The 57,671-nt window shown below is 71.4% G+C and carries 52 protein-coding genes and 1 pseudogene (1 of these 53 running past the window's edge); 25 read left to right on the forward strand and 28 right to left on the reverse strand.

The genetic code is table 11. The annotated features are described in order from the left end of the window. Nucleotides 1–83: 83 nt before the first annotated feature. The 13 genes from BXA10_RS32645 to BXA10_RS00060 all read left to right on the forward strand — a co-directional run bounded on the left by BXA10_RS32645 (nt 84) and on the right by BXA10_RS00060 (nt 12,388). Nucleotides 84–329, forward strand: a complete 246-nt coding sequence (locus BXA10_RS32645; protein WP_425436014.1) for a terminase small subunit — start codon at nt 84–86, stop codon at nt 327–329. A gap of 106 nt (nt 330–435) precedes the next feature. After that, entirely contained in the window at nt 436–1,830 is a 1,395-nt protein-coding gene (locus BXA10_RS00005; protein WP_245828066.1) for a terminase large subunit, read from the forward strand. 150 nt (nt 1,831–1,980) lie between these two features. Next, entirely contained in the window at nt 1,981–4,767 is a 2,787-nt protein-coding gene (locus BXA10_RS00010) for a phage portal protein (protein WP_281251408.1), read from the forward strand. Nucleotides 4,768–4,798: 31 nt separating this feature from the next. Then, on the forward strand, nt 4,799–5,398 hold the full coding sequence (locus tag BXA10_RS00015; RefSeq protein ID WP_139337850.1) for a hypothetical protein: 600 nt from the start codon (nt 4,799–4,801) through the stop codon (nt 5,396–5,398). Beyond that, complete coding sequence (locus BXA10_RS00020) at nt 5,398–5,733, forward strand: hypothetical protein (RefSeq protein ID WP_076466481.1); 336 nt, start codon at nt 5,398–5,400, stop codon at nt 5,731–5,733. Before BXA10_RS00015 ends, BXA10_RS00020 begins: the two co-directional genes overlap by 1 nt. A gap of 1 nt (nt 5,734) precedes the next feature. Next, nucleotides 5,735–6,145, forward strand: coding sequence for a hypothetical protein (locus BXA10_RS00025; protein ID WP_076466482.1), 411 nt, complete (start codon nt 5,735–5,737; stop codon nt 6,143–6,145). Nucleotides 6,146–6,161: 16 nt separating this feature from the next. Beyond that, nucleotides 6,162–6,473 (forward strand): hypothetical protein, encoded by a 312-nt coding sequence (locus BXA10_RS00030; RefSeq protein ID WP_076466483.1) that lies wholly within the window; start codon nt 6,162–6,164, stop codon nt 6,471–6,473. 150 nt (nt 6,474–6,623) lie between these two features. Next, a complete protein-coding gene (locus BXA10_RS00035; RefSeq protein ID WP_076466484.1) occupies nt 6,624–7,073 on the forward strand; it encodes a hypothetical protein in 450 nt (149 codons plus the stop codon). Beyond that, the gene (locus tag BXA10_RS00040; protein ID WP_139337851.1) at nt 7,066–8,793 is read left to right on the forward strand and encodes a hypothetical protein; all 1,728 of its coding nucleotides are present in this window, start codon (nt 7,066–7,068) and stop codon (nt 8,791–8,793) included. Before BXA10_RS00035 ends, BXA10_RS00040 begins: the two co-directional genes overlap by 8 nt. Before the next feature lie 47 nt (nt 8,794–8,840). Continuing rightward, nucleotides 8,841–10,037: a hypothetical protein gene (locus tag BXA10_RS00045; protein ID WP_139337852.1), complete on the forward strand. Its 1,197-nt coding sequence runs from the start codon at nt 8,841–8,843 to the stop codon at nt 10,035–10,037. Then, nucleotides 10,034–11,110, forward strand: coding sequence for a DUF5047 domain-containing protein (locus tag BXA10_RS00050; RefSeq protein WP_076466487.1), 1,077 nt, complete (start codon nt 10,034–10,036; stop codon nt 11,108–11,110). The genes BXA10_RS00045 and BXA10_RS00050 overlap by 4 nt, the downstream gene beginning before the upstream one ends. Continuing rightward, a complete protein-coding gene (locus BXA10_RS00055; protein ID WP_139337853.1) occupies nt 11,107–11,832 on the forward strand; it encodes a hypothetical protein in 726 nt (241 codons plus the stop codon). Before BXA10_RS00050 ends, BXA10_RS00055 begins: the two co-directional genes overlap by 4 nt. 1 nt (nt 11,833) lies before the next feature. Next, nucleotides 11,834–12,388, forward strand: a complete 555-nt coding sequence (locus BXA10_RS00060) for a hypothetical protein (protein ID WP_076466489.1) — start codon at nt 11,834–11,836, stop codon at nt 12,386–12,388. A 70-nt stretch (nt 12,389–12,458) separates the two neighbouring features. Here the strand turns inward: BXA10_RS00060 and BXA10_RS00065 are convergent, their stop codons facing one another. Beyond that, nucleotides 12,459–12,710 (reverse strand): hypothetical protein, encoded by a 252-nt coding sequence (locus tag BXA10_RS00065; RefSeq protein ID WP_076466490.1) that lies wholly within the window; start codon nt 12,708–12,710, stop codon nt 12,459–12,461. 602 nt (nt 12,711–13,312) lie between these two features. Here BXA10_RS00065 and BXA10_RS00070 point away from each other — a divergent pair. Then, nucleotides 13,313–14,659, forward strand: coding sequence for an ABC1 kinase family protein (locus tag BXA10_RS00070; RefSeq protein ID WP_076466491.1), 1,347 nt, complete (start codon nt 13,313–13,315; stop codon nt 14,657–14,659). A 363-nt stretch (nt 14,660–15,022) separates the two neighbouring features. On the opposite strand, the gene BXA10_RS00080 is transcribed toward BXA10_RS00070, so the two are convergent. The 3 genes from BXA10_RS00080 to BXA10_RS00090 all read right to left on the reverse strand — a co-directional run bounded on the left by BXA10_RS00080 (nt 15,023) and on the right by BXA10_RS00090 (nt 18,065). Continuing rightward, nucleotides 15,023–15,388 carry a WhiB family transcriptional regulator gene (locus BXA10_RS00080; protein WP_076466493.1) on the reverse strand — a complete coding sequence of 122 codons (366 nt, stop codon included), beginning with the start codon at nt 15,386–15,388 and terminating at the stop codon, nt 15,023–15,025. A 133-nt stretch (nt 15,389–15,521) separates the two neighbouring features. After that, a complete protein-coding gene (locus BXA10_RS00085; protein ID WP_076466494.1) occupies nt 15,522–15,776 on the reverse strand; it encodes a hypothetical protein in 255 nt (84 codons plus the stop codon). Nucleotides 15,777–15,899: 123 nt separating this feature from the next. Next, entirely contained in the window at nt 15,900–18,065 is a 2,166-nt protein-coding gene (locus tag BXA10_RS00090) for an ATP-dependent DNA helicase UvrD2 (RefSeq protein ID WP_076466495.1), read from the reverse strand. 92 nt (nt 18,066–18,157) lie between these two features. On the opposite strand from BXA10_RS00090, the gene BXA10_RS00095 reads away from it, so the two are divergent. Then, the gene (locus BXA10_RS00095; RefSeq protein WP_076467261.1) at nt 18,158–18,403 is read left to right on the forward strand and encodes a mycoredoxin; all 246 of its coding nucleotides are present in this window, start codon (nt 18,158–18,160) and stop codon (nt 18,401–18,403) included. Nucleotides 18,404–18,474: 71 nt separating this feature from the next. On the opposite strand, the gene BXA10_RS00100 is transcribed toward BXA10_RS00095, so the two are convergent. Further along, nucleotides 18,475–19,818, reverse strand: a complete 1,344-nt coding sequence (locus tag BXA10_RS00100; RefSeq protein ID WP_245828070.1) for an MFS transporter — start codon at nt 19,816–19,818, stop codon at nt 18,475–18,477. A gap of 229 nt (nt 19,819–20,047) precedes the next feature. On the opposite strand from BXA10_RS00100, the gene BXA10_RS00105 reads away from it, so the two are divergent. From BXA10_RS00105 to BXA10_RS00115, 3 genes are all read left to right on the forward strand, one after another. Further along, entirely contained in the window at nt 20,048–21,028 is a 981-nt protein-coding gene (locus BXA10_RS00105) for a helix-turn-helix domain-containing protein (protein ID WP_076466496.1), read from the forward strand. Between the two features lie 72 nt (nt 21,029–21,100). Then, nucleotides 21,101–21,340 (forward strand): DUF397 domain-containing protein, encoded by a 240-nt coding sequence (locus tag BXA10_RS00110; RefSeq protein ID WP_076466497.1) that lies wholly within the window; start codon nt 21,101–21,103, stop codon nt 21,338–21,340. A 212-nt stretch (nt 21,341–21,552) separates the two neighbouring features. Continuing rightward, entirely contained in the window at nt 21,553–21,816 is a 264-nt protein-coding gene (locus BXA10_RS00115) for a hypothetical protein (RefSeq protein ID WP_076466498.1), read from the forward strand. A gap of 147 nt (nt 21,817–21,963) precedes the next feature. Here the strand turns inward: BXA10_RS00115 and nudC are convergent, their stop codons facing one another. The 9 genes and pseudogenes from nudC to BXA10_RS00160 form a co-directional block, all read right to left on the reverse strand. Next, nucleotides 21,964–22,926 (reverse strand): NAD(+) diphosphatase, encoded by a 963-nt coding sequence (nudC, locus tag BXA10_RS00120; RefSeq protein WP_076466499.1) that lies wholly within the window; start codon nt 22,924–22,926, stop codon nt 21,964–21,966. 55 nt (nt 22,927–22,981) lie between these two features. After that, nucleotides 22,982–24,313 carry a M16 family metallopeptidase gene (locus BXA10_RS00125; protein ID WP_076466500.1) on the reverse strand — a complete coding sequence of 444 codons (1,332 nt, stop codon included), beginning with the start codon at nt 24,311–24,313 and terminating at the stop codon, nt 22,982–22,984. 83 nt (nt 24,314–24,396) lie between these two features. Next, nucleotides 24,397–25,707 carry a M16 family metallopeptidase gene (locus BXA10_RS00130; RefSeq protein WP_076466501.1) on the reverse strand — a complete coding sequence of 437 codons (1,311 nt, stop codon included), beginning with the start codon at nt 25,705–25,707 and terminating at the stop codon, nt 24,397–24,399. A 118-nt stretch (nt 25,708–25,825) separates the two neighbouring features. Continuing rightward, complete coding sequence (locus BXA10_RS00135) at nt 25,826–27,157, reverse strand: DEAD/DEAH box helicase (protein WP_076466502.1); 1,332 nt, start codon at nt 27,155–27,157, stop codon at nt 25,826–25,828. Between the two features lie 193 nt (nt 27,158–27,350). Next, nucleotides 27,351–27,554, reverse strand: a complete 204-nt coding sequence (gene cspE / locus BXA10_RS00140; RefSeq protein ID WP_076466503.1) for a transcription antiterminator/RNA stability regulator CspE — start codon at nt 27,552–27,554, stop codon at nt 27,351–27,353. Nucleotides 27,555–27,751: 197 nt separating this feature from the next. After that, nucleotides 27,752–31,291 (reverse strand): ATP-dependent helicase, encoded by a 3,540-nt coding sequence (locus BXA10_RS00145; protein ID WP_076467263.1) that lies wholly within the window; start codon nt 31,289–31,291, stop codon nt 27,752–27,754. A gap of 2 nt (nt 31,292–31,293) precedes the next feature. Then, entirely contained in the window at nt 31,294–35,199 is a 3,906-nt protein-coding gene (locus BXA10_RS00150) for an ATP-dependent helicase (protein ID WP_076466504.1), read from the reverse strand. Nucleotides 35,200–35,372: 173 nt separating this feature from the next. Further along, nucleotides 35,373–35,918: an LOG family protein gene (locus BXA10_RS00155; RefSeq protein WP_076466505.1), complete on the reverse strand. Its 546-nt coding sequence runs from the start codon at nt 35,916–35,918 to the stop codon at nt 35,373–35,375. Nucleotides 35,919–36,023: 105 nt separating this feature from the next. Further along, nucleotides 36,024–36,854, reverse strand: a pseudogene (locus BXA10_RS00160) (LOG family protein); the annotation flags it as partial. Nucleotides 36,855–37,009: 155 nt separating this feature from the next. Here BXA10_RS00160 and BXA10_RS31295 point away from each other — a divergent pair. Further along, nucleotides 37,010–37,180, forward strand: a complete 171-nt coding sequence (locus BXA10_RS31295) for a hypothetical protein (protein WP_175649069.1) — start codon at nt 37,010–37,012, stop codon at nt 37,178–37,180. A gap of 73 nt (nt 37,181–37,253) precedes the next feature. Here the strand turns inward: BXA10_RS31295 and dapE are convergent, their stop codons facing one another. After that, nucleotides 37,254–38,327, reverse strand: a complete 1,074-nt coding sequence (gene dapE, locus BXA10_RS00165; RefSeq protein ID WP_076466506.1) for a succinyl-diaminopimelate desuccinylase — start codon at nt 38,325–38,327, stop codon at nt 37,254–37,256. Nucleotides 38,328–38,406: 79 nt separating this feature from the next. Between dapE and dapD the strand changes: the two genes are divergently transcribed. Then, nucleotides 38,407–39,366, forward strand: coding sequence for a 2,3,4,5-tetrahydropyridine-2,6-dicarboxylate N-succinyltransferase (gene dapD, locus BXA10_RS00170; protein WP_076466507.1), 960 nt, complete (start codon nt 38,407–38,409; stop codon nt 39,364–39,366). Between the two features lie 263 nt (nt 39,367–39,629). Beyond that, the gene (locus tag BXA10_RS00175) at nt 39,630–40,187 is read left to right on the forward strand and encodes a sugar O-acetyltransferase (RefSeq protein ID WP_076466508.1); all 558 of its coding nucleotides are present in this window, start codon (nt 39,630–39,632) and stop codon (nt 40,185–40,187) included. A 22-nt stretch (nt 40,188–40,209) separates the two neighbouring features. Here the strand turns inward: BXA10_RS00175 and BXA10_RS00180 are convergent, their stop codons facing one another. The 5 genes from BXA10_RS00180 to fdxA are packed head-to-tail and all read right to left on the reverse strand — an operon-like array spanning nt 40,210 to nt 44,045. After that, nucleotides 40,210–40,857: a nucleoside/nucleotide kinase family protein gene (locus tag BXA10_RS00180; RefSeq protein ID WP_076466509.1), complete on the reverse strand. Its 648-nt coding sequence runs from the start codon at nt 40,855–40,857 to the stop codon at nt 40,210–40,212. Continuing rightward, nucleotides 40,857–41,498 (reverse strand): SIMPL domain-containing protein, encoded by a 642-nt coding sequence (locus BXA10_RS00185; RefSeq protein WP_076466510.1) that lies wholly within the window; start codon nt 41,496–41,498, stop codon nt 40,857–40,859. Before BXA10_RS00185 ends, BXA10_RS00180 begins: the two co-directional genes overlap by 1 nt. A 55-nt stretch (nt 41,499–41,553) precedes the next feature. Further along, nucleotides 41,554–42,564, reverse strand: a complete 1,011-nt coding sequence (locus BXA10_RS00190) for a prephenate dehydrogenase (protein WP_076466511.1) — start codon at nt 42,562–42,564, stop codon at nt 41,554–41,556. A 48-nt stretch (nt 42,565–42,612) separates the two neighbouring features. Continuing rightward, nucleotides 42,613–43,722 (reverse strand): succinyldiaminopimelate transaminase, encoded by a 1,110-nt coding sequence (dapC, locus tag BXA10_RS00195; protein WP_245828100.1) that lies wholly within the window; start codon nt 43,720–43,722, stop codon nt 42,613–42,615. Beyond that, on the reverse strand, nt 43,719–44,045 hold the full coding sequence (gene fdxA / locus BXA10_RS31790) for a ferredoxin (protein WP_076466513.1): 327 nt from the start codon (nt 44,043–44,045) through the stop codon (nt 43,719–43,721). The genes dapC and fdxA overlap by 4 nt, the downstream gene beginning before the upstream one ends. A 79-nt stretch (nt 44,046–44,124) precedes the next feature. Between fdxA and BXA10_RS00205 the strand changes: the two genes are divergently transcribed. Next, a complete protein-coding gene (locus BXA10_RS00205; RefSeq protein ID WP_076466514.1) occupies nt 44,125–45,228 on the forward strand; it encodes a GNAT family N-acetyltransferase in 1,104 nt (367 codons plus the stop codon). A 62-nt stretch (nt 45,229–45,290) separates the two neighbouring features. Here the strand turns inward: BXA10_RS00205 and BXA10_RS00210 are convergent, their stop codons facing one another. The 3 genes from BXA10_RS00210 to mshB form a co-directional block, all read right to left on the reverse strand. After that, nucleotides 45,291–45,755 (reverse strand): hypothetical protein, encoded by a 465-nt coding sequence (locus BXA10_RS00210; protein ID WP_076466515.1) that lies wholly within the window; start codon nt 45,753–45,755, stop codon nt 45,291–45,293. Between the two features lie 78 nt (nt 45,756–45,833). Then, complete coding sequence (locus tag BXA10_RS00215) at nt 45,834–46,268, reverse strand: hypothetical protein (protein ID WP_076466516.1); 435 nt, start codon at nt 46,266–46,268, stop codon at nt 45,834–45,836. 17 nt (nt 46,269–46,285) lie between these two features. Further along, complete coding sequence (mshB, locus tag BXA10_RS00220) at nt 46,286–47,209, reverse strand: N-acetyl-1-D-myo-inositol-2-amino-2-deoxy-alpha-D-glucopyranoside deacetylase (protein ID WP_076466517.1); 924 nt, start codon at nt 47,207–47,209, stop codon at nt 46,286–46,288. 85 nt (nt 47,210–47,294) lie between these two features. On the opposite strand from mshB, the gene BXA10_RS00225 reads away from it, so the two are divergent. After that, nucleotides 47,295–49,442 carry a prolyl oligopeptidase family serine peptidase gene (locus tag BXA10_RS00225; protein ID WP_076466518.1) on the forward strand — a complete coding sequence of 716 codons (2,148 nt, stop codon included), beginning with the start codon at nt 47,295–47,297 and terminating at the stop codon, nt 49,440–49,442. A 247-nt stretch (nt 49,443–49,689) separates the two neighbouring features. On the opposite strand, the gene BXA10_RS00230 is transcribed toward BXA10_RS00225, so the two are convergent. The 5 genes from BXA10_RS00230 to BXA10_RS00250 all read right to left on the reverse strand — a co-directional run bounded on the left by BXA10_RS00230 (nt 49,690) and on the right by BXA10_RS00250 (nt 55,820). After that, nucleotides 49,690–51,432, reverse strand: a complete 1,743-nt coding sequence (locus BXA10_RS00230; RefSeq protein WP_076466519.1) for an ABC transporter substrate-binding protein — start codon at nt 51,430–51,432, stop codon at nt 49,690–49,692. A gap of 167 nt (nt 51,433–51,599) precedes the next feature. Next, a complete protein-coding gene (locus tag BXA10_RS00235; protein WP_076466520.1) occupies nt 51,600–52,586 on the reverse strand; it encodes an ABC transporter permease in 987 nt (328 codons plus the stop codon). Between the two features lie 69 nt (nt 52,587–52,655). Further along, nucleotides 52,656–53,660 carry an ABC transporter permease gene (locus tag BXA10_RS00240; RefSeq protein ID WP_076466521.1) on the reverse strand — a complete coding sequence of 335 codons (1,005 nt, stop codon included), beginning with the start codon at nt 53,658–53,660 and terminating at the stop codon, nt 52,656–52,658. Next, nucleotides 53,657–54,709, reverse strand: coding sequence for an ABC transporter ATP-binding protein (locus tag BXA10_RS00245; protein ID WP_076466522.1), 1,053 nt, complete (start codon nt 54,707–54,709; stop codon nt 53,657–53,659). The genes BXA10_RS00240 and BXA10_RS00245 overlap by 4 nt, the downstream gene beginning before the upstream one ends. 55 nt (nt 54,710–54,764) lie before the next feature. Further along, nucleotides 54,765–55,820, reverse strand: coding sequence for an ABC transporter ATP-binding protein (locus BXA10_RS00250; RefSeq protein WP_425436015.1), 1,056 nt, complete (start codon nt 55,818–55,820; stop codon nt 54,765–54,767). A 289-nt stretch (nt 55,821–56,109) separates the two neighbouring features. Here BXA10_RS00250 and BXA10_RS00255 point away from each other — a divergent pair, with 289 nt between their 5' ends. Next, nucleotides 56,110–56,658 carry a Uma2 family endonuclease gene (locus tag BXA10_RS00255; RefSeq protein WP_076467265.1) on the forward strand — a complete coding sequence of 183 codons (549 nt, stop codon included), beginning with the start codon at nt 56,110–56,112 and terminating at the stop codon, nt 56,656–56,658. Nucleotides 56,659–56,800: 142 nt separating this feature from the next. Continuing rightward, nucleotides 56,801–57,671 carry the 5' portion of a TldD/PmbA family protein gene (locus BXA10_RS00260; protein ID WP_076466524.1) on the forward strand. Its footprint extends 566 nt past the window's final position, so only the first 871 of its 1,437 coding nucleotides appear in the window; it begins with the start codon at nt 56,801–56,803; its stop codon lies beyond the right edge, outside the window.

A 57,671-nucleotide genomic window follows, 5' to 3' on the forward strand; every position in this document is an offset into this window, starting at 1 on the left:
CTAGACAGCTCCACTCCACAACCGGAGGCCTTCGTCATCACGTCTATCTACGTCGTGTCGTCACACAACCTCAACCAACGTCCCTGGGCAGTACAGCTAGGACGTACGCAACCTTCCTAGACACATGTCAGGGCGATGACTTTGACGCCATGAAGGACGTTGGCCCCAAGTACCTCGCTGTGCTGACCGCGCTCGGGATGACCCCGGCGGGACGCCGAGAGCGCAAGGGAGGTGCAAGCAATGACGGCGACAACGGCGCAAGCGGAAACCCGCTCCTCAAGCTGGTCGGCCAGCGGGGAGCCGCTACTCGGAAGCACCCTGCCGCGTAGGTACACGCCACCCCTCGTTGTAGGCCCGCCTGGGCCGTGCTCCTGTGGGTGCGCGCTCGACCGGGACACAAGCTACGGCTTTGCGGTCATCGACTTCGCGCGGTACGTGCTTGAGGAGCCGCTGGACCCCTGGGAAGAATTTGCCGTCATCCACGCCGGGGAGCTGCTGCCCGATGGGCGCCCAAGGTTCCGCCAGGTCTTGATCCTGGTCGCGCGCCAGAACGGCAAGACGCACCTACTCCGGGTGTTGAAGCTGTACTGGCTGTTCGTGGAGCAGTGGCCGGTCATCCTCGGTACCTCGACGGACCGCAACTACGCCAAGAAGGACTGGCGGAAGCTGTGCGACATCGCCATCGCCAACCCGTACCTACGGGAGGCGTTGCCGCGACACAAGAACAAGGGTGTGATCACGCAGATCGGCGAGGAGGCGCTGAACACAGCGGACGGGTGCCAGTACATGTTCGCCGCCACCAACCGCCGGGCGGGCCGCTCGCTCTCGATCGACCGGCTCGTGATCGATGAGCTGCGGGAGCACACCTCCTGGGACGCCTGGAATGCCGCCACCAACGCGATGAACGCCCGGCCGCTCGGCCAGGTCTACTGCATTACGAACCAAGGCGACGACACCGGCATCGTGCTCGACTCGCTCCACGCTCGCGCGCTCCGGGTCATCAAGGAGGGCATCACCGACAGCCGCATCGGGCTGTTTGAGTGGAGCGCTCCGGACGGCTCGGACCTCCTCGACCCCGAGGCGTGGGCCGCCGCCAACCCGAACCTGGGCCGCCGGATCGACCCGGACAGCCTCCGCGAGGAGTTGGAGCGGGCAGCGGAGAAGGGTGGAGACGAAGAGGCACGCGCACGCACTGAGATCCTGTGCCAGCGTGTCCGGTCGCTCGACGCGGCGGTGGACCCGGTCGCATGGGAGGAGTGCCACGTACCCGGCGACATGAGCGGGCTCCGGTCCCGTGTCGCGTTGTGCCTCGACATCTCACCCGACCGGCGACACGCGACCCTCGCGGCTGCTGCGGTCATGGAGGATGGCCGAGCGCGGGTCGAGGTCGTGGCGGCGTGGAACGGGGTGGACGCTACCCGGCAGCTACGGGCCGAGCTGTTGCCGCTCGTGCGGAAGGTCAAGCCGTTTGCGTTCGGGTGGATGCCGAATGGACCGGCCGCAGCCCTCACCGCAGATCTGCAAAAGCGCAAGGGCTCCGCGAACATCTGGCCGCCCAACGTTGCGGTCGAGGAGATCCGGGCGGAGGTGTCGGCTATCTGCATGGGGCTCGCCGATCAGGTCGAGGCCCACCGAGTCGTGCACGCTGGCGATCCGCTGCTGAGTACGCACGTAACCGCTGCTGCGAAATTGCGGAGCGGCGATACGTGGCGCTTCAGCCGGAAGGGTGACGGGCACTGCGACGCTGCATATGCGGCTGCCGGCGCTATTCACTTGGCCAGAACGCTTCCCGCTCCAATTGGAAAGCCTCGCCTAGTAGTGGCGTCATAGTCCAATCTCGATTCATGCCGAATAGGGTACGATTCGGGCATGGGCTTCTGGAGCGCGATGCGCGAATACTTCACCGTGCCCAATATCCCTGCACAATTCATGGCCGACGAAACCGCGCCCCAGCCCGTAGCCCAGCTCATTTACGAAATGATGCACTCGGCCGGATCGGTCACGCGGGTCAGCCGGGATGAGGCGCTATCGGTGCCAGCGGTCCAGCGCGGGCGGAACCTGATCTGCTCGATCTCGACGCTGCCACTCGTGCAATACGGGCCGGACCGTCAGGTCGTGCGGAATCCGTTTCTGGAGCAGATCGACCCGGACGTGGCCAACGTCTGGACCCTCGCGATGACGGTCGAGGATCTGCTGTTTGAGCAGATCGCATGGTGGAAGATCACCGAGTTTGCCGCTGACAACTACCCGATGCACGCACGGCGGCTCGACCCGGCCAAGGTCACCGTGGTCGACGGCAAGGTGTACGTGGAGGGCACGGAGACTCCGGCGCGGGAGCTGATCCGGTTCGACTCCCCCAACCCGGCGCTCTTGAAGGCTGCCGCGCGAGCCATCCGCCGAGCGGTGCTCCTCGACGCGGCTGCCGCGATGTACGCGGATGAGCCTCGACCGCTGGACTACTTCACCCCGGCGGAGGGTGCCGACCCGGTTGATGACGACGACATCAAGGACGTGCTGAACAAGTGGCGGAAGGCGCGCAAGGAGCGCGGCACCGCCTACGTCCCGGCAGCGCTCAAATACAACGAGGTCGACCAGCCGACTCCGGCTGACCTCCAGCTCGTGGAGCTACAGAAGCGGGTCACTCTCGACCTCGCCAACGCGCTCGGGCTCGACCCGGAGGACCTGGGCCTGTCGACCACCTCGCGGACCTACCAGAACGCCACCGACCGGCGGCAGGACCGCATCAACGAGACCTCATCGCCGTACATGAAGGCGATCACCGACCGGCTGTCGATGGGCGACGTCACCAAGCGCGGATACCGGGTGGCGTTCGACCTGGACGACTACATGCGGGCCGACCCGATCACCCGAGTCCAGTACTACGAGGCGATGAAGCGGATGGGCGCCATCACCACCGAGGAGATCCGCGCGGAGGAGAACATGCCGGACCTGCCTGCCGGGGCATCCCCGGCTCCGACCCCCGACCCGACCGAGGAGGCCGCTCCTGCGGCCGTAGGGGCCACCCGCGACATCGGTCTGAACCTGTCGGCCGACGCGGGGATGGTCTTCGCCGACGTGCCCGCTGCGACGTTCAGCGTTGATGAGGAGTCCCGGACGATCACCGGCCTCGTGCTGCCGTACGGGCGGGTTGCCGTTCGCAACGGCCGACGCTGGCGGTTCGACAAGGGCTCGCTCCAGTTCGCCGACCTGGGCCGCGTGAAGCTGCTCCGCGACCACGACCGGTCACAGGCAGTCGGGCGGGCCGTGGAGTTCACCGAGACGCCCCAGGGCGTGGTGATCAAGTTCAAGGTGGCTCGCGGTCCGGAAGGCGACCGGGTGCTGGAGCTTGCGGCCGACGGGGTGCTGGATGGGCTCTCGGTCGGCGTCGAGTTCATGGCCACCGACACGACTCCCGACCCGGAGAACAGGGGCGTGACCCTGGTCCGCCGGGCGGACCTGCGCGAGGTGTCGCTGACTGCGATGCCCGCGTTTGACGACTCTCGCGTCACGTCCGTGGCTGCGAGCCGAGATGAGGGAGAAGCAATGCCCGACAACCCGACGACCGAGCCGCAGGCTCCGACTGCCCCGGCCGGTGCGCCGGGCGAGGCGGGTGCCACCTTCAGCATGGATGACCTGGCGGCGGCTGTCGCCAAGGCGCTCAAGCCGACCCAGACCGACGACCGGCCGGTGGTCAACCCGACCCGGCTGACCGCGAGCGTGTCCGAGCCGGTGCCCTACCGGTTCGACCGGGGCGGGAACTTCCTCCCCACCGAGCACGTGTTCTCCGCCGACCTGCACTCGATGGCCCTGGCCAACGACCAGTACGGCGACCGGACCGACGCGGGCAAGCGGGTCATGGGTCTGCTCCAGGAGGCGTTCGCCACCACGACCGCCAACGTCGGGGACCTCAACCCGACGATCCAGCGTCCGGACATGTACGTCGACCAGCGCGACTACCGCACCCCGCTGTGGGACTTCGTGAACAAGGGTGCTCCGCCGAACGGCGTCCAGCCGTTCCGGTTCCCCAAGTTCGCCAGCGCCGCGAACCTGGTGGACGACCACGAGGAAGGCGTCGAGCCGGACGCCGGCACCTTCACCTCGACCGGCCAGACCGTGACCCCGACCGCGCTGAGCGGTAAGGCGTCGCTGACCCGCGAGGTCTGGGACATGGGCGGCAACCCGGCCGTCTCCACCCTCATCTTCAACCAGATGCGCCGGGGCTACCGGGAGGGTCTGGAGCAGGCGGTTGCCACCTTCCTGAACACCCTGACCGCTGCGGACGACATCAACCTGGGCGTGGCTCCGACCGACTTGGCCCTGGCTGAGGCATGGGACGCGGCGCTGGCCGACCTCCAGTTCATCCGGGGCTACGACTTCTCGGCGTTCGCCATCGAGAAGGCGCTGTACAAGGCGTTCGTGTCCGCGCGGGACGGCAACGACCGTCCGCTGTACGCGATCATCGCGCCGCAGAACGCCAACGGCACCGCCGCCTCGCGGTTCCGCACTCTGGACCTCGGCGGCGTGACCGGCGTGCCGTCCTGGGCGCTCGCCTCGACGGCGGGAGCGGCGAACAACTCCTGGCTGTTCGACCCGAGCACCGTCCACGGCTGGGCCACCGCCCCGCAGCGGCTGGAGTTCCCGGGCACGGACGCGAGCGGCGAGTATGCGCCGGTGGCGATGGTCGACATCGCGATCTGGGGCTACAAGGCGTTCGCCAACTCCGACCTCGGCGGTGTCCGCCAGGTCATCTACGACAACGCTGCCTGATCCGACTGACCGCTGAGAGGAGGTGACCACCATGGGACTCCGGGCTCTGTCCAGCACCGCTGCGCTGCTGCCGATCGGCGGACGCTGGGTGATCGAGGTCGAGACGACCAACGATGACGGCTACCTGGTTGACGGCGCTCCGGCCGTGGTGGTCACCCTCCCCGGCGGTACGGTGTCCAACCCGACCTTCACGAGGCTCGGAGCGGGCACCTACCGGGCGGTGTACACGGTCGGCTCCTCCGGTCGGTACGTCGCTCGGGTCACGACTGCGGATGACGCGGTGGACTTCGCCGCGTACGCCACCGCCACCACCTCCGGTACGGGGATGCCGACCACCGATGACGTGGCCGCGTACCTCCGGGAGGGTGCGGCGTCGTGGGAGACCGAGGATCTACAGGATGCTCTCGACGCGGAGGCTGCCGCTCAGCGTGCCGTTTGCCGCGTCCGGGCGGTCTACCCGGATGACCTCCGGCAGGCGCTCCTGCGCCGCGTAGCGCGGAACCTGGCTCTGCGGCAACTCCCGCTCGCGGTGCTCCAGGGTGACGCCGAGGTCGGATCGAGCATCCTGCCCGGCCGTGACCCTGAGGTCCGGCGGCTGGAGGCTCCGCACCGACGTCTGGTGGTGGGCTGATGAACGTCACCCGGTCCGACATCAAGAGCGCACTGTCCACTGTGGACGGTGTGACCGGCTTTGAGTACAAGCCGACCACTCCGCGTCCCGGTGATGCCTGGCCGCTGCTCGGCGCGTTGGAGCGGGCGGACGGCTTTGCCTTCTACGTCACGTGGCGGGTGCTCGTGTTCCTGCCGCAGGACGAGCGGGCCGCGTCTGACTGGGTCGATGCCCACTACGGGGACCTGGTGGACGCCTTGGAGCCGGTTGGCTTCGTGGACCGCATCGAGCCGGTGGCTCTGGGCGCCAGCGGCACCGACCAGTACGCACTACAGATCACGATGAGGAGTGAGTGAGATGCCGGCTCCCACTGGCGCTTATGTCCTGCGGAACGCCGTAGTCACCATCGACAGCGTCGAGTACGCCAACCAGCTCAACAAGGCTCGGCTGGTGCCCGACACCCCGATCCAGACCTTCCGCACCCTCGTGCCGGACGGCGTGGTCCAGGACGTGGACTCGACCGTCTGGACCTTCGAGATCAGCGGACTCCAGATCAACGAGGCCAACGGACTGGCCGCCGCGCTCCGCGAGGCAGCGGGGACGGAGCTGGAGGTCACCCTCCAGCCCAAGGCCGGTACCGGCCAGGCCACCGCGACCTTCACCATCCTGGCGCTGGACACGGAGTTCGGCGGCGACCAGGGCGCGTTCATGACCACGGAGCTGAGCCTGCCGGTCGTCGGCGGGGTCACCTTCGGCACTTCGGCCTGAGAGAGGTAACCCGACCATGCCCTCCCTGCTGTTTGAACTCCGCGTCGAGATGGAGGACGGGACCACGTATGACGTGGTTGCCGACCAGCGCGACGCGGCCAAGTTCGAGGTCCAGGACTTCGGCTGCTCCATCAGCGCCATCGACTCCCGGCTGGCGACGGCGTTCCGCTACATGGCCTGGTCTGCGATGACCCGGCGAGGCGAGACCAAGCTGAGCTGGAAGGACTTCGACGCCCAGTGCATCGAGGTCATCGACATGCCGGAGCCGGAGGAGGCGGGCGAGCCGGGTGATGCCCTGGACCCTGGCCAGACGGCTCCGTCCGCTTGAGCCTTGTCCGGCTCGCGCACGCGACCGGTAGGCCGCTGATGGGGCCGGACGGGCTGGAGAACTGGCACCCCAGGGACCTGGCCACGTTGGTCGACATCTTGGAAGAAGAGGCGGCTGACCGCCGCAGAGCAGCGGATAGGGGGTGACGGGATGGGTTCGCTGGATGGGCTGATTCGGGACCTGCGCGGCTTTGAAGGCCGCAAGGAGGTCCTGAAGCACCTCCGCAAGGAGATCCGCCAACCCCTCCCGTCCGTCCGCGCCGCAATCAAGCGGCGGGCGCTCGACACGCTCCCGAGACGGGGCGGGCTGAACGTCTGGGTCAGCAGGACCAAGATCACCGTCCAGACCAAGTTGGCGGGCCGCGCGGCGGGAGTCCGGATGAAGGGCTCCCGCAAGTCAGCCAAGGACAAGAGCGACTTGAAGCGGCTCGACGCGGGCAAGGTCCGGGCTCCCTCGTGGGGCCGGAGGGGTGCCGGAGCGTGGCACACGCAGCAGGTAGAGCCGGGCTACTTCACGAAGCCAGCGACGGAGATTGACCAGTGGCGAGCGGCGGCCAACAAGGCCGTAGATGAGGCGTTGGAGGTGATCCGTCGTGGCTAGGGACGTTGAGGTTGATGTCCTCCTCCGGGACAAGACCGGAACGGGCGTCAACTCCGTCGAGCGCAACCTCAAGCGCGCCAACACCGTTCAGGGCAGGGTCCTGTCCCAGATGGGCAAGGGCTTCCGACAGTGGGAGAACGGCTTCAAGCGCGTAGGCGGTGCGGCGAACCGGTGGGCCAACTCCGGCGACAGCGCGGGCAAGAAGTTCGTTCGCGGGATCTCCAAAGGCATCGGCAAGCTGGCCGACCTCGGCGGGACGATTGGCGGCGCGCTCTCCAAGGGAATTAGCGGAGCCGGTCCGCAGGTCGCTCTGGCCGCTGCCGGGCTTGCGGTTGTGGCCGCTACGGCTGCCGCTCCGGCCATCGCGGGCGCGATCGTCGGCGGTGCCGGCATCGGCGGAGTCGTGGGCGGGGTGCTGCTAGCGAGCAAGGACGCTCGCGTTGCCTCCGCTATGACCGGCCTGAAGGAGGAGATCGGGACCGGGCTCCAGGACGCGGCCAAGCGGTTTGTCCCGGCGACGCTCGACGCGGTGAAGCGGGCGCGGGCTGCGTTCCGTGGTCTGGTGCCGGACCTCCGCCAGATCTTTGACGTCTCGGCTACCTGGCTTGGCCCGCTGACGACCTCGCTCGGGCGGGCGGCGCAGCTTGCCCTCGACGGCATCACCAAGGCGGTCACCAAGGCTGGCCCGATCATCGCCGTGATCGGTCGGGGTGCCGAGAAGATCGGCCAGCGCGTCGGCGAGCTGTTCTCCGGGCTCAGCGACAACGGGGCGTCGATGGCGGCGGCTCTCGATGTGGCGCTTTCCCTCGTTGCCGGGGCCATCCAGGAGGCCGGTATTGCGCTCAACTTCCTGGTCGAGGCGTTTGAGTTCTTCGTCAACAAGATCCCGTTCGGCAAGAAGTGGCTCGACGGGTACAAGAACAGCAGCGACGGGGCCAAGTCCTCCTCGCTCAACCTGGCGGGCGGATTCCGGGCGCTGGCCACCGACGCCAACGCGGCAGCAGCGGGTCTGACCAACGCCAAGCAGAAGTCGGACGATTTCGTTAACGCCAATATCTCCCTGGCCCGTGCGCAGATCGCCTCCCGCGATGCGGTCAAGAACACCACCGCCGCGATCAAGGAGAACGCCAACGCCAAGCTGACCAACAAGCAGCGCGCCGACGCGAACATGACCGCGCTGCTCAACCTCGCGGACGCCTTCAATACGGAGGCGGACGCGGGCGACCGATCCGGGGTCAGCGCGGGCAAGGCGGCTGCGGCCTACTCGACCAACCGGGCCAAGCTCATCGCGATGGCGGAGAAGGCGGGCTACTCCCGCCAGAAGGCCGAGGAGTTGGCGGCGCAGCTGCTCAAGGTGCCGAAGAACGTGAACACCGACGTCAACGTGAACACCAGCACCGCGATGGGTCGGCTTGAAACCCTTCAGAAGAAGATCAAGAACACCAAGGGCAAGACGGTCACGCTGACCGTGCAGGTCCTGAGCAACGGCAACCACCGTATGCCCGGCGGCGGACAGCTCACCTTCTCGGACTACACGTCTTGGGCGGGCGCGGGCGGTAGCGGGGTCTCGCGGACCGGCGGACCGACGCGGGTCGAGAGCACCGTCAACCAGACGCTCAACGTGCTGCTCGACGGGCAGCCGTTCCGCTCCTACACCGACCGAGCCATTGCGGAGTCCGAGCGGCGGCAGAACTGGCGGCAGAAGGTAGGGAGGCGGTAATGGCTGTCGCGATCACGGCCGACGAGCAGGACTCCTGGCCGCCCCGGGTGCTGATCAGCGTCACGGGTCTGACCGTCGGCGACTCGGTGGAGCTGTACCGGGTGGCCTCCGGTGAGCGGTCCGCGCTGCGGGCGGGAGCCGACGCCGACGTGTCGGATACCTCGTTCTTGCGGGTGGACGCAGAGATGCCCTTCGGGGTGCCGGTGAGCTACCTAGCCGTCGTTAACGGGTCGGACGAGTACACGACGGCACCCGCCTCGTACACGCTCCCGGGCGGGAAGGTGGCAGTCACCGACGCCATCAGCGGGGCGAGCGCCGAGGTGGTCATCCTCGCCTGGGACGAGAAGGCGAGCAGCCGCCAATCGTCCGTGTTCAAGGTCGGCGGACGGAACGTGGTCGTGTCCGGCGACATGGGCATGTTCGAATCCGACCTGGAGTTGTTCACCGAGACCACGAGCACCCGCGACAACCTCCGGGCGCTGCTGGCTGGTGCGACCGAGGGTGTCGTGCAGATTCGGCAGCCGGGCGGGTATGACGGCGTCGACAGCTATCTGGCGGTGCTCGGGACCACCGAGCGGCGGTTCAGCCAGGACGGCAGCGACCAGCGCCGCATCTTCGCGTTGAGCGTGGCCGAGGTCGAGGGTTGGGCGCCCATGCTGGAGGCGCGCGGCACGACGCTCCAGGACATCGCGGATGCGTACGCGAGCACCGAGACGGCAACGCTCGTTGGCGACTACCTGTTCAATGCCACTACGGAGAGCTGGTTCGCATCCGGCGGCACTCTCGCCCGTGTCGCTACCCCGTCGGACGACGGCGACGGCTCGCTGCGCTGGACCATGGACACGGGTGACGACGCCGATGGCGTCCAGTCGCCCACGGGGTCGAGCGCTCTGCCTGTCCCGGCTCCTGGCTCCTACCGCATCACCTACAAGATCATGACCCCGCACATGATCAACCCCGTCACCTGCGACGGATTCTGGTATGACGCCTTTGGCGACTTCATCGAGGGCCTCAACGGGAAAACCTTGACGCTGACGCCGAACGTCTGGACCGAGTTGGTGCTGGAGGCGGTCGCCCCGGCGGGCGCAGCGTTCCTCCGAACCGACATCGGCTTGATCGGCACTACGGCGGGCAACCTGCTCTACGTCGACAGCGTGACCGTAGAACTCCTCGGGGGCGGGCTGTCGAATCTGGCCGACGACTACGCCACCTTGCTCGACATCGCGCAGGGAGAGTTCGCATGATCCCGCTGAGCGAGGAGGCGCTGTCTGTCCTCACCCGCAGCTACCGGCTGCGGTGCGCGGTGGAGTCCTGGCTCGGTGACGAACTGCTGGCCGCTGAGGTGCCGGTGGAGACCGCCTCCGAGGAAACCGACCGGAGCTTGCGGGTGCCGGAGCGGGTCACCTTCACCGTTCCCCGGTACGACCGGGGCGTGGACTGGTCGCCGGTTACGGATGACCACCCGCTAGCCGCCAACGGTCAGCGCCTCCGGGTGCAGCTCGGAATCGAGATCGGCAACGGGGTCACCGAGTGGTTCCAGCGGGGATGGTTCGTCATCGAGGATTCCATCGCCGATGGCGACTCCGTCAGCGTCGCGGCGGTGGGCCTGCTCTCCCTGGTCGAGGAGGCTCGATTGGTGAGCCCGTACCAGCCGAGCGGGACACTCTTCAACACCCTGCGCGGGCTGGTGGAGCCAGCCCTCACGGTGACGTCGGACGGGCTGATCGACCGTGCCGTGCCGTCCGGGATCAACTACGACGAAGACCGGCTCGGCGCGGTTTTGGAGCTGCTGGACGCCTGGGAGGCGGACGCCCGAGTCACCGAGGATGGATACCTGTACGTGTCTCCGGCGGAGCCGTCCCGGACGCCGGTCCTGAGCCTCACCGACGGCCAGGGCGGCACGGTTATCCAGGCCACCGGATCGAGCGCCCGCGAGGGTGCTTTCAACGTGGTTGTCGCCCGAGGTACCGCACCCGACGGCGGCCAGATCCAGGGCGTGGCCTACGACTACTCCGGCCCCAAGCGGCACGGCGGACCGTTCAACCCGCTGCCGGTGCCGTACTTCTACTCCAGCCCGCTCCTGACCACTGTGGCGCAGGCGAACTCGGCGGCGCGGACGGTGCTGGCCCGGCTCAAGCGCTCGACGGCCAAGGAGTTTCAGATTGAGATGGTGCCGCACCCCGGGCTACAGGCGGGCGACACGGTCGCCATCACCACCGAGGAATACACCGACCTGCTGTGCGTGGTCGAGGCCCTGAACCTGCCGTACACGGCGGGCGGCGGGTCGCAGCGGCTGACGTTGAGGAGCCTGTCATGAGCGCGCTATTGGCTACCGCCAGCGCCAACAAGTCCGGTAGCACCGTCACCGCCACGGTCAACGGCGTCACGACGGTCGTGCAGGTGGCCCGTGATCTCGCGGTCGCCTCCGGGGACGTGCTGCTCGTGGAGAAGATCGGCCCGCAGTGGTTCGCCTACGCCCGGGTGTTCTCGGCAGCACCCGCCTCGACCGGGCGAGACAACGAGGAGCCGCCCCCGCCCAAGCCCGCTACGGTCAGCGGAACGCTGGTCGTGAGTCCGGTGGAGACCCGGAGCTACCGGCCGAACTACGGCTGGCGGACGGACAACACGGACGTCTACCAGGGCCAGTACGGCGGCTGGGGCAACCACACCGGAGCGGCGTTCTACGGCAGTAAGCCGCGCAGCCTCGCGGGTGCCACGGTGACCAAGGCGACGATCAAGGTCAAGCGGCTCAGCGCCGGTACGTACGCCGCTCAGTCGACCACGATGCGCCTCGTTACGCAGGCCACCCGGCCGGGTGGCGCACCGACGCTCGGTAGCTCGACCTCCGGACCGAGCCTCGCGGTGGGCGGCTCGACCACCTTCACCATTCCCGCCTCCTGGGCGCAGGCGATGGTCGACGGGTCGGCGGGCGGGCTCGCCTTCTTCGAGTCGGACGGCAGCCCCTATGTGCGCTTCGCAGGCCGGGGCTCCTGGTCGCCGGCATTCACCTTGACGATCAACTGGACAAGGAGCACCTGACATGCCCACCACTAGCAACGGCATCACCTACCCGACCTCCTCCGGCCACACCCGGATCTGGGAGCACTTTCAGACCCTGGCCGAGGACGTGGACGGCCTGATCGACACCATCCTCAACCCGCCGGTTGCGCACCTGCGGCAGACCACGGCGCAGACCCTGTCGAGCGGATCCTGGACCGCCCTGATCTTCCAGAGCGAGGACATCGACACCCACAACGGCCACCTGACCGGGGTCAGCGACAACCAGCGCCGCTACACCGCGCAGGTCGCGGGCATCTACGAGTTCAGCGGGGCGGCCACCTTCACGACCGCCATCGGCGGGAACCGCTGGTGCCGATGGGCGAAGAACGGCACGGAGATCGGCGGTTCGGGCGCGAACACGCCTCCGATCTCGGGCGGGCAGACGCTGCTGACGGCACGCACGGTCAACGTCTTCCTCAACGTCGGCGACTACGTGGAGCTGTTCGCCTACCAGGACAGCGGCAACCCCGTCGACACGTACGTAGGCGTTACCTACGCCCAGTCGAGCATGAGCGTGAAGTGGATCGGGGCGTAGACGCCCCTTATGACGCAGCAACCCCGGACGCGGCTGAGGGCACCGCTCCGGGGTTGCTGTCTATGCGGGACTAGCGGGCGCGGCGAGCCTGGGAGGCGAGAGCGTGGGAGACGGCTCGGGCCTGCGGGATGGTGAGGAGGAGCGAGCCAACCCCACCCTTGAGGGTGATGAGCGGGAGAGCCTGGGGCTCGTGTCCCCGGAGGAGTTGGAGCGAGACGGGCGGGTACCCGTCGAGGGAGTTGATGACGATGATGCGGCCCGCGTGCGAGAGCGGGGAGCACAGGTTGCTGAGGCACCAGGACGGGTGAGGGAGGTCGGACATCGCGGCACACTCCTGACGAACATGGCAAAACGGACAGCCCTATCGTCCCGCTCGATACGTGAGCCGTCTACACGTTCGGGTGCGTGTCTTCCAGCGGATCCCGCCTAAGTCCTGAACTGCGTCGACCTGCACCGCACCGACCGGGATCCGGACTGGCCGCGGCTCGCCGCCCAGCTCGCCGGCGAGGAGTCGCTCCCCGCGGGCGCCACCGCGACCCTGCTCGTCGCGGCCGGGTTCGCCACCGCGGAGGCGCTGGCCCAGCTCGACGGGGGCACGCCGGAGACGGTGGGCGCGGCGGTGGAGGTAACCACCGCCGGCAGGTTCCGGCGTCGCGGCTGGCCACCCCACCCCTCCTGCCGATGCTCGCGTGGCGGCCGTTGAGAGACCGTCGGCAAGTCCGGGCGAGCGACGCGGCACCAGGTGACGATCCGGCGAGGCGGTCGTCCGCTGGCCCGCCGCAACCGCCGGGGGCTCTCGCGGCGCTCTCTCAGGCCCGCCGACATGCCCACTGATGCCCTTTGTCCGACCTGACGTCCGGAACGAACGACGGGTGACGAGGCGCTCAGCAGCCGCGCGCCCGCCGAGTCGGTAACAATGACCGGGTGACCGACATCCCGCGCCGGGCCGTGTCCCGGACCGCCAAGCTCGCCGCACTGCCGCTCGGCTTCGCCGGCCGGACCGTCCTCGGCATGGGAAAGCGCGTCACCGGCCTCGCCTCCGACGTGATCTCCGCGGAGATCCAGCAGCGCACCGCCGAGCAGCTCTTCAGCGTCCTTGGCCAGCTCAAGGGCGGGGCGATGAAGTTCGGGCAGGCGTTGTCCGTCTTCGAGGCGGCGCTGCCGGAGGAGATCGCCGCCCCGTACCGGCAGGCGCTGACCAAGCTCCAGGAGGCAGCGCCTCCGCTGCCCGTCGCCAGCGTGCACAAGGTGCTGACCGAGCAGCTCGGCCCGGACTGGCGGGACCGCTTCGTCGAATTCAACGACACCCCGGCTGCGGCCGCCAGCATCGGCCAGGTGCACCGCGCGGTCTGGCGGGACCCGGGGTACGACCCGGCCGGCGCCCCGAAGCACCGCGACGTGGCCGTCAAGATCCAGTATCCGGGCGCCGGTGACGCGCTGCTCGCCGATCTCAAACAGCTATCCCGCCTCGGCGGGATGTTCCGGGCGATCCAGCCCGGGCTCGACGTCAAGCCGCTACTTGTCGAGCTACGGGAGCGGATCACCGAGGAGCTCGACTACGAGCTCGAGGCCGAGTCGCAGCGTGCCTTCGCCGCCGCGTACGCCGACGACCCGGACATCTACATCCCCGCCGTGGTCTCGTCCGCGCCGCGGGTGCTCATCACCGAGTGGGTCGAGGGCACGCCGCTCGCCCAGATCATCCGGGACGGCACCGAGGAGCAGCGGAACGAGGCGGGCCGGCTGATGGCCGAACTGCACCTCTCCGCGCCGATGCGGGCCGGACTACTGCACGCCGACCCGCACCCGGGTAACTTCCGGCTGCTGCCCGACGGCCGCCTCGGTGTGATCGACTTCGGCGCGGTGGCCCGGATGCCCGACGGCACCCCGGAGCCGATCGGCCGCCTCGCCAGTCTGGCGCTGCGGGGCGAGGCGGACGCCGTCGTGGCCGGCCTGCGGTCGGAGGGCTTCGTCAGCGAGACCGAGGAGATCGACGCGCAGGCGGTGCTGGAGTATCTGCGGCCCATGCTGGAGCCGGTGGCCGCCGACGAGTTCCGGTTCACCCGTGCCTGGCTGCGGGGCGAGGCTGCTCGGCTGGCCAGCCCGCGCTCGCCCGCGTACCAGCTGGGGCGTCAGCTCAACCTGCCCCCGTCGTACCTGCTCATCCACCGGGTCACCCTCGGGTCCATCGGCGTGCTCTGCCAGTTGGAGGCCAAGGCGCCGTACCGCCTCATCCTCGAACGCTGGTTGCCCGGCTTCGCGCCGGTCGGCTGACGGCCCCGCCGCGAGGGACGCGGCCCGGGCCGCCCCGTCGACCCTGGGCACGCACCGCCCGAGGCGCCCAGCGGTTACGCCGAGGGGCGGGTGGCCGGAATCCGGCCGCCCGCCCCTCGTATCGGTGGGTGTCAGCGAAGGCCCAGGTCGCGCGCCGCCTGCTGGCGGCCCTTCATCGCGACGGTGAGGGCGGAACGGGTTGCCTCAGTGCTCGTGGTGGTGCCGGCCTGAGGCCGTCGCATTCGAGCCCTGGACAACGCTTCATGAAGTAGTTGCATCTCAACTCCGTTGGGTACGTGCAGCATGCTGTTTCCAGTCACCGCCGGCGTCAGGCCGGCGTAGTTGGTTCGGATCGGGTTCATGTCAGGCCGCCAGCCGGACCGCGTTGCGCTCCTGGGACAGCCCACTGGCCGCCAGGCGCGCCTCGGCCTCGACCCGGAGCGCGGCGTCGCGGGCGACGTCCTCCTTGCGCGGACGGCCACGGGGCCGCTTGCGCGGGACGACCGCGCCACGCTCGAAGATCTCGCCGCCCCAGACGCCCCAGGGCTCGGCTCGCTCGACCGCGCCGGCGAGGCACTCGACGCGCAGCGGGCAGTCCCCGCAGAGCGACTTGGCCAGCTCAAGCTCGGTGGGCGAGTCGGAGAACCACAGGTCGGGGTCGAACTTCCGGCAGGGGAGGTTCGCCTCCAGCTCGACGTCCAGGTCGAGCGGGGCCAACGCCAGACTCATCACCCGGTCACCTCTCTCTCACTTCGATCTCGTGGATCGCTACTTCCGACTACATGGGCGGAGCAAAAAACTGAGGCCGCGGATCCCGGTTTACGGGTTCCGCGGCCTCGAGGTGAGCCGGTCGGTCTGGTGATCAGACCGGTCTACCTCGAGGTGGAACGCCGCGGACATCGGTGCGCTTCTCGACGCCGTCGATACCCATGCCCGTGAAGCCACTGGTCCCCCGGAATCCGTTCGGCGCGGCGGCGAGGATCAGCTCGGCCTGAGCCTCGACCTGGTGCACCTGGGGAACCGACGGTCGCGTGACCGCGAGGGCCACCCGGACAGCCGACAGCGGAGCGCAGGCAGCTGGCATCGCCGCCAGACGCTCATAGGTGAAGATCTTCACGGGTGCCACCTCCCTCACGTTCCTCGAATCGACTAGGTCAACCCCTCGTGAGCAGCTCGAACAGCGCCGCTCGCGAGGTGTGCACTGAGGCTATTCCTCGCCCGAGGGCGAGGGCAAACGAATTTACGGCTCGATTTCGAAAGTTTTCTCGGGGCAGATCTCGTCGACCGCCGCGCCGCCCACCAACGCCAGTACCGATTCGCCGTAGAGGCCCAGTTTGCGTGGGCCGATCCCGGCGATGGCGATCAGGTCCTCGGGGCGGCTCGGCCGCCGCTCGGCCAGCGCCGTCAGGGTGGCGTCCGTGAAGACCACATAGGCGGGTACCCGCTGGTCACCGGCGACCCGCCGCCGCCACTCACGCAGCCGCTCGTGCAGCTCCTCGTCGATGTCCGACGGGCAGGTCGCGCAGCGCCCCAGCTTCCGTTCCGGGCCGGCGAGCAGTGTCGCGCCGCAGATCCGGCAGGAGACGATCTGCGTCCGGCGCCGCTCCGGCCGGGGCGGCGCACCGGTGCCGCGGGCCCGCTCACCGCTGCCGCCCGAACGGTCGAGCTGCGGCAGGAAACGCGAGGGCCGACGCGCCCGCCCACCCGGCGAGCGGGCCACCGCGTACGACAGCCACAGCCACTCGCGGGCGCGGGTGACCCCCACGTAGAGCAGCCGGCGCTCCTCCTCCACCTGCTCGGCGGTTTTCGCGTACGTGGTGGGGAGGGTGCCTTCGGAGAGCCCGACGAGGAAGACCGCGTCCCACTCCAGCCCCTTCGCCGAGTGCAGCGAGGCCAGGGTCACCCCGTCCAGGGTCGGCGCGTGCTGCTGGCTGGCCCGACGATGCAGCTCGTCGGTGAACTCGGCCAGGGTCACCGGCCGCTCGACGGTCGCCGCCTCGCCGATCGGCAGGACGGCCGGCGTGGCCGCGTACTCCTCGGCGAGCTGGACCAGCGCGGCGAGCGCCTCCCAACGCTCCCGGGCGGCGCCACCGGCCGGGGGCGTGTCCGGCGACCAGCCCACGGCGGCGAGCGCCTCGACCACGGCCGCCGGCAGCGGGGTCTCCCCCGGGATGGAGCGGGTGGCGGCGCGCAGCGCGACCATGGCCTGCCGCACCTCGGCCCGCTCGAAGAACCGCTCCGCCCCCTGCACCACGTACGGCACCTCGGCCTCGGTGAGCGCCTTCTCGTACGCCTCGGACTGCGCGTTGGTGCGGAACAGCACGGCGATCTCCCGGGCCGGGGTGCCGGCGTCGATGAGCGCCCGGGCACGCGCCGCCACCGCGTTCGCCTCGGCCGGCTCGTCGGTGAAGATCCGCAGTTCCGGTTCGGGGCCGGGCGGACGCTGTCCACGCAGCTCCAGCCGCAGCCGGGCCTCGGTGCCGCGAGCCTGGGAGATCACGGCGTTGGCCAACCCCACGACCTGCGGTGTGGAGCGGTAGTCCCGCACCAGCCGGACCACCACGGCGTTGCGGTGCCGGCGCGGGAAGTCGACCAGATACGACGAGGTCGCCCCGGTGAAGGAGTAGATCGTCTGGCTGGCGTCGCCGACCACGGTCAGGTCGTCGCGCCCGCCGAGCCAGGCGTCCAGCAGGCGCTGCTGGAGCGGGTTGACGTCCTGGTACTCATCGACCACGAAGTGCCGGTACTGCGCGCGCACCTGCTCGGCGACGTCCGCGTGCTCCTCGATCCCCCAGACCGCCGCGCGCAGCATGTCCTCGAAGTCGATCACTCCGTTGCCACGCTTGATCTTCTCGTACGCCGCGAAGACCTCGGCGACCTTCGCCGGCTCGTGCGGGGTGTCCCGCAGGGCCTTGGCCGCCGCCACCACGTACTCGGCCGGCTCGACGAGCGACGACTTGGCCCACTCGATCTCACCGGCCAGGTCGCGGGCAGCGGCCCGGTCGGTACGCAGACCGACCCGGGCTGCGGCGAGCGTGACCAGCCGGACCTTGCTGTCCAGCAGCTCGGGCATGGCCCGCCCGTCGAGCAGCCTGGGCGCGAAGTAGCGCACCTGGCGCAGGGCCGCCGCGTGGAACGTGCGTGCCTGCACACCTGGCACCCCGAGCGCGGTGAGCCGGCTTCGCATCTCGGCGGCGGCCCGGGCGGTGAAGGTGACGGCGAGCACGTGCCGGGCGGAGATCTCACCGCTGAGCGCCCGGTGCGCGATCCGCGAGGTGATCGCCCTGGTCTTCCCGGTGCCGGCACCGGCCAGGATGCAGACCGGTCCGGCCGGTGCGGTGACCGCGCCGCGCTGCTCTGGATCCAGCCCGGCGAGCACCCGATCCGCCCCAGAGTGATCCGCCACAGCAAGGAATTCTCTCAGCTACCTCGAGTGTTGCAGCAGACAGCCTCGGCTTGATCGGCAAGCCGCCGGCGGAGCAGTGGGAGGAACTGACCATGCTGACCATGTACTCCACCTCGTGGTGCGGCTACTGCCACCGGCTGAAGTCGCAGCTGGACCGGGAGGGCATCGGGTACGAGGTGGTCGACATCGAGCGGGAGCCGAAGGCCGCGGAGTTCGTGATGAGCGTCAACGGCGGCAACCAGACCGTGCCGACGCTGCGCTTCGCCGACGGCAGCGCGCTCACCAACCCGTCCATCACCCAGGTCAAGAAGCACCTCGCCACCATCGCGAACGCCTGACCCCCACCCCGACCGCCCCGACCCCCCACCCCGACCAGCTCGCCCCTCGCCTCGCCCCGGTGATCACGAAATCATCGATTCCGGCGTCGGCGTGTCGCGGCGATAACTTCATGATCGGCGGGACGGGATGAGCCGGGGCGGGGCGAGTCGGGGCGGGGCTGTGTCGGGCGGCGCGGGGACGGGATCCGGGGGATTCGGCGCGGGGGCGCCCCGGGGCCGGGCCGGCGGGTCGGGGCAGGCGGGGTCAGGTGCCGGGCGTGCCAGAGGTAGCCGCCGGCGAGCACCGTGACCACGCCCGTCAGCAGGAAGAGCAACCGATAGTCGAGCGCGCCGACCAGTAACGCGCCGCCGCCGATCGAGACGGCCTGCGGCCCGCTGACCACCGCCTCCGAGGCGGCCGTGACCCGGCCGAGCAGCCGCGGCGGCGTACGGCGCTGGATGAGCGTGTTCAAGCCGACCATGGTCAGCGGAAGCGACACACCGGCCAGCAGTACCGCCGCCACACCGAGCCGGAGATCCGGGTACGCCAGCGCCAGCGCGGCCGGCCCGAAGAACGCCACCCCGGTCGCGAGGGTGCCCACCTCGCCGAGGCGGCGTACCACGCCGGGCGAGCAGAGCCCGCCGACCAGCCCGCCGATGCCCTGTACGGTGACCAGCACCCCGACGAACGCGGCATCCCGGCGCAGCCCCTGGTCGACGTACGCGAAGATCAGCGACTCGGTGAAGCCCATCACCAGCGAACCGAGCCCGTAGCCGAGCAGCGCTCGACGCAACGCGGGCTCGCCGGCCAGGTGCCGCAGGCCGGCGCTCACCCCGGCCGGCCAGCGCGGCCCCGGGCCGGCGGGCCTCTCCTCCCGGGTACGCAGCATGCCCACCACCGCGGCCGCCGTCACGAACCCGAGCACACCGACTCCGGCCAGTGCCGGGCCGCCGATCGTGGCGTAGAGGCCGGCGCCGGCGAGCGGGCCGATCAACCGCAGTCCCTGACGCACCGTCTGGAGCGCGCCGTTCGCCTCGGCCAGCAGGCCGACCGGGACCAGTTGCCGGATCAAGCCGCTGAGCGCGGCGCTCAGTGTCAGGTAGGAGAGCCCGTACAGGGCGGCCACCGCGTACACGATCCACACGTCGTCCCGGTCCCGCACGAGGAAGAGCGGGCTCAGCAGCACCGCGGTAACCAGGTTCGCCACCACGAAGAACGGTCGTCGCGGGTAGCGGTCGACGAACCATCCGACCAGCGGCGCCAGCACCATCGGCGCGATGACCGCGAAGATCGTGGCACCGGCCAGACCATCCGACCCGGTGAGGTCCTTGACCCAGATGGCGAGCGCGAGCAGCAGGATGGACTCCGCACTCATGCTGGCCAGCAGCCCGCAGAAGAGCAGGCGGAACTCGGGTCGGCGCAGGACGTGGCGCATGGATCCTCCGGCTGGCGGTGGCGTGCCAGTGGTGGGCACGACCTCGGGGGTGGGGTGACCGGTTCGGACGCCGTCATCAGGCGGTCGCACGTTCCACGGTCCTCTTTTCTGCGAGACACGCCCCCGCCGGAACCTCCGACGCCGGTCGCGACGTCCATACTGACCGTGGGGGGCGAACTTCATACAGTTACCGTCGCGTCTGCGGCGGTCGATGGGAAAGAGGACACCGTTGCCTCCTGCCTCACCCAGCCCGATCCTGCGTCGCCGCAGGTTGGGCACCGAGCTGCGCCGGCTGCGCGAGGCCGCGGGTCTCACCGGAGACCAGGTCATCGAGCGGATCGGCTGGGCATCCGCGTCCAAACTGTCCCGTCTGGAGAACGGCCGCAGCCGGCCGGACCCGGAGGACGTCCGGACCCTGCTCGACCTCTACGGGGCCGACGAGTCGCTGCACGACGAGCTGCTCGGCATCACCCTGGAGGCCGGCGACATGCGCGGCTGGCTGAAGAACTTCCCGGTCATGACCCAGCAGCAGCGGAGCTTCGCCGAGCTGGAGGCGGGCTGCGCCGAGATCTCGGAGTACAACCCGGTGCTCGTTCCCGGGCTGCTCCAGACGGCCGGCTACGCGGGCGTCCGGATCGTCTCGGCCCGGCAGGTCGGCAACCAAGCCGGCGATCCCGAGCCCACAGAGGATCCGGAGACCGAGGTGCAGGCCCGGCTCGCCCGGCAGTCGCTGCTCGTGCGGGAGTACGACGCCCCCCGCTACACGGCGGTCATCGAGGAGGCGGCGCTCGGGCACCGGGCCGGACCGCCCGAGGTGCTCCACGAGCAACTGGTCCAACTCTGCGAGCTGGCCATGCTGCCGAACGTCACCCTGCACGTGCTGCTCCGCGAGGCCCGGGTCGGCGACTGGTACCTCCCGCCGACCGCGTTCTCCCTCTACCGGTTCGCCGATCCGCTCGATCCGGAGACGGTCGCCATCGAAGGCGGCTTCACCGACGTCATGTCGACCGACGCAAAAACCCTGAATCGCTATAAAGTGGTGTTCGAGTGGCTATGCACGGCGGCGCTTCCCGCCTCGGACACCCTCTCCTGGCTGATCGAGGCGACGGGACGGCTGACCGGGACGGCATCCCCGTCCACCGTGGCGTACGGGTCGGCAACGGCGCCGGTCCAACGCCGCCGGCAACCGGGGCGGCTGACGGACAGGTGATCCACGGGGGACCCTCCGTCGGTGCGTGCGGCACCACTCGTCCCATCGGAGCGGTTCGAATGGAGCAGAACCATGAACGAGATCCGCAACAACCTGTCCGTCCCCGCCCGACAGCTGGCGGACGCCCCGTGGCGCAAGAGCACCCGTAGCCAGACCTCCAACTGCGTGGAGGTCGCCCCGGTGGGCAGCGGCCCGGCTGCCATCGCCCTGCGGGACAGCAAGGACCCGCACGGTCCCGTGCTGCTGTTCAACCGCGCCGGCTGGCTCGGCTTCATCGCGGGCGCGAAGGAGGGCCAGTTCGATCTGAACTGATCTGGCGCACGAAGCGGGGCCGCCGGCAGGACGCCGGCGGCCCCGTCGCGTCAATGCCCGACCCGGCGCTGACCAGGGCTCCCCTGATCGGACGACACTCCGAACCAATCGTCGAGTTTCACTTGCTGAGACGAACACGGGGCGTAACATGACGACTGAGTGACGTGGAACTTCCACACCGGCTCACCAGTCGCGGTTCATCGGAGACCCCCATGCGGTTCCTGATCGTTCGCACCGACATCCGTACCGTCGCCGACGGCGACATCGCCGCCGCCTGGGCCGGCGGCCACCGGTTGCGGGACGAGACGACCGCGCCCGAGCCACGCCGGCAGGTCGTGCACGCCGAGGACCGCGAGGCCGCCCTGCACCTGGCCCGCGCCCTGGCCTCGGTAGGGGCGGTCCGCGCCGGCAGGCAACGAATCAAGGTGCTGCCGCTCGCCGACTACCGACCCGCCTACCGAGCCCGGCAAACCTGAAGCGTCCGTCGTGGCCGGACCGGCTCCCCCGCCGCGTTCATCGCCCACCGACCACGACGGCCCGTGTTCCCGGCCCGTGACCGCCGCGGCAACGACGGTCACGGGCCGGGGCCGCATCCGGCGCCACCAGAACGACAGCTCCGACGCTCAACGCGGCCCGGCCTCCACCCAGCCGTCCAGCCAACGGTGGATCAGGAACAGCGCGATCGACGCGGGAGGCGGCAGCACCAGCCGCGCTCCCCCGCCCACGTCCACCGCCCGGCCGGCCAACGCCGCGCCGATCTCCGCCCGGGTGAACCAGCGGGCATACGCGATCTCAGTGGGGTCGACCCGCACCGGGTGCTCCGGGTCGGCGGTGGCCAGGAAACCGAGCATCAACGAGCCCGGGAACGGCCATGACTGGCTCCCGACGTACGTGATGTCGTCGACCCCGACGGCGACCTCCTCGCGAACCTCGCGCAGCACGGCGGCCTCGGCCGACTCCCCCGGCTCGATGTAGCCAGCGAGGCAGGAGAAGCGCCGCTGCCCGGGGGTGCTCGGCCAGGCGGCGTTGTTGCCCAGCAGACACCGCCCCTCCAGGCCTGGCACCCCGTCGTGCACCAGCACGATCATCGCCGGGTCGGTACGCGGCCAGACCCGATCGCCGTCCCGGTCGATCCGGGACCAACCCGCCTCGTCCATCTCGGTCGGCGCGCCGCTGACCGACGAGTAGACGTGCCGGATGTGCCAGTTGAGCAACGCCAACGCGGTGGTGTACAACCCGGCGTCCCGGTCGTCGAGCAGATGGCCGACGTCGCGCAGACCGACCACCCGGGTGCCGGCCAGTTCCGGCAGCGGGACGTCGACCGCGAAGATCGGCACTCCGTCCTCCTCGACCCCGAGGAACATCGCACCCGCCTCGCTGCCCGCCGGAAGCTCGTCGGCGCCGAACAGGACGAGCGCCGGCGGGTTGGCGTCCGTACGCACCAGCGTCCGGCCCTCCGCCGTGGAGTCCAGCACCAGCACCCGGCCGCGCAGCCACGCCTCGGCCAGCCAGACCCGGTCGGTACGGCGGTGCGCCGCCCGGTCCAGCGTGGAGCGGGCGAGTGGTGGCGCGACCTCCCCACTCATGCCGTCGGCTCCCCTCGGTCGGTACCTACCCGAGGCTGCACCGCGCTGCGCTCGTTCATGCCGTCTCGACCGAGGTCAGCGCGGCCAGCGACGGGGCGATCCGCTCGGCGTCGCCGAGCACCACGGTCACCGCGTTCGCCGGGGCGAGGTAGCGGGCCGCCGCCTCGGCCACGTCCCCCACAGTGGCCTTCGCCAGCCGGGCGGCGTGCTCGGCCAGGAAATCCAGCCGCAGGTCGCTGCCGGCGTACGCGCTCACGAGGGCGGCCAGGCCGGCCTGGGTGGACATGCCGAGCTGGAGCGTGCCGAGAGCGTACTGGCGGGCCTGCTCCAGCTCCTCCTCCTTCGGCGGCAGCGAGGCGAGCCGGCCCAACTCGTACATCGTCTCGAGCAGCGCCGGGCCGGTCACCTCGGTGGCCACCTCGGCGGCGGCGACCAGCACCGACCCGGCCACCGAATGTTCGACAAGCGAGTGCGGGCCGTAGGTGTAACCCTTGTCCTCGCGGATGTTCTCGACCCAACGCGAGGAGAAGTAGCCGCCGAAGATCAGGTTGGCGAGCTGCAGAGCCGCGTGGTCCGGGTGGGTGCGGGGCACCGCCGGCAGGGCGACCCGCAGCGACGACTGCACCGACCCCGGCCGGTCGACCAGCAGCAGCGGGCCCGGCTCGAGTGCCGGAGCGGGCGGCAGCTCGACCGCCTGTCCGTCACCCTTCCAGCCGGACAGCGCCTGCTCTGCGGCGTCCAGCGCACGGTCGGGGTGGACGTCGCCGACCAGCACCAGCACCGCGCCGGCCGGGTGCACCCGCTCGGCGTGCAGCCGGCGCAGGACGGGCGGGCGAACGGCACGGACCTGGTCCGGCTCCGGCGTCTGCACCGCGTACGGGTGCCGGCCGTAGATCCGCTTGAGCAACGCGGTCCGAGCCAGGTGGCCGGGCTGGCTCTGAGCCACCTGGATCCGGTCGACCAGACGGTCCCGCTCGGTCTCCACCCAGTCACCCGGGTAGGTGGCTCCGGTGAGCACGTCGGCGAGCAACTCCAGCATCCGGCCCAGGCCGGAGACCAGACTCGCCCCGGACAACATGAGCCGGTCCGGATCGACTCCGGCGGCGAGGCCGCCACCCACCTTCTGCAACTCCGCGGCGATCTGGGTCGCGGTGTGGGTCTCCGTGCCGGAGAGGATGGTCTGCGCGAGCATCGCCCCACGGGCCAGGTGCGTACGCCCGAAGGGCACCCAGAGCCGCAGCTCGACCAGGGGCACCGCCGGGCGGCGTACGGCGATCACGGTGAGGCCGTTGGCCAGCGTGCGCTCCGCCTGCTTCGGCAGCTTGAGCTTGCGCGTCGGACCGAGCGGCGGCAGGGTCCGCTGCGCGGGCTCGACAGTTGCCGTCACCGCGTTCTCCTCACTCCTCGCGCTCACCGGACTCTTCTTCGTTCGCGACTGCGGGGCTCGCGAACCCGGCTCACTCCTCGCGCTCACCGGGCGCCGCCGGCGATTACCTCGATCGAGGCGCGGCGCTGCGGCCGCAGGGTGGCGGCGGCGGCGCGTACCTGCTCGTCGGTGACCTCGCCGACCAGCCGGGGCAGGTCGTTCAGCAGGCCGGGCTCACCGCGCTGCTGCTCCAGCACCGCCATCCGCAGGGCGCGGCCGAGCACCGCGTCGGTGTCCCGCAACAGGTGGGTGGCCATGCGGGCCTGGGTACGGGCCAACTCCCCCTCGGTCAACCCGTCGGTGGCCAGCCGGTCCAGTTCCTCGTCCACCGTGCGCAGCACCTTCTCCACGTCGCCGCCCGGAGGCAGGTGGGCCTGGAGCAGCAGCGCCGTCGGGTCGCGGACGTCGAAGGGGTCGCCCATGAAGCCGAGGTAGCCGCCGACGCTGGTGACCGCCCGGTCCCGCTGCACCAGCCGCTCGACCAGCCGGGAGGCGTCACCGTCGGTGAGCACCTCGGCCAGCACCACGTACGGCAGGTAGCCGAGGAAATCGGTGATCGGGTCGGGTACCCGCCAGGCGCTGGCGACCGCCGGCAGCGGGGCGAGCTTGTCGGTGTACGAGGTGCGCCGCTCGGCGGTCAGGTCGGGCTCGGTGAAGTCGGGGCGCTGCGGCGCGGGACGCGCCGGCACGTCCCCGAAGTGCCGCTCGATGAGTCTGGTCGCCTCGGCCACGTCGATGTCGCCGCTGACGGCCAGCACCGCGTTGCCGCTGGCGTAGTAGCGCCGGAAGAAATCCGCCGCGTCGGCGACGGTGGCCGACTCCAGGTCGTCGAAGGAGCCGTAGCCGTCGTGCGCGTTCGGGAACGTGTCGAACATGACCGGCGGCAGGGTCAGCCAGGGGAACCCGCCGTACGGTCGGTTGAGCACATTGACCCGAATCTCCTCCTTGACCACGTCCACCTGGTTGCGGAGGTTCTCCTCGGTCAGCCGGGGGCCACGCATCCGGTCGGCTTCCAGGAAGAGCGCGCGCTCGAGCGCGTTGCTCGGCAGCGTCTCGAAGTAGTCGGTGTAGTCGAGGTGTGTGGAGCCGTTGAAGGTGCCACCCGCGCCTTGGACGTGCCGGAAGTGAGCCAGCTTCTCCAGGTTCTCCGAGCCCTGGAACATGAGGTGCTCGAAGAGATGGGCGAAGCCGGTGCGCCCCTCCGGTTCGGAGCGGATGCCGACGTCGTAGACGACGGCGACCCCGATGACCGGGGCGCTCCGGTCCGGGGTGAGGACCACCCGCAGGCCGTTGTCGAGGTTGAACCGCTCGACTGGATATCTGGTCGCTGGAATTCTCGATCTCCGCGCCGTCACGTGACCGACCCTAGCGCGTCGGCACCTCCGCCACCTGTGACCTTCGACAGCCGCCGCGACCGGGGTATCTCACCGTGCGGGCGGGCCGGCGGACCCGAACGCGAGGGCCGGCACGGTGTCAGGCCCCGCGTGGACGGTGCGGGCGACGCGACCGCCCCGACGCGCGGTGCGCGGAACGGCTCGGCCGCCCACCTTCCTCGGTCGCCCCGGCCGTCGCCCGGCCGGCGGAGCGGTTGGCCGGCGCGGGTGCCGGCGGCGGGGCGATCGTCACCGGCACGCCGGACGGTTCCCGCGCCCCGGTCAGCCGGTCCAGCGCGTCGTCGCCGGGGCGTACCTGGACGGACTCGGGACGGATACCGGCCGTGGCCATGAGACGGGAGACGTCCCGGCGCTGTTCCGGCACGACCAGAGTCACCACCCGTCCGGACTGCCCGGCGCGGGCGGTACGACCACCCCGGTGCAGGTAGTCCTTCGCCTCGGTGGGCGGGTCCACGTTGACCACCAGGTCCAGCCCGTCGACGTGGATGCCGCGGGCTGCCACGTCCGTGGCGACCAGGGCGCTCACCTGCCCGGTGCGGAACTGCTCCAGGATCCGGGTGCGTTGGGGCTGCGACTTGCCGCCGTGCAGCGCCGCCGCGCGTACGCCCCGGGACAGCAGCTGACGGGCGAGCCGGTCGGCCCGGTGCTTGGTGCCGAGGAACAGGATGGTGCGCCCTTCACGGGCGGCGATCCGGGTGACCGCGGCCGCCTTCTCCGCCGCGTCGACGTGCAACACGTGGTGGGTCATCGCGGTGACGGTGGCGGTCCCCGGGTCGACCGAGTGCGACACCGGGTCGCTCAGGAAACGGCGGACCAGCCGGTCCACGCCACCGTCCAGCGTGGCGGAGAAGAGCATCCGTTGCCCGTCCGGAGCGACCTGCTCCAGCAGCTTCGTGACCTGCGGCAGGAAGCCCATGTCGGCCATCTGGTCGGCCTCGTCGAGCACGGTCACCTGGACCTGGTCCAGGCGGGCGTCACCGCGGTTGATCAGGTCGTGCAGCCGGCCGGGCGTGGCCACCAGCACCTCCGCCCCGGCACGCAGCGTGTCCGCCTGCCGCTGCAACGACAGGCCCCCGACCACCGTCGCGCAACGCAGACCGACCGCGCGGGCGTACGGGACGAGCGCCGTGGTGACCTGCTGGGCGAGCTCGCGGGTCGGCACCAGCACCAGCGCCAGCGGACGGCCCGGACGGGCCCGGTGGCCGGCGGTCCGGTGCAGCAGCGCAAGCCCGAAGGCGAGGGTCTTGCCAGAGCCGGTACGGCCCCGGCCGAGCACGTCCCGGCCGGCGAGCGAGTCGGGCAGGGTGGCCGACTGGATGGGGAACGGCTCGGTGATGCCCTGTGCCGACAGGGCGGCGAGCAGGGCCGGAGCCAGGCCGGTACCGGCGAACGACGGAATGACGGCAGTCAAAGGAAGCCTTCCTCGAGGCGGCACGTGTCGAGGAAGGCGCCTGGACGGCGCTGTCGCCGGTGCGGCGGAGCCGCCGGCGGTCGCAAGCACGAACCGAATGGAGTACGGAGCCGGCCCGCCGCGCACGGCGGCGGGCCGGTCACCGTCACCGCGCCCCGATGGGCGCGGTGGATGGTGCGGTGTTACCCGACGATCAGAGCGGGCGGATGTTGGCCGCCTGCGGGCCCTTCTGGCCCTGCGTCACCTCGAACTCGACCCGCTGGTTCTCGTCCAGGCTCCGGTAGCCGGAGGACTGGATCGCCGAGAAGTGCGCGAAGACGTCGGCGCCGCCGTCGTCCGGGGTGATGAACCCGAAGCCCTTGTCAGCGTTGAACCACTTGACCGTGCCAATTGCCATGTTTCGTCTCCTTGACGGAACGTCGGACCCACACCTGCTGCGGGCCCGGAGGAGCGCCCCACGCCGAATCGCGTCGAGCGCCTGTCGCTGCTGGTCGCCCCGCCCGGAGAACTCCGGACACAACAAAGTGCGCCTGGGGCCACAATCCACCAGGCGCACACAGAGTCTCTGGTAACCAAAACTGCAACAGCTCCAACCTACCACGAACGGGCGTGCGGTGTACCACCTTCCACAACTTCCGGCACGGCGACGATCAGCGCCGCCAACCCGGCCACGTCGAGCAGGTCCGCGGGCCGGGCCGTCACCCCGTCCCGTACGTAGTGGAATGCAGCGCCCACCCGGTCGACCGGCACCCCGGCCAGCTCCGCCCAGGCCATCCGGTAGACGGCCAGTTGCACGGCTGCCGCCTCCGCCGCCGCACCCGTGGGCTGCGCGCCGGTCTTCCAGTCCACCACGTCGTACCGCCCGCCCGGGCGGCTGAATACCGCGTCCATCCGCCCCCGGACCACCACCCCGGCGATCACCGTGGCGAACGGAACCTCCACCTCGACCGGCACCCGATCGGCCCACTCACTCGCCAGGAAGCGCTCCTGCAGCTCGGTGAGGGCCTCGTCCGGGGCGGCGTCCGCGTCGGCCGCGCCCGGCAGCTCATCCAGGTCGAGCAGCCGGTCCGCGCCGAACCGCTGCTCCAGCCAGGTGTGGAAGGCGGTGCCCCGGCGGGCGTACGGGTTCGGTGGGCTGGGTGTCGGGCGGCGCAGCGTACGGGCCAGCCCGGCCGGGTCACGGCGCAGCGCCACCAGTTGGGTGACGGTCAGCTGACCGGGCAGCGCCACGTCGACCACCCCCGTGGCCCGAGTCAGCTCGGCCCGCTCGGCCAGCAGCAGATCGACCTCGCGCCGCCAGCGTGCCACCTCCGGATCGTCCGCCATCGGATCCGGCGCGGCGTCGCCCCCGGCCGCGCCCTCCCGCGCCTCGGCCGGCGCACCGTCGTGCGCGTCAATCGGCGCACCGTCGTGCGCGTCGTCGAGGCGGGTCGACGAGGCGTCGGCCGCCTCACGCGGGCGGTCCGCTCCCGCGTCGTCCTGCGGCCCGTCGGTCAGGAACCGCCGGACCATCGCGGCTGCCTCGGCCAGCGCCGGCCGGCGCGTGCCCAACGGGTCGGCCGGCCACTCCGCCCGAAGCACCACTTCGGTGGTGGGGTTCACCGCATCCGGCGCCGGCTCGGAGGCCCAGACGTCGATCAGGTGGCCCGGCCCGCCGTCCAAACAGGCATCGTGCACCTCGCGCAGGAAGACCGACGGGCCGCGGGCCCGTTTGGTCCCCTCCCCCCACCAGTAGCCGGAGCAGAGCAGCAGACGCCGGGGACGGGTCACCGCGACGTACGCCAGCCGCCGTTCCTCACGCTCGTCGTGCGCCCGCCAGTCGTCGGTGAAGTCGGTCAACGCCCGGGCCACGCCACGTTGGTCGGTCACCTCGGTGAGGTCCAACCGGGGCAGGCCGCCGGCGTCACCGCGCAGCGGGAAAGGGAGTACGCCCAGCCCACCGAGCCAGTGGTCGGAGTTGCGGACCAGACCCGGCCAGACGCCACGCGTGAGGCCGGCGACCGCCACCACGTCCCACTCCAGACCCTTGGCCGCGTGCGCGGTGAGCACCTGCACCGCGCCCTCGACGACCTCGACCTCGCCCGGGCTGAGGCCACGCTCCTCGTCCTCCGCGGCGGCCAGGTACGCCAGGAACGCCGAGAGCGTCGCCCCCGGCGTCTCGCCGCTGAACCGCGCGGCCACGTCGCCGAGCGCGTCCAGGTGACCGCGGGCCAGACCGGCGTCGCCCGTGCCGTCGCGACCGGCCCGGACCGCCACCTCCACGTCCAGGCCGATGGTCCGCTCGACATCCGCGATCAGATCCGGTAGCGACTGGTCGAGCCGGTAGCGGAGCAGCGCCAACTCCCGGCCGTACGCGCGCAGCCGTGCGTAGCCCTCCGCCGAGTACGCCTGCGCCGGTCCGAGGTCGGCCAGCGCCTCGACGAGCGTCGCCTCGTCCAACTGGTCCGGCGTGATCTCGGGCGTACCGTCCGTGGCGAGTTGACGCCGGGCCCCCGCGATGGCGCGGGCCCGGCGGTGCAGCGCCACCAGGTCACGCGGCCCGATCCGCCAGCGCGCGCCGGTGAGCAGTCGCAGCAGCGCCGCACCGTCGGTCGGGTCGGCCAGCACCCGCAGAGTGCAGACCACGTCCCGCACCTCCGGGGTGTCCAGCAGACCACCCAGGCCCACCACCTCGACGGGCAGGCCCCGTTCACGCAGCGCCGACTCGATCGCCGGGATCTGGCTGCGCACCCGGACCAGCACGGCGGTCGTCGGCCGCTGGGCCACCGGAATGTGCTCGGGCAGCGCTTCGGGCATCCGGGCCGCACCCCGCCAGGCCGCCAGCACGCTGTCGGCGATCCACGCCGCCTCGTCGGCGTACGTCTCGAGCAGCGCGCAGTGCACGGTGCCGCCTGCTGCGCCGCGGGGGCTGCGGTGCGGAATCGGGTCACGTACGGTGTGCGCGGCGTGCAGCTCCGGCACCCGTGCACCCGCGGCCCGCAGCGGCGTGGCCAGCGCGTTCGCCACCCCGAGGATCTCCGGGCGGTTGCGCCAACTGGTGGTGAGGCTGAGCGCGGGAGCGGGCGTACCGTCACGGCGCGCGAACTCGGCGGGGAACCGGTCCAGCGTGCCCGCCGACGCTCCCCGCCAGCCGTAGATCGATTGACACGGGTCACCGACCGCCGTCACCGGGTGCCCGCCGCCGAACAGGGCGGTGAGCAACACCACCTGGGCGTGGCTCGTGTCCTGGTACTCGTCGAGCAGCACCACCCGGTAACGGTCCCGCTCGATCACCCCGACCGCCGGGTGGTCCCGCGCCACCCGGGCGGCCCGGGCCAACTGGTCGGCGAAGTCCATCGCCTCGAAGTCGTCCTTGCGCCGGGCGTACGCGCGGACCAGCGGAAGCAGCTTGAGACGGGTCTGCTGGAGTTGGAGCGCCTTGCGCACGTCGGCGTAGACCCGGCCCGGGCGGGTCTGTATCTCCGCGAAGAACCGGCCGGTCCAGGCGGCCAGTTCGTCCGGATCGACCAGGTGCTCGTCCAGCTCACCGGCGAGCGCCAGCACCGCGTCGGTGATGGTGCTCGGCATCCTGTCCACCGCGGACATGTCGCCGTCGAAGTTACGCACCAGCAGGTCCACCAACTGCCAGCGGGACGCCTCGGTGAGCAGCCGGGTGGACGGCTCGTAACCGGCGCGAAGCCCGTGCTCGGTGACGATCCGCCCGGCGTACGAGTGGTAGGTGGCGATCGTCGGCTCACCGGCGAGCGGATCGTCCAGCGGATCCCGCTGCCGCCGCCCGAGACGCCGGATCAGCTGGTCGAGCCGGGTACGGACGCGGTGTGCCAGCTCCCCGGCGGCCTTTCGGGTGAACGTCAGCCCGAGCACCTGCTCCGGGCGGACGTACGAGTTGGCCACCAGCCAGACCACCCGGGCGGCCATCGTCTCCGTCTTGCCGGACCCGGCGCCCGCGACCACCAGCAGCGGCTCCACCGGTGCGGAGATGATCGCCGCCTGTTCCCGGGTGGGTGCCGGTAGCCGCAGTAGCCGGGCCAGCTCGACCGGGGTGTACCGGGGGCCGGCGTCGGCCACCCGGGGTGCCGGGGTGGCGGTGCCGAACAGGGCGGTCTGGCCCTCGTTCGCGGCTGCGGGGCTCAAGCTCACTCCCCACGTTCCGGTTTCCCCTGACGACGGACGGCCGGCGGTTCGACGACCTGGCGTCCCTGCCCGGAGACCGGGCAGCTGGTACGCACCGGACAGACCCGGCACTTCGAGTTCGCCACCGCGGCGAAGGTGGCGGCAGCCATCGTATCGGCGGTACGTCGCACCAGCGCGGTCGCCCAGCCGGCCTCCGGTCCCTGCGCGGCCGGCGGCTGGCTCTGCTCCTTGGCGTCCTTCGCCGTCGTGCCCAGCTGCACCAGGGCGGCACCGCCGGACTCGTCACCGAAGTCGGCGAACGCCCCGGCCTCGACCGCCGCCTGGTACGCGCCCAGCTGCGGATGCTCGGCCAGGTCGCTGCCGGTCACCGCCGTGGACTTGCCGGTCTTCAGATCGACCACCACGAGGCGCCCGTCGGCGTCGACCTCCAGCCGGTCCACCCGGCCGACCAGGTCGACCGGGCGGTGCGGGTCGTCCAGGCGAACGGCGAACTCGTGCTCGATGGCGAGCAGCCGGCGCGGGTTGCCGGCCAGCCAGCGGAGGAGCTTGTCGACCATCGCCTCGGCACGCGACCGCTCCGGCCCGGCCATCCAGCGCGCGGCCAGCTCGATCGCGTCGAACCTGGCGGCCACGTAGTCGAGCAGCGCGCCCCGGTCGGCGCTGGCGTCCTCGGCGAGCATCGCGGCGGCGTGCACCAGGTTGCCCACTCCCTGCGCGGTACTGGCCGGCGCGCTGCCGCCGTGCCGCTCCAGCAGCCAGCGCAGGCTGCACCGCAGCGCGCTCTCCATCGCCGACGGGGTCACCCGGACCGGCTCGCCCTCGTCCACCAGCGGCCGGTCGTCGGAGAGCCCGCGAAGCCCCCACCAGTCGTCCGGGTGCGCGCCGGACACCCCGGCGGCCGCCAGCCGGGCCAGCTCGGCCGCCGCGGCGCGCCGCCGGGCGTACGGGGCCGCCGGGTCGACCACCACCGTACGCAGTTCGGCGACGACGGCCGGCAACGTGAGCGCCCGGGGAGGCCGGGTGACGGGCAACTCGGCGGGTCGGCCGGCCACGGCGCGGACGCGGTCGTCCTGGTCCTCGCCCGACGCACGATCGTCCCGGTTCTCGCCGGACGCGGCCCGATCCTTCGGGCCGTCCTCGGGCCGGGGCCGCGGGCCGGGCGGAGCCGGCTCCACGCCGGGCGGGGTCGGGTCCTCGCCCGACGGAATCGGATCGACGCCGGACAGGGCCGGGTCTTCGCTCAACAGGGTCGGGTCCTCGCCCGACGGGTTCGGATCGACACCCAGCGAGGTCGGGCCGACGCCCGGCGGGTTCGGGTCGACGCCCGGCGGGTTCGGGCCGTCGCCGGGCGGGTTCGGGCCGTCGCCGGGCGGGTTCGGGCCGTCGCCGGGCGGGTTCGGGCCGTCGCCGGGCGGGTCGACCGGCCCGAGCTCGTACAGGAACCGGCTCGGCTGTTCCTCGTGGTCGTCCCCGCCCACCGCCGCCGAGGCGACCGCGCTGACCAGCAGCCGGCGCCGGGCGCGGCTCACCGCGACATGGAACAGCCGCCGCTCCTCGTCGAGCAGGGCCGAGGTCTGCCCGACCACCGTCGCCACGTTGCCCCCGTCGACGGCGCGGCCGGCGAGCACGTCGACCAGCCGCTCGGAGCCGAGCAGGCTGCCCCGCAACCGCAGGTCGGGCCAGACCCCCTCCTGCACACCGGCGACCGCGACCACATCCCACTCCAGGCCCTTGGCCGCGTGCGCGGTGAGCAGCCGGACGGCGTCGCCCCGATCGGCGGTCGGGGCAAGGGTGTCGGCCGGCAACTCCTGGCCGAGCACGTGGTCGAGGAACACCTCCGTACGCGCGCCGGGCAACCGGTCGGTGAACCGGGCCGCCGCGTCGAAGAGCACCATCACCGCGTCGAGGTCCCGGTCGGCGGCCTCGGCGCGGCGCCGCCGGGCGACGTCTCCCTCGCCGGGCACCGGTCGCCCCCGGGTGATCGCGCCGGCCCACCGCTCGGCCAGCCCGCTGGCCTGCCAGACCGCCCAGAGCACGTCCTCGACCGTCGCGCCGGGGCGTTCGGCCGCCTCCCGTGCGCCGGCCAGCAACCCCGCCACGGTCTGCGCCGGTTCGGCCCAGCGCCGGTCGATACCGGCCAGCGCCGCCGGGTCCCGCAGCGCATCGACGAGCAGCTCGCCGGAGGGCCGCCGATCACCGGCGGCCAGCGCCAGGGCGCGCAGGCCCTGCCGCAGCCGACGCTCGGCCAGCGGATCGGCCCCGCCGAGCGGCGAGTGCAGCAACGCGACCGCCGCCTCCTCGTCGAGCCGTTCCGGCTCGAGCGCGCAACGCAGCAGCAGGAGCAGCGGCGCGACCGCCGGTTGCAGGTGCAGCGGCAGGTCCTCGCCGTGCACGACCGTCGGCACCCCGGCGGCGTGCAGGGCCCGTCGCAGGGTGGGCAACTGGAGCGCGGTCGACCGGAGCAGCACCGCCATCTCCGACCAGGGAACCCCGTCGAGCAGGTGCGCCGCACGCAACGTATACGCGAGCCAGGCCGCCTCGCTGGTCGCCGAGCGGAACGTGTGCACCTCCACCGCCCCGGGCGCCGCCTCGGGCAGCGGCCTCAGCCTGCGGTGCGCGGCCGGGCCACGCAGCCGGCGGGCGACCCGACCGGCCGCGGCCAGCAGCCGTGAGCCGGCCCGGTAGGAGGTGGCGAGCAGCACCTGCGCCGCCGGCGCGCCGGACGCCGTCCGGAACCGGTGCGGGAACGTGGTCACCCCGGCCGGGTCGGCGCCGCGGAAGGCGTACGTGGACGAATCCGGATCGGCGAAGGCGATCAGGGACTTGCCACCGCCGGCGACCACGGCGAGCAGGTCCAGCTGGGCGGGGTCGGTGTCGGCCAGCTCGTCGACGTAGACGTACGCCAGTCGGCGCCGCTCGGCCGCGAGCAGCTCCTCGTCGTCGCGCAGCATCCCGGTGGCGGCCCGGACCAGCTCGGCCGGGTCGTACGCGATCGAGCCGCGGTTGCTCACGTCGCGCAGCGCCAGAACGGCAACGTACTCCCGCAGGAACCGCGCGGCGGCCGGCCAGTCGGCGCGCCCGAGCTTCTCGCCGAGGCGGGCCAGCTCGACCGGGCCGACCCCGCGTTCCGCGGCGCGCATCAGCAGGTCCCGCAACTGGGCGGCGAAGGCCCGCGTGCGCAGCGCCGGTCGTAGGTCCTCCGGCCAACCGACGGGGTCGTCCTCCGGCTCCTCGCCGACCACGTCGAGCAGTTCGCGGATGATGAGATCCTGCTCTGGACCGGTGAGCAGCCGGGGTGACGGCTCGCCCCGCTCGGCGGCGGCCCGGCGGAGCAAGCCGAACGCGTACGCCGGGAACGTGCGGACCAGCGGCTCACGGAGCACCCGGTGGCCGTCGCGGGCCACCCGGGCCTCGATCCGGTGGCGCAGCGCGGTGGCCCCCCTGCGGCTGAAGGTGAGCACCAGGATGCGCTCGGGGTCGACCCCCTCCGCCACCCGCGCGGCTACCGCTTCGACGAGCGTGCTGGTCTTGCCGGTGCCCGGTCCACCCAGCACCAGCATCGGCCCGTCGGTGTGCCCGATCACCTCCGCCTGCACCGGGTCGGCCCGCCACGTCGACCCGTCGCCCGGGTGCCACGGCCGGCCATCCGAGCGCTCATCCGCGGCCGACCCCGGATCGGCGCCATCGCGCCGAGCTCGGCCCGGCCGATCACCTGCCGGCCGCGCCGACGTGCCATTCCCGGCGGCCACACCGGACGCAGTCAGCAAGCCCCCGTCACCCGACTCACCGGGCAGGGCGGCACCGTCACCCGACCCCTTGGGCAGGGCTGCCCCGCCAGCCGACCCACCGGGCCGGCTGAGCCCGTCGGTCGGCCCTGCGGGCCGACGCACCAACCGGTACGCCTGCATCAGCTCATCCCACCACGCCCCTACGACACCCCCACCCCCGCCACCCCACCACCCACCCGAATGCCGGGTGATCATGAAGTTGTTGCGCCGACACGCCGATGCCACGAGCAATAACTTCATGATCAACGGGGGCCGGGCGGGGCGTCGGCGGAGGCCGGGAGGGGAGGTGGGAGTCAGGCCAGGTGGGACTCCAGGACGTCCAGGGCGGCGGGGACGGAGTCGACGACGGTGAGCAGGTCGAGACCGGCCGGCTTGAGGAAGTGCTGATCGGTGAGGTCGGCGAGCCACGCCAGCAGTGGCTGGTAGAAGTGGTCGGCGTCCACGAGCACCATCGGCTTGGCGTGCATGGTGAGGGTGGCGGTCGTCCAGACCTCGAAGAGCTCGTCCAACGTGCCGAGCCCACCGGGCAGCGCCAGGAAAGCGTCCGACTTGTCGATCATCAGGGTCTTGCGGCTGGCCATCGAGTCCGTGACCAACAGCTCGTCCGATCGCAGGTCGGCGACCTCCAGGTCGACCAGCGCCTGCGGTATTACCCCGACGGTCGGCCCGCCGGCCGCCCGCGCGCCGTCGGCGACCGCGCCCATCATCCCGACGCAGCCACCACCGCTGACCAGGGTGTGCCCGCGCCGGGCGATCTCCGCGCCGGTGTCGGTGGCGAGGTCGAGCCAGCGCTGGTCGAGCGTTCGTGAGGAGGCGCAGAAGACACAGATGGCAGCCACTGCTCAGCTCTCCCCCGCCCCGCGGGTCTCGTCGAGCCGGTCGGCGGCCGGCGCCGCGTCCCGCTGGTCAGCGGACACCGCCGCGTCGCGCTGGTCGGCGGCCGAGGCCGCGTCCAGCTGGTCGGCGGCGACGCGGGCCACCGCCTCCTCCCGGACCGCCTCCTGCTCGGCGGAGAGCGCCGCCTCGGCCTCCACGATGTGCCGGACCGCCGCGTCGACGGAGTCGGTGAGGCAGATCAGCTCCAGGTCGACCGGTCCGATCTTGCCGTCGGCCGCCATCGTGTCGCGGAGCCAGTCGATCAGTCCGCGCCAGTACTCCGTGCCCATCAGCACCACCGGGAACCGGGTGACCTTGCCGGTCTGCACCAGGGTGAGCGCCTCGAACAGCTCGTCCATGGTGCCGAACCCGCCGGGGAGCACGACGAACCCGTGGGCGTACTTGACGAACATGGTCTTGCGGGCGAAGAAGTAGCGGAAGTCGATGGCGAGGTCGACCCAGTCGTTGATGCCCTGCTCGAAGGGGAGCTCGATGCCGAGCCCGACCGAGAGGCCACCGGCCCTGCTGGCGCCCCGGTTGGCGGCCTCCATCACGCCCGGGCCACCACCGGTGATCACCGCGTAGCCGGCGCGGGCGAGCGCCTCGCCCAGCTCCTCGGCCAGCCGGCACTCAGGGCTGTCCGGGCCGCTGCGGGCGGAGCCGAAGACGCTGACCGCCGGGGGAAGGTCGGCGAGGGTGTCGAAGCCCTCCACGAACTCCGAGAGGATGCGCAACGCCCGCCAGGCGTCCCTGGTCTTCCAGTCGCTCCGCCCCCGGGAATCGAGCAACCGCTGATCGGCGGTGCTACTCGGGATTGCCTGCCGTCGCAGGGTGACCGCGCCCCGGTGTCGTTCCCGCCCGGGTTGCCGGCCCGCCTCCCGGCCGTTGCTCTGACTCATGCAAGCAACCGTAGTGGAGCGGCTTCGGCCGGGTGCGCGGGGCGAGAACGCTGAGAAATAGTCCGCGATCTTGGGCAACTAAAACCGTCGCCCGTACGTCTTACTATTCACATACCGGGTATGCCCCGGCGCGCGCCTTCGGGGGAGGAGCCAGCGTGATCAGCAACAGCGAGATGATCCGGATCCGTCGTCAGATGCAGCGGCGGATCCGCGACGTGGTGGCCGAGCGCCGCCGCGCCCGCCAGATGGAGCCGGCCGGCGGCGAGCCGACCGGCGACGCCGACGTCCGGCAGACCACCGACCCGTCCCTCACCGCCCAACTCTGACCACCCGCCCAGGCCGGAACCGATCAGGAGGCTCGCGCCATCGACCGCGAGCCTCCTGATCCCGTGTACGGGCTCAGACCGAGGCGAGCCAGCGGTGCAGGGTGGCCGCTCCGTCGCGGATCTTGCTGATCTCGACGTGCTCGTCCTTGTGATGGGCCAGGTTCGGGTCGCCGGGGCCGAAGTTCAACGCCGGAATGCCCAGCGCCGCGAAGCGGGCCACGTCCGTCCAGCCCAGCTTGCCGATCGGTGCCGCGCCGACCGCCGCCAGGAACTCCCGCGCCGGGGGCGCCTCCAGCCCGGGCAGGGCGCCGGCCGCCGCGTCGGTCACCGCCAGGTCGAAGCCGGCGAAGACCTCCCGCAGGTGCGCCTCGGCGGCCGCCGGGTCACGGTCCGGGGCGTACCGATAGTTGATCTCGATCTCGCAGCGGTCGGGAATGACGTTGCCGGCCACCCCGCCGGTGATGCCTACCGCGTTGAGCCCTTCGCGGTAGTCGCAGCCGTCGATGGTCACCCGTCGCGCCTCGTACGTCGTGAGGCGGCGCAACACCTCACCGGCAGCGTGGATGGCGTTCACGCCGTGCCAGGACCGGGCCGCGTGCGCCCGCTCGCCGTGCGTGGTGACGATCGCCCGCATGGTCCCCTGGCAGCCGGCCTCGACGATGCCGTACGTCGGCTCCAGCAGCACCGCGAAGTCCGCCTGGAGCCATTCGGGGTGCGCCTCGCCGACCAGGCGCAGGCCGTTGTACTGCGACTCGATCTCCTCCGCCTCGTAGAAGAAGTACGTGACGTCGTAGCGCGGGTCGGGCAGGGTCACCGCCAGGTGCAGGGCGTACGCCACACCCGACTTCATGTCCGAGGTGCCGCAGCCGTACATCAGATCGCCACGCATGGTGGAGGGGAAGTTGTTGTTCAGCGGCACCGTGTCCAGGTGCCCGGCCAGCACCACCCGCTGGGCACGGTTCAGCTCGGTCCGCGCCATCACCGTGTTGCCGTACCGGTAAGTGGTCAGGTGCGGCACACCCCGGAGCACCTCCTCGACGCAGTCCGCGATCGCCTTCTCGTTGAGGGAGACGGACTCGATGTCGACGAGGGCGCGGGTCAGCGCCACCGGATCGGCGAGGACCTCGGGGGTCAACGGGTTCTCCATGGTTCGCACGGTACCGTCAGAGCCGGTGGGGGTGCCGAGCGAGCTTGCGTCCCCGCGACCGCGAACGAGAGGTGAATCAGTGACGTCCGCGCAATCCGCCTGGGGCATCGGCCTGGCCACGGTCACCGCCGACGAGCAGGTGCTCGACACCTGGTACCCGACCGGCAAGCTGGGGCTCGGCGAGCTTCCGCTGGTGGCCGGCGAGGAGAAGGCGGACGTGCTCGACCTGCCGCCGTCGTCGGTCGGCGAGCGGACCCTGCCCGGCCTGCGTACCGTCCAGGTGATCACCGTCATCGGCTCGCTGGACGATCCGATCAAGGACGCGCCGGACGCGTACCTCCGGTTGCACCTGCTCTCCCACCGCCTGGTGCGGCCGAACGGACTCAACCTCGACGGCATCTTCGGCAAGTTGGCGAACGTGGCCTGGACCTCGGCCGGGCCGTGCCCGCCGGAGCGGGTCGACGAACTGCGGGTGATCGAGCGGGCCGCCGGCCGTTACCTGGCCGTGTACGGGGTGGACAAGTTCCCCCGGATGACCGACTACGTGGTGCCCTCCGGAGTGCGGATCGCCGACGCCGACCGGGTCCGCCTCGGCGCGCACCTGGCCTCCGGCACCACCGTGATGCACGAGGGCTTCGTGAACTTCAACGCCGGCACGCTCGGCACCTCGATGGTCGAGGGACGGATCGTGCAGGGTGTGGCGGTCGGCGACGGCTCCGACATCGGTGGCGGCGCCTCGATCATGGGCACTCTCTCCGGTGGCGGCACCGAGAAGATCCGCATCGGTGAGCGGAGCCTGATCGGGGCGAACGCCGGCGTCGGCATCTCCCTCGGCGACGACTGCGTGGTCGAGGCCGGCTGCTACATCACCGCCGCCTCGAAGATCACCCTGCCGGACGGCCGGGTGGTCAAGGCCCGTGACCTCTCCGGCGTGGACGGCCTGCTCTTCTGGCGCAACTCGGTCACCGGCGCGCTGGAGGCCAAGCCGCGCACCGGCCGGGGTATCGAGCTGAACGCCGCGCTGCACGCCAACGACTGACGCGGTGACTCCTCCGGGCCCGCGGTCGCCCGCCGGCCCGGAGGAGCCCACCCCTCACCTCAAGCGGTACGCCTGGATGATGTGCTGGGTCAGAGCTGCTCCGGTCAACTTCCGTGTTCGGTGCAACGGATCCTCCCTGCTGGGGCGTCGCACCAGATGGAGACATCGACGCCGACCAGCGTTGTATACCCCGTATGCAGCAAAGAGTCAGGAATTTGACTGACTTACCGGCAGTAGGTGTGAAAGATCGGGATGATCTGCCGGTGACCTCCATGAAGCGGCGCATGCTCGCCGGCGAGCTGTACCAGGCCGGCGACCCGGAGATCGCCGCCGACCTGGCCCGCGCCGCGCGGCTTATGGAACGCTTCAACACCAGCCCGGCCGACGACCCCCGGACCCGGCTCGCGGCCCTGCGGGACCTGCTCGGCGCGGTGGGCGACGACACCTGGATCCGGCCACCGTTCTACTGCGACTACGGCTCACGGATCCGGATCGGGCCGCGCTGCTTCGTCAACTTCAACGCGGTCTTCCTCGACGTCGCGCCGATCTCCATCGGCGCCGACGTCCAGATCGGACCGAACGTCCAACTGCTCACCCCGACACACCCCGTCGAGCCGGAGCCACGCCGGGCGAAGTGGGAGTCGGCCACGCCGATCACACTCGGCGACAACGTCTGGCTCGGCGGGGGCGTCATCGTGCTCGCCGGGGTGAACGTCGGGGCGAACACGGTAGTCGGCGCCGGTGCCGTGGTGACCCGCGACCTACCACCGAACGTCGTCGCGCTCGGCAACCCCGCTCGCCCCGTACGCCCCGTCGAATGACCCGATCAGCCCTGGGGTGCGGTCACCCCGGAGGCGCCTCGGTCAACCGAACCACCAGGTCCGCCCGGTCGGCGGTGCCGGTCACCAGCGCCGCGTTCCGCTCGTCACTGCCCATCGCCCACGCCCGCGCCTCCGCCTCGGACCGTCCGTACGCGACGTGCCGGGCGGTGAGCCGGCGCAGCCGCAGCCCGGCGTCCAGGTCGAGGAACCAGGCCTCATGCAGCAGAGAACGCACCTCGTCCCAGGGGCTCTGCCGCAGCAACAGGTAGTTGCCCTCGGTCACCACCAGGCGCACCGCCGGCGGCACCTCGATGGCTCCGGCGATCGGCTCCTCCAGGTCACGGCGGAACGCGGGCGCGTAGACGGAGGTCGGTTCGAGCCGGTGCAGCCGACGCAGCAGGGAGACGTACCCGTTGGCGTCGAAGGTGTCGGCCGCGCCCTTGCGGTCGGCACGGCCGAGCCGCACCAGTTCCGACTGGGCGAGGTGGAAACCGTCCATCGGCACCAGCCGGGCAGCCGGCCCGACCCCGGCGACGATCCGTTCGGCGAGGGTGGACTTGCCCGCCCCCGGGGCGCCCGCGATGCCGAGCAGCTGGCGGGGACCGTCCTCGGCCAGCGAGCGCGCCCGCTCGATCAACTCCTCGACCGGGAGCACGCGTGCCTGCGCCATCAGCTCAGGACCGCCTCGGTGATCGCGAACCGCGCCTGCACGGCGGCCTGCACGCTCTGCGGCTGCGGATCGAGGTCGAGCTCCGGCCGCCCGCCCGCCTCGGCGCCGCCGGCGTACGCCATCCGGGCCATCATCGGCCGCTCGACGCCGGTGTCCGCGAGCTCGATCAGCGCGGTGACGCGTGCACCCAGCGCCTCGGCGTACTCCCGGCCCCGGGCCAGCGCGTCGGCGATCGCGGCGCGCCGCACCTGCCGGTACGCCGGGCTGTCCGGGCGCAGCGACCACCAGGGCCCGGCGACCTCCACCTGATCCTGCTCGGCAAGGCGGAGCATGAGCTCACCGAGGGCGGTGAAGTCGCTGACCGTGACGGTGGTGGTGACCGCGCCGTGCCAGGCGACCACCCGCTCGGTGGTGCGCCGGGTCTCCGGGCGCACCCGCAGGTCACCGGTGTCCCTGCGGTCGATCGCCGTGTCCTCGCCGTCCAGCAGCACCCGGACGGCGGCGGCCCGCTCGGCCAGCCTGGTCAGGGTGGTCTCACGATCCCGGTCGCGGGCCGTCACGGTGACCGTGAAGGCGGCCAGCTCCGGCGCCACCTCCCGGTACGCCTCCCCGCGTACCGTCACCACCGGCCCGTCCACCATGCCCTCACCCTAGTCGTGGCCGCGTCCGAGCGTCGGGTCAGTGCTCAGCCCACGCTCACGCCGGCGGCCGGCGCCCGAGGTACGTCACCACGTCCGCACCGGTCTCGCAGCCGGTCAGGTAACCGCCGGCGGAACCCAGCTCCAGCAGGTACGCCAGCTCGGTGGCGTGGTCCCCGCCGGCCGGGAACTCACTCCGGCACTCGTCCAGCGTCCGGGCGAACAGCGCGTGGCGCAGCTCCTGTGCCTGCCGGTAGCGCTCGACCAGCGCGTCCTGGTCGTCCCGGCGGATCGCGTCGACCAGCCCGTCGAGCACCGCGCGGACCTGGTCCAGCTGGCGGAGCACCTGGTCCCGGTTCTGGAAGAGCATGTCCGCGATGCGCTCCGCGGGCGTACCCACCACCCGGGTGCCGTCCCGGAAACTCCCGGCGGCCAGGCCGAGCACGGCGTCCCGGACGTCCACGTCGGCCGCCGCTGCGGCGAGGCTGCCCGCCAGCAGGTGGGGGACGTGGGACGAGAGGGCGACCACCGAGTCGTGCACCGTCGGCGCCATCGGCACCACGCGGGCCGAGAACACCGTGACGAGGAGGCCGGTCAGCAGCCGGAAGGGCCCGATCCCCTCGGGTGCCGGGCAGAGGACCCAGGCCGCACCGTCGAACAGTTCGGGCGCGGCCGCCGTCAGCCCGGAGCGCTCGGTGCCCGCCATGGGATGGCCGGGCACGAACCGGCCGGCCAGACCGTGCTCGACGGCGAAGCGGGCCACCGCACCCTTGGTACTGCCGACATCGGTGATCACACAGTGGTCACCGGTCCGCCGAGCCACGGTGAGCAGGGTCTCCGGCAGGCTCGAGAGCGGCCCGGCGAGGAACACGACGTCCCGGTCCCGGACCGCGTCCGCCAACTCGTCGGGGAAACGAACGCCCTGGTCGCGGCCCAGCGCACGGGTCGCCGGATCCGGGTCCCAACCGGTGACGTCCGGGTACGTCTCCCGCAGCCGGAGCAGGATGGAACCGCCGATGAGGCCGGTGCCCACCACCGCGATCCTCGGCCCGACTGATCTGTCCACCATCACGTCCCTCGGCGTTCCGGCCGTGCCGCCACGGACGGCGGCACGACCTCAGCGCTCGGCGAGCCGGCCGGCCACCGCTGCGACGCGCTCGTCGGACTCGGTCAGCGCGATCCGGACGTGCTGCTCACCGGCCGGGCCGTAGAAGGCGCCCGGAGCGACGAGAATGCCCCGGCGGGCCAGCCAGTCGACGGTCTCCCAGCAGTCCTCACCGCGGGTCGCCCAGAGGTAGAGGCCCGCCTCCGAGTGCTCGATGGTGAAGCCCGCCGCGTCGAACGCCTGGCGCAGCGTCTCGCGCCGCGCCCGGTAGCGCTCCCGCTGCTCCTCGGCGTGCTGCTCGTCCTGCAGGGCCGCCACCATCGCCGCCTGCACGGGTGCGGGCACGATCATGCCGGCGTGCTTGCGCACCGCGAGCAGCTCGGCCACCAGCGCCGGATCCCCGGCCACGAAACCGGCCCGGTAGCCGGCCAGGTTCGAGCGCTTGGAGAGCGAGTGCACCGCCAGCACGCCGTCGTACGAGCCGCCACAGACCTCGGGCGACAGCACCGAGACCGGCTCGGCCGACCAGCCCAGCGGCAGGTAGCACTCGTCACTGGCGACGACCGCGCCCCGCTCACGTGCCCAGTCGACCACCTTGCGCAGGTGGCGGGCGGGCAGCACCTTGCCGGTCGGGTTTCCCGGGGAGTTGACCCAGACCAGCCGGACCCGCGAGTTCGGGCCGACCGACGTCAGCGAGTCGCTGCGTACCGCCGTGGCGCCAGCGAGCCGGACACCCACCTCGTACGTCGGGTAGCTCACCGACGGCACCACGACCACGTCACCGGGCCCGATCCCGAGCAGGGTCGGCAGCCAGGCGACGAGCTCCTTGGAGCCGATGCTCGGCAGCACGCCCAGACCGTCCACCCCGGCGCCGCAGGCGCGGGCCACCCAGGCGCTGATCGCCGCCCGCAGTGCGGGGGTGCCGGCGGTCAGCGGGTAGCCGGGGGCGTCGGACGCGTCAGCCAGCGCCTGCCGGATCACCTGGGGCACCGGGTCGACAGGCGTGCCGACGGAGAGGTTGATCAGACCGTCGGGGTGCGCTGCGGCCACGGTGGCCGACGCGTCCAGGGTGTCCCAGGGGAACTCCGGCAGGCGCGCCGAGACCGGCGCGGGGCGGTTCAGTGTCCCTCGCCGCGGGGCGGCTGCGCGGCGACGAACGCCGCGTCCTTCTCCACCTTGCCGATCTTCGAGGCGCCACCGGGCGAGCCGAGGTCCTCGAAGAACTCGTAGTTGGCGCCGGTGTAGTCCTTCCACTGCTCCGGGACGTCGTCCTCGTAGAAGATCGCCTCGACGGGGCACACGGGCTCACAGGCACCACAGTCGACGCACTCGTCGGGGTGGATGTAGAGCATCCGGTTGCCCTCGTAAATGCAGTCGACCGGGCACTCCTCGATGCATGCCTTGTCGAGCACATCCACGCACGGCTCGGCGATGATGTAGGTCACCGGTCTTCTCCTCCGCAAGACGCGCCGCGATCTCCCGCGACGGTAAGAGCCTAGTATCTCGCCGGGGAGGGGGTCGATCGTGCTGGGTCAGCAGGATGTGGGACACCGGATCGTGATTCGACGGATTGTAGGCATTCGCGAAGGCCGACCGCTCTTCTCCGACGCCCTCGGCGAGCTGGTCGAGCTGGACGAGACCCATCTCACGTTGGCCACCGCCCAGGGCCCGCTGCGGGTGCCCCGGGCCCAGGTGCACCGCGCCAAACGGGTGCCGCCGGCCCGCCGTCCCACCGCGGCGGCCGTGGTCGACCTGGAACTGGCCGCCGACGAGGCCTGGCCGGCCCCGACACACGAACCGCTGGGCGGCTGGCTGCTGCGTGCCGCAGACGGCTGGACCGGCCGGGCCAACTCGGCGCTGCCGGTCGGCGACCCGGACCGGCCGCTGCCGGCCGCCCTGGACGCGGTCGAGCGGTGGTACGCCGAACGCGGGCTTCCCTCGATGGTGAACACCCCGTTGCCGCTCGCCGCGCCGGTCGGCGCCGAACTGGACGCCCGGGGTTGGAGCAGCCGCCCACCGGTGCTGGTGCAGACCGCACCGCTGCCGCTGCCGCACGCCGCCCCGCCGGCCACCGGCGCTGTTCGGCGGGAACCGCCCGCGCCCGACGGCGCCGCCACGCGGCTGCCCGCCACGCCGGCTCAGGCCGCGCCACCGCACGGCGAGCGGGTGCCCGAGCCGGATGGTGGCCCGGCGGACCCGGCGGCGCGGAAGGGACCCGGCGAGCTGGCGGTGGTCCGGCTGATGCCCGCCCCCACGCCGGAGTGGCTGGCTGTCGTGGGCGACCGCAAGGCCGGCCTGCCGGAGGCCGCCCGCCACGTGCTGACCGCCGTGGACCAGGTCCGCTTCGCACACGCGTACGCCGACGGCACCCTGGTCGGAATCGGCCGGGGCACGGTGACCGGGCGGGGACGCTGGCTGGGGCTGACCCTCATCGAGGTGCTGCCGGCGGCCCGCCGGCAAGGGCTGGCCGGCCGGATCGTCCGCGCACTCGCCCAGTGGGGTGCGGAGGCCGGTGCCACGCACGCCTTCCTCCAGGTCGAACAGCGCAACACCGCGGCGGTGGCCCTCTACCAGCGGCTCGGCTTCACCACCCATCACACGTACCTGACCCGCGTCGCACCGCACTGACCCGTCCGGGGAGCGCGACCCGACCCCGACCGGGCCGGGTCAGCTCGACCGACCGGACCCGGTCAGCGCCGGACGACCTTCGGGGGCTTGGCGGCCTTCAGCTCGGTGTACCGCTTGAGGCTCTGCGACCGGTGATCGAGGCCGAGCGCGGTGGCGACCAGGTAGCCGACCAGCGTCCCCGCCAGCGTGGCCCCGAGGTAGAGCCAGATCTGGGCGAAGAACGTGCCCGCGCCGCCGGCGAACGGGCTGTCGCCGACCAGCAGCGGGCCGACCAGCACGGTCAGCACCATCGCGACCAGCACCGCGCCCGCCGCGTCGGCCGCCCACTCGCCCAGCGGTCGACGCCGCGCCCAGAGGAAGGCGACCACGGCGAGGATCACCCCGATCAGCACGAACATGCCGAGCGACACCCGGTCGGCGACGGCGTCCTCGCCGTCGAACCCGAAGTGGATGATCAGCCGGGCGACCACGTTGATCGCGAAGAGCACCCCGGCGAGCACCCCGATGTCGCGCCAACGCTTGTCCATCGCACGGCCTCCCGCCACACCGTTCCCTCGAACGGTTTCCTGGCAGGAATATCTACCACTCGAACCTGTGTCTCGTCATCACCCGCGTGGCGACGGAGGCGGTGCGAGGATCTGGCGGAAACCCATCACGGCGAACGTCATCGCGCCGGCCACGATCATGACGAGGCCGACCCAGTTGTCACCGGCGAGGAGCAGGTCCCCCTCGGACGTCCGGACCGCCGCGACGACCATCAGCAGGAACCACGGCACCGCCGGCAGCGCCACCGACCAACGGCGCCCGACGGCCTGGTGGGCGAACCAGCCGAGCACGATGTTCGCGCCGACCGCCACCAGCACCGACAGGCCGACGAGCTGGCCGGCCACCCGGAGCGTGGCGAGCAGCAGCTCCACCACCCCGGTCACCGCTCCGGCCACCACCGCAACGAGACCACCGGCCACCTTGAGACCGAGATCGAGCAGGCGCGGCGGCGGCCCCGCCGGCGGCGGGCTGGTCTCTTCCGGGGCGACCGACATCGGGGCGGCGGGGAGTGTCACCGCAGACCGGCCGCCGCTGCCGGGGCCCGGTCCGGGCGGTCGTCGGCGAGGCCGGCGAAGAGGTCGTCCTCCCAGCCGTACGGGCCGCTGCCCGGCCCCTTCTCCCCCTTCGCGAGGGTGTAGTACTCGACGCCCATGAACTCGCCGCCGATGCTGCCGGCGATCGTGTAGAGCCACGAGGTGGCCGGGATCTGGGTGGCGTGGGCGCGCATCGCGGCCTGCTTCGCGGCATGCCGCTCGGTGGCGTCGATCCGGGCCGCGATCTGCTCGTCGGGAGTGCCGAACGGCAGCTCCGAGACGTCGTCGATACCGGCGAACGGGTTGTCGGACGACTCGACGAACTGGTTCATGCCGGCCTTGAGCACGCTGAGCGGCATGGCCGTCCAGTAGACCTTGGCCGGGGCGACACCCTCGGCCTCGGCCAACTCGACCGCGCGCATCGCCACCCGGTTCGCCTGGATGTGGTCCGGGTGCCCGTAGAAGCCGTTCTCGTCGTACGTGATCATGACCTGGGGCCGGATCTCGCGCATGACCTCGACCAGGTGTCCGGCGGCCTCGTCCAGGTCGGCCTGCCAGAAGGCCCGGCGGTGCTCGTTGGTGGCCAGCCCCATCATCCCGGAGTCGCGGTAGCGGCCCGCGCCGCCGAGGAAGCGGTGGTCGGTGACACCCAGCGCCGCGCAGGCGGCGTTCAACTCGGCGATCCGGTAGCCGCCGAGCTGGTCGGCCTGGTCGGCGGCGAGCTGCGCCAGCGCCGGCACGTGGATCTCGCCCTCCTCGCCGAGCGTGCAGGTCACCAGCGTCACGTGCGCGCCGGTGGCGGCGTAGTGGGCCATCGTCGAGCCGGTGCCGATGGTCTCGTCGTCGGGGTGCGCGTGGACCAGCAGCAGGCGGCGGTCGGGCAGGGTCGTCACGCCCGTCACTCTAACCGGCGGTTCCGTCCGGCCGGCGCCAACGCGTCCGCGCAGGTCGGCCACATCACCCCGGGAGCCGACTTACGATCTGGCCGTGGACTATCCGGAGCTGGCCGCCCGTACCCGCCGGTTCAGCCACGGCGCGCCGCGCGCCGTCTCCGTGGCCGACGACGGATCCCGGGTGATCTTCCTGCGCTCGGCCGGCCCCGAGGACCCGGCCGACGCGCTCTGGCTCCTGGACGTCGCCACGGGCGAGGAACGGCTGGTCGCCGATCCGGCGGTGCTGCTCGGCGCGGACACCGGTCCCACCGAACTCTCCCCCGGCGAGCGCGCGCTGCGCGAACGACTCCGGCTCAGTGCCGACGGCATCGGCTCGTATGCCCTCGACGCCGCCGGCCGGGTGGCGGTCTTCGCGATCGCCGGCCGGCTGTTCCGCGCCGACCTGGTGCACGGCGACGTCGTCGAGGTGGCCGCCGTCGGACCGGTGCTCGATCCCCGTCCGGATCCGACCGGCGAGCGGCTCGCCTACGTCACCGACGCGACGGACGGGGTTCGCCGGGGCGAGCTGCGGGTCGTCGACGCCGACGGCACCGACACGATGCTCGCCGGCGAGGACTCCGGCGTCACCTGGGGCCTGGCCGAGCACATCGCGGCCGAGGAGTTCGACCGCTTCCGCGGCTACTGGTGGGCGCCGGACGGCCGTTCGGTGCTTGCGGCCCGGGTCGACGAGTCCCGGCTCGACCGGTGGCACCTGCACGATCCGGCCGACCCGGCCACCCCGCCGACGACCGTCGCGTACCCCCGGGCCGGGGGACCGAACGCCGAGGTCAGCCTGCACCTGCTCGACCTCGACGGCGGCTGGGTCGACGTGCACTGGGACCGGGAGACCTATCCCTACCTGACCGCGGTGAGCTGGAACGACGGCGGCCCGCTGATCACCGTGCTGCGTCGTTCGCAGCAGCACGGCCTCGTGCTCGCGGTGGATCCACGCACGGGTGAGACCCAGGTGCACGCCGAGCTGGCCGATCCGCGCTGGGTCGAGCCGATCGCCGGCACCCCCGCCCACCTGCCCGACGGCCGGGTGCTGGTCGGCGGCGAACTGGCGCACGACGGGTACGACGCGCGCTGTCTGTTCGCCGACGGCACGCTGCTCACCCCGCCCTCGCTGTACGTGCGGCGGGTGGTGGGACGGCTGCCCACCGTCGGCGCGGGCGCACCCGATCTGCTGGTCGAGGCGAGTGACGGTGAGCCGAGCGAACGGCACCTGTTCCGGGTACGCACGACGATCGGCGGCGGGGTCGACGCCCGGCGGTTGACCTCCGACTCGGGCTGGCACACCGCCGCCGTCGGCGGGGACGTGCTCGTGGTGGGCGTCGCCTCGCTCGACCATGCGGGAACGCGATGGACGGTCTGGCGCGGGGCCGAGGAGGTGGCGGTGCTGGAGTCGCGCGCCGCCGTCGCGCCGTACTCGCCGCTGCCGCTGCTGGAGCGGGTGACCGACCGGCGATTGCCCAGCGCGGTGCTCTACCCGAACAGCTACGTGACCGGCCGCCGGTTGCCCGTGCTGCTGGACGTCTACGGCGGCCCGGGCCACCAGGAGGTGGTCGCGGCGCGGGCACCCTGGCTGGAGCGGCAGTGGTGGGCCGATGCCGGGTTCGCGGTGGTGGTCGTGGACAACCGTGGTACGCCGGGGGTGGCGCCGTCGTTCGAGAAGGCGATCCACCGGCGGGTGGCCGACGTTGTCCTGCTCGACCAGGTGGAGGCGCTCACCGCGCTCGCCGACAAGCACCCGGATCTGGATCTGAGCCGGGTGGCGGTGCGGGGCTGGTCGTTCGGCGGCTGGCTGGCCGGGCTGGCGGTGCTGCGCCATCCGGAGTTGTTCCGCTGCGGCATCGCCGGCGCTCCGGTGTCCGACTGGAGTCTCTACGACACCGCCTACACCGAGCGCTACCTCGGGATGCCGGACGAGGGTGTGGACGTCTACGCGCACCATTCGCTGGTCGAGTTGGCCACCGAGCCGGTGACCGGTCCGGAGGAGGCTCGCCCGCTGCTGCTGGTACACGGCATGGCCGACGACAATGTGGTCGCCGCGCACACCCTGCGGCTGTCGGCCGCGCTGCTCTCCTCCGGCCGGCCGCACTCGGTGCTGCCGCTGACCGGCGCGACGCACATGGCCGCGGGCGGCACCGCGGAGCGCCTGCTCCGGCTGGAGCTGGACTTCGTCCGCACGCACCTGGGCTAGGACGCGACCAGGCCGACCGCGACCAGCTCGACCGAGGTCCGGGGCGACAGCGACCGAGAGCTCGATACCTCTGAGGCATATTTATGACTCAGAGGTATCAAGCTGGAATTCGCCTAGGTGTCCTGCCGCTCCCCATCCTCAACCACCCCGAGCTGACGAACCAGGAACCCGACCGGTCGACGCCGAGTGAGCAAGAGGCCCCCGGCCGACGACGCTGTCGTCCGGGGGCCCGTTTCGTGCGGCGGGACTACTGCTTGACGTACGCGTTCACGAACGCGGGGTAGCCGAAGACGCTGGAGATGAAGACGCCGCCGGCCTTGGAGCCGTGCACGTTGTAGGCCACGTCGACGAAGAGCGGCACGACCGGGGCGTACTCCTTCATGATCCGCTCGTCGAGCTTGGCCCACTCCGGGCCCTGCTCGGCGGGGGACATGGCCAGGATCCGGTCCATCTCGGCGTTGATCGCCGGGTCGTTGAAGTACGACTGGTTGCTGTTGCCCTCGGGCTTGATGGTGCGCCCGTCGTAGAGCACCGGCAGGATCGACGCGCCGCTCGGCCAGTCCGCCGCCCAGTTACCGATGTACAGGTCCCAGGGGTTGTCCTTCTTCTTGATCTCGTCGAGCTTCGCGTCGTCCGGGATGTTCCGCAGCGTGATCTTGAAGCCGGCCCGCTCCAGGTTGGCCTTGAGCTGGGTGCCCTGAATTTGCTCGGTCGCGCCGTCGGAGACGCCGAGGACCAGCTCCGGGGTCTGACCGCCGAGCAGCTCCTTGACCTTGTCCAGGTTGCCGCTGGCCCCGGCCGGGTACGCGTCGTACGCCTTGTAGCCGATGGTCGACGGCGGCATCAGCGTGGTGAGCGGCGCGGCGACGGTCGGCCCACCCATCGCCTTGATCAGACCCTCACGGTCGATCGCGTAGTTGAGCGCCTGGCGGATCTTCAGGTCCTTGACCCGTTGGTTGTTGATGACGAGCTGGTTGGCGCTCGGCGTCGGCGAGAGGATCGTGCGGGACTTCAGGGCGGCGTCCCCGGCCACCTTGGCGACCAGCGAGGCCGGCACGGTGTTGAAGGCGAGCGCGCTCTGGTCGGGCCCGTTGTCGGCGATCACCCGGTTGCTGGCAGCGTCCGGGGTCGGGCCGAAGGTCCAGACGAACTGGTCCGGGTACTGGTGCCGGACCGGGTCGGTCTTGGCGTCCCAGTTCGGGTTCCGATCGAGGGTCAGCTTGACGCCGACCTGGTTGTCGGCGATCTTGTACGGCCCGGACGAGAACGGCTTGTTGTCGAGGTTGACGCCGGTGTCCTTCGCGGGCGGCAGCGGCGCGGTGGTCGGCAACGAGACCGCGAACGGCAGGTCACAGCGGGGCTTGGAGAACTCGAAGCGCAGCGTCTTCTCGTCCGGCGTGGTCAGGCCGGGCGGCAGCGAGCCCTTGTTCTTCTTGAAGTCCCACTTGGTGTCGAACTGCGGGGTGTCGGCCAGCCACTCCTGGATGTAGGTCGGGCCGCCGGTGAGGTCCGGGTCGAAGGAGCGGGCGATGCCGTAGGCGATCTCCTTCGAGGTGATCGGGCTACCGTCCTCGAACTTGACCCCGTCCTTGATCTTGAATTCCCAGACCTTGCAGTCCTTGTTGACGTCGCTGCCGGGGGTCTCGGCGAGGTCACCGACGAGGACCAGGCCGCCCTTGCCGTCGTCCTTCCAGGTGGTGAGGTAACGCGCGAAGAGCGGGCTCGCCATCAGCCCGGCGAACGAGTACGTCCGCTGCGGGTCCAGGTGGGAGATGGGGGTCTCCCGGATGATGGTGAAGGTGCCGCCCTTGCTCGCCCCCGCCACCTCCGCGGCCGGGCCCTGCGAGTCCTTCGGGTCGGTCGCGATCACCCCGGTCTGCGTACGGCCGGTGTCCACGGTGGTGCCTTCGCCCGTGTTCTTCGAGCAGGCACCCAACGCCACAACCAGTGCGATCGCGCCGCCTGCGGCGGCCACCACGCGTGGTCGCATCTCCTACCTCCTCCACCCATCTGACCTGCGGTCCGCCGGAGGTGGAACCGCCGACGTCCCGAGGATCGTAAAGAAGAAAACCTACGAGTTGTGTAACAGTTCTCGATAACTTTCATCATCACCCGGCGGCCCCGCCCCGGCCGCGCCGCCGCCGGGGCCGCCCGGCGTCAGCGCAGCCGCACCCGCGGATCGATGGCCGCGTACAACAGGTCGACCAGCACGTTCGCGAGCACCACGAAGACCGCGGCGATCAGTACGGTGGCCATGATGGTGGGCAGGTCACCGGCCCGCACCGCGTCGACGGCCGTCCGGCCCAGGCCCTGGATGCCGAACGTCGTCTCGGTGATCACCGTGCCACCGAGCGCGCCACCGACGTCGAGCCCGGCGATCGTCACCACCGGCGTGATCGCCGCGCGAAGCGCGTGCCGTCCGTACACCTTGGGCTTGGCCAGACCCTTCGCCCGTGCGGTACGGACGAAGTCCTCCGAGAGCGTCTCCAGCATCTGCGCCCGGGAGAGCCGCGCGTAGATGGCGGAGAAGAGGAAGGCCAGTGAGACCCACGCCAGCACCAGCCCACTCGCCCACTTCACCGGGTTGTCGAGGATCGACGTGTAGCTGGGCACCGGCAGCAGCCGCAGGTTGTAGACGAACACCAGCAGCAGTACCGCGCCGACGAAGTAGAGCTGCAACGACGCGCCGGTGAGCGAGAAGCCGATGGCGAGCCGGTCCAACCAGGTGCCGCGACGCAGTGCCGAGACCATGCCGAGCCCCACCCCGAGCAGCAACCAGAGGACCGCCGCCGGGATCACGATGCTGAGCGTCACCGGCAACACCCGCGCGATGGTGTCCGAGACCGCCTCGTTGGTGACGTACGACCAGCCCAGGCAGGGCGCGTCGCAGTGGCCACCCTGGGCGCTGCCCAGGTCCCGGCCGGTGACGATGCCCTTCATGTAGCCGGCGTACTGCGTGATCAGCGGATCGTTCAGGCCCAACTCGTCACGGACCCGCTCCAGCCGCTCCGGGTTGCAGTTCTTCGGACACATGCCGGTGACCGGGTCCCGGGGCAGCGCGAAGAACATCAGGAAGGTCAGCACGCTCACCGCGAAGAGGGTCAGGACCGCGGAGAAGAGCCGCTTGACCAGGAATCGCGTCATCAGAGCTCTCCTCCGTTCGCGGCCACCGGGCCCCGCTCCGCCGCACTCGTCGTGCTCATCTCGACACCTCTACCGGGACGACTTCGGGTCGAGCGCGTCGCGCAGCGCGTCGCCGAAGAGGTTGAAGGCGAACACGAGCGCGAAAATCGTGATGCCGGGGAAGAAGACGTACGCCGGGTCGGTCTGGAGGTAGTCCAGGCTGCGGTAGATCATCCGGCCGAAGCTCGGGGTCTCGTCGCTCAACCCCACGCCGATGAAGGAGAGCGCGGCCTCGCTGGTGATGAACTGCGGCACGGCCAGGGAGAACGAAACCAGGATCGGGGCCCAGATGTTCGGCAGCAGTTGCCGGAAGACCATGTGCCCCAGTCCGGCGCCACTGGCCCGGGCCGCCTCGACGAACTCCCGCTCGCGCAGCGCGATCACCTGACCGCGGACCAGCCTGGCGGTGCTCGTCCAGCCGAAGATCGCGAAGACGCCGATCAGCACCGCCACCCCGAAGGCCGGCGAGACGGCCTCCCGCTCGCCGTAGAAGCGCAGCACCAGCGTCGGCGTCAGGGCCAGCGCGATGACCAGGAACGGCATGGCCAGCGTCAGGTCGGTGATCCAGTTGATCACCGCGTCCAGCCAGCCGCCGAGGTAGCCGGCGAGCGTACCGAGCACGACGCCGAGCGTCGCGGTGATGACCGCCGCCGCGAACGCGATGAACAGCGAGGTACGCAGTCCGTAGATCAGCCGGATGAAGATGTCCCGGCCGAGCCCCGGCTCCAGGCCGAACCAGTGGTCGCCCGAGACGCCGCCGGAGTAGCCCAACGGCATTCCGAAGCCGTCCAGCAGACTCTGGAACTGTTCCTTCGGGCCGATGCCGTAGAGCATCTCGATCAGCGGGGCGGCGAGCGCCAGCAGCATGAAGAACAACAGCATCCCGCCGCTGACCATCGCCGTACGGTCGCGACGCAGCCGGATCCAGGCGAGCCGGCCCGGTGATCGGCCGACGACGTCCTTGCGTTCCGGCACCTCCGGGCCGCCGGACTCGATCTCGGCGAGCGCGACACCCTCCACCGGGGACAGGCTCACTTCGACACCTCCTCGACGGTGACGCCGGCCGTACCGCCGCTCTCCCCCGCCACCGGTCCGGACTCCGGGAAGTGGCAGGCGATGGCCTGCCCGCCACCCCGGGACACCAGCGCCGGCTCCTCGGTCGCGCAGATTTCCTGCGCCTTCCAGCAGCGGGTGCGGAACCGGCAGCCGGACGGCGGGTCGAGCGGGGTCGGCACGTCGCCGGTTAGCCGGATCCGGCCGCCGGGGCCGAGCTTCGTGACATCCGGAATGGCCGACAGCAACGCCCGGGTGTACGGGTGCTGCGGTCGCTCGTAGATGTCGACCCGGTCACCGATCTCCACGATCTTGCCGAGATACATCACGGCCACCCGCTGGCAGAAGTGCCGCACCACGGCCAGGTCGTGCGCGATGAACACGAACGCCAGCTCCAGGTCGCGCTGCAACTGGCGGAGCAGGTTGACGACCTGCGCCTGGATCGAGACGTCCAGGGCGGAGACCGGTTCGTCGGCGACGATGAGCTTCGGCCTCAGCGCCAGCGCCCGGGCGATGCCGATCCGCTGCCGCTGCCCGCCGGAGAACTCGTGCGGGTACCGGTTGTAGTGCTCCGGGTTCAGCCCGACGATCTCCAGCAGTTCCTGCACCCTGGCCTTGACGCCGCCGGGCGGTTCGATGCCGTTGACCTGCAACGGCATCGCGATGATCCGGCCCACCGTGTGCCGGGGATTCAGCGAGGCGTACGGGTCCTGGAAGATTATCTGCAGGTCCTGGCGCAGCGGACGCAGCTGCCGCCGGCCGGCGTGCGTGATGTCCCGCCCCTCGAACTCGATCGTGCCGGCGGTCGGCTCCAGCAGCCGGACCAGCATCCGCCCGGTGGTGGTCTTGCCGCAGCCGGACTCACCGACCAGGCCGAGCGTCTCGCCCGGCCGCACGTCGAAGTCCAGCCCGTCGACCGCGCGCACCAGGCTCTGGCCGCGGAAGCCGGTACGTACCGGGAAGTGCTTCGCCAGCCCACGCACCCGCAGCAGCGGCTCGGCCGCTGACGGCGCCACACTCACCTCACTCATCGGAGCCTGCCTTCGTTCGCGACTGCGGTACTCCGCTGCGCTGCGTTCCTCGCGCTCACCGAGCGACCCCCACATGTGCGATGTCCTCGCGGTAGAGCCGGGTCCGCTCCTCGGTGGACAGGTGGCAGGCGACCAGGTGGCCCTCCCCACCGGCCGGGCGCAGCTGCGGCACTTCGGTACGGGACCGGTCGCCGTTGCGGTCGGCGTACCGGCAGCGCGGGTGGAAGGAGCAGCCCGAGGGCAGGTTGATCAGGCTCGGCGGGTTGCCCCGGATCGGCACCAGGTCCTCGTCCGCGTCGCCGTGCAGGGACGGCACGCTGGAGAGCAGTCCCCAGGTGTACGGGTGCTGCGGCCGGCGCAGCACCTGCTCGACGCTGCCCCGCTCGACGGCGCGGCCGCCGTACATGACGAGTACGTCGTCAGCCACCTGGCTGACCACACCGAGGTCGTGCGTGATCATGATGATCGCCGAGTGGAACTCCGCCTGGAGGTCGGCGAGCAGGTCCAGGATCTGCGCCTGCACGGTGACGTCCAGCGCGGTGGTCGGCTCGTCGGCGATGACCAGGTCGGGATCGTTTACCAGCGCCATCGCGATCATCGCCCGTTGGCGCATGCCGCCCGAGAACTCATGCGGGTACTGGTCGAATCGACGCGCCGGTTGCGGGATGCCGACCCGCCCGAGCATGTCGACCGCCCGCTGCCGGGCCTCCCGCCTGCCCGCGCCCGGGTGGTGCACCCGGTACGCCTCGGCGATCTGCCGCCCCACCGTGTAGTACGGGTGCAGCGCCGACAGCGGATCCTGGAAGATCATCGCCATGTCCCGGCCGCGCAGCCGGCGTACCTCCTCCTCCGGCAGGCCGACCAGTTGGCGGCCGCCGACCGAGATCTCGCCGGTGATCGTCGTCCGCTTGGCGTTGTGCAGGCCGAGGATGGCCAGCGAGGTGACGCTCTTGCCCGATCCGGATTCGCCGACGATGCCGAGTGTCCGGCCGCGCTCGACCGTGAAGGACACCCCGTCGACCGCACGGACCACGCCGTCCTCGGTGTCGAAACGAACCCGCAGATCGTCCACCCGCAGGTACGGCCCGCTGGTGGAACGCTGCTCGGGCACGCTGGGGCGGTCGCCCGGTTGCCCGGACGGCACCGACTTCGGCCTGTCCACGACCGCCTCCCTCAGTGACGAAGAGAACTTACAGATAATCCCTGAGGGTGAAAATAAGCTACAAGTCCGGCGGCTGTCAGCGGCCGTCAGCGTAACGACTCGGCAACGTCCGTGAACAGCCCTCACCAGCACATTCACGAAGTCCGCTGCTCCGCCTCGCCACGTCGACGCACGTCGGGTGCGACGATGACAGCGGCAGTCAGGCAAGCATTCCCGCCGACACGAGGTGGAGGTGACCATGACCGTGGCGGTGTTCGACCACGAAGGCCCGTGGACCGAAGAGGAGTACCTCTCCCTCGGCGAGACGTCCCAGCGCGTCGAACTCTTCGACGGGAGCCTTCACGTGACCCCAGCACCAACCCCACGACACCAACGCACCTCCCGCAAACTCGGGAACATCCTCGAAGCAGCGGCCGAAGCCGTGGGACTCGAGCTGCTCGAAGCGGTGAACGTCCGGCTCCGGCCAGGCCGCATCCCGATTCCCGACCTCGTGATCACCTCGCCGGTGAACCTCGACGACCCGTACGTCGAGGCGACGAGCGTCCGTTTGATCTGTGAGATCGTCTCACCTGGCAATGCCTCCACCGACAAGGTGCTCAAGATGCACTACTACGCGGCTGCCGGCATCGATTGGTACCTGCTTGTCGATCAGGCGGCCGGTGCCCTGCGCCTCCATCGGCGCCGCGGCCGCCACTACGTCGAACACTCGGCGGCCAAGCGCGGCGAGACACTGGAGCTGACCGAGCCGGTGCGGGCCACTATCCGGCCCGAAGAGCTGCTGCCCTGACGCAGGTCGGGCCACAGGCCTAGGGTCGGTCGCATGAGCGAGCGCCAGCGAGCGAATCATCAGCACAGGGCGAAAGTGCCTCATGCCGGCACGCAGCGCAGCGGAGTGCCGGCATGAGCGATCAACAGATCGAAGTGCGGTCGTGACCGAGTTCGACGCGGCGAGCGCCGCCGTGCAGGCCGCTGTGGACGCCGGAGCCCGGTACGCCGACGCCCGCGTGATGCAGCGGAGCTACGAGTCGATGTCCGCACGCAACGGCGAGATCGAGGAGCTGACCCAGCACGAGAGCATCGGCCTCGGTGTACGAGCCCTGGTCGGGTCGAGCTGGGGCTTCTATGCCGTACCCGATCTCTCCGACGCCGCGGCCCGCGATGCCGGTCGGCGTGCCGCGCGGATCGCCGCCGCCAGCGCGCGCGTGCCCGGCCCGCCCATCGACCTGGTACCCACCGAGCCGGTGACCGCGACCTGGGCCTCGGAGTGCCACATCGACCCGCTCGGCGTGCCGCTCTCCGACAAGGGGGACCTGTTGGTGCGGTCGACCAGGGCCATCCGGGAGCACGGCGCCGACCTGGCCGAGGGGCTCTACCAGATCTGGGACACGACCAAGTGGTTCGTCTCCAGCGAGGGGCACCGGATCGACCAGCGCATCCGCGAGTGCGGCGGCGGCATCTCGGCCACCTCGATCGGCGACGGCGAGACCCAACGCCGTTCGTACCCCAGCTACCGGGGCCAGTACGGCACCACCGGCTGGGAACTGGTCGAGTCGTTGGACCTGGCCGCACACGCCGCCCGGATCGCCGAGGAGTCCCGCGAACTGCTCACCGCTCCGCCGTGCCCGGCGGGCGAGACCGACCTGATCCTCGGCGGCGAACAGCTGGCCCTGCAGATCCACGAGTCGGTCGGGCACGCCATCGAGCTGGACCGGATCCTCGGCTGGGAGGCCGCCTTCGCCGGCACGTCCTGGCTGGACCTCGCCCAGCTCGGCTCGTTGCGCTACGGCTCCGAGCTGATGA

The sequence above is a fragment of the Micromonospora avicenniae genome, assembly GCF_900156065.1.
In the GTDB taxonomy this organism is placed as follows: domain Bacteria; phylum Actinomycetota; class Actinomycetes; order Mycobacteriales; family Micromonosporaceae; genus Micromonospora; species Micromonospora avicenniae.

What these genes read in the sequence shown, in the direction of transcription:
- BXA10_RS00010 (WP_281251408.1), top strand. Translation starts at nt 1,981, where the DNA reads ATGCACTCGGCCGGATCGGTCACGCGGGTCAGCCGGGATGAGGCGCTA.
- BXA10_RS00015 (WP_139337850.1), top strand. Translation starts at nt 4,799, where the DNA reads ATGGGACTCCGGGCTCTGTCCAGCACCGCTGCGCTGCTGCCGATCGGC.
- BXA10_RS00020 (WP_076466481.1), top strand. Translation starts at nt 5,398, where the DNA reads ATGAACGTCACCCGGTCCGACATCAAGAGCGCACTGTCCACTGTGGAC.
- BXA10_RS00025 (WP_076466482.1), top strand. Translation starts at nt 5,735, where the DNA reads ATGCCGGCTCCCACTGGCGCTTATGTCCTGCGGAACGCCGTAGTCACC.
- BXA10_RS00030 (WP_076466483.1), top strand. Translation starts at nt 6,162, where the DNA reads ATGCCCTCCCTGCTGTTTGAACTCCGCGTCGAGATGGAGGACGGGACC.
- BXA10_RS00035 (WP_076466484.1), top strand. Translation starts at nt 6,624, where the DNA reads ATGGGTTCGCTGGATGGGCTGATTCGGGACCTGCGCGGCTTTGAAGGC.
- BXA10_RS00050 (WP_076466487.1), top strand. Translation starts at nt 10,034, where the DNA reads ATGATCCCGCTGAGCGAGGAGGCGCTGTCTGTCCTCACCCGCAGCTAC.
- BXA10_RS00055 (WP_139337853.1), top strand. Translation starts at nt 11,107, where the DNA reads ATGAGCGCGCTATTGGCTACCGCCAGCGCCAACAAGTCCGGTAGCACC.
- BXA10_RS00060 (WP_076466489.1), top strand. Translation starts at nt 11,834, where the DNA reads ATGCCCACCACTAGCAACGGCATCACCTACCCGACCTCCTCCGGCCAC.
- BXA10_RS00065 (WP_076466490.1), bottom strand. Translation starts at nt 12,710, where the DNA reads ATGTCCGACCTCCCTCACCCGTCCTGGTGCCTCAGCAACCTGTGCTCC.
- BXA10_RS00080 (WP_076466493.1), bottom strand. Translation starts at nt 15,388, where the DNA reads ATGAGTCTGGCGTTGGCCCCGCTCGACCTGGACGTCGAGCTGGAGGCG.
- BXA10_RS00095 (WP_076467261.1), top strand. Translation starts at nt 18,158, where the DNA reads ATGCTGACCATGTACTCCACCTCGTGGTGCGGCTACTGCCACCGGCTG.
- BXA10_RS00100 (WP_245828070.1), bottom strand. Translation starts at nt 19,818, where the DNA reads ATGCGCCACGTCCTGCGCCGACCCGAGTTCCGCCTGCTCTTCTGCGGG.
- BXA10_RS00110 (WP_076466497.1), top strand. Translation starts at nt 21,101, where the DNA reads ATGAACGAGATCCGCAACAACCTGTCCGTCCCCGCCCGACAGCTGGCG.
- BXA10_RS00115 (WP_076466498.1), top strand. Translation starts at nt 21,553, where the DNA reads ATGCGGTTCCTGATCGTTCGCACCGACATCCGTACCGTCGCCGACGGC.
- nudC (WP_076466499.1), bottom strand. Translation starts at nt 22,926, where the DNA reads ATGAGTGGGGAGGTCGCGCCACCACTCGCCCGCTCCACGCTGGACCGG.
- cspE (WP_076466503.1), bottom strand. Translation starts at nt 27,554, where the DNA reads ATGGCAATTGGCACGGTCAAGTGGTTCAACGCTGACAAGGGCTTCGGG.
- BXA10_RS00150 (WP_076466504.1), bottom strand. Translation starts at nt 35,199, where the DNA reads ATGCAGGCGTACCGGTTGGTGCGTCGGCCCGCAGGGCCGACCGACGGG.
- dapE (WP_076466506.1), bottom strand. Translation starts at nt 38,327, where the DNA reads ATGGAGAACCCGTTGACCCCCGAGGTCCTCGCCGATCCGGTGGCGCTG.
- BXA10_RS00180 (WP_076466509.1), bottom strand. Translation starts at nt 40,857, where the DNA reads ATGGCGCAGGCACGCGTGCTCCCGGTCGAGGAGTTGATCGAGCGGGCG.
- BXA10_RS00185 (WP_076466510.1), bottom strand. Translation starts at nt 41,498, where the DNA reads ATGGTGGACGGGCCGGTGGTGACGGTACGCGGGGAGGCGTACCGGGAG.
- BXA10_RS00190 (WP_076466511.1), bottom strand. Translation starts at nt 42,564, where the DNA reads ATGGTGGACAGATCAGTCGGGCCGAGGATCGCGGTGGTGGGCACCGGC.
- BXA10_RS00210 (WP_076466515.1), bottom strand. Translation starts at nt 45,755, where the DNA reads ATGGACAAGCGTTGGCGCGACATCGGGGTGCTCGCCGGGGTGCTCTTC.
- BXA10_RS00215 (WP_076466516.1), bottom strand. Translation starts at nt 46,268, where the DNA reads ATGTCGGTCGCCCCGGAAGAGACCAGCCCGCCGCCGGCGGGGCCGCCG.
- BXA10_RS00230 (WP_076466519.1), bottom strand. Translation starts at nt 51,432, where the DNA reads ATGCGACCACGCGTGGTGGCCGCCGCAGGCGGCGCGATCGCACTGGTT.
- BXA10_RS00235 (WP_076466520.1), bottom strand. Translation starts at nt 52,586, where the DNA reads ATGACGCGATTCCTGGTCAAGCGGCTCTTCTCCGCGGTCCTGACCCTC.
- BXA10_RS00245 (WP_076466522.1), bottom strand. Translation starts at nt 54,709, where the DNA reads ATGAGTGAGGTGAGTGTGGCGCCGTCAGCGGCCGAGCCGCTGCTGCGG.
- BXA10_RS00255 (WP_076467265.1), top strand. Translation starts at nt 56,110, where the DNA reads ATGACCGTGGCGGTGTTCGACCACGAAGGCCCGTGGACCGAAGAGGAG.